The following is a 56,933-nucleotide window of genomic DNA, read 5'->3' as shown; positions in this document are numbered from 1 at the left end:
AAAGCGCGGGTCAAGGCCGACTGGCTGGTCCCCCTGCCCGAAGGCTTGAGCACGCGCCAGGCCATGGCCGTGGGCACCGCCGGGTTCACCGCCATTCTGGCCGTGATGGCGTTGGAGGATCACGGGCTGAAACCCGGCAACGGCCCCGTGCTGGTCACGGGGGCTGCGGGGGGCGTGGGGTCGGTTGCCGTGGCGCTGCTGGCCGCGCTGGGCCATGAGGTGGCAGCCGTGACCGGCCGCCCCGAGACTGAATCCTACCTGCGCGGCCTTGGCGCCAGCCAGATCGTCCCGCGCGCGGATATCGCCGAGACCGTGAAGCGCCCGCTGGAATCTGAAACCTGGGCGGGCTGCGTCGATGCCGTGGGCGGCGCCATGCTGGCCCGCGTGCTGGGGCAGATGCAATACGGGGCCTCGGTCGCTGCTGTCGGCCTGGCCGGGGGCGCGGGGCTGCCCGCCACGGTGGTGCCCTTCCTGTTGCGGGGCGTGAACCTGCTGGGGATCGATTCGGTCATGCAGCCCTATGACAACCGCATCCGCGCCTGGGACCGGATCGCCCGCGACCTGCCGCTGGACAAGCTGGACGCCATGATCCGCCCCGCCACCCTGGCCGATCTGCCGCGACTGGGCGCCGATATCCTGCAAGGCCAGGTGCAGGGCCGCGTGGTTGTGGATGTAAACGCCTGAAGGCAATGACAGCGGCACCCCGGTGGTGCCGCTGCGGGCACCCCACCCTTTCGTGATGAGCAACATCGCGCACAGGCGGGTGACCGCGCCGCTTGCGCCCCTTTACCCCGGCCACAGCTCGCGCCTATAAGGGCACGTCGTCAACCGCCCCGAACCGGGGCGGGTTTTTCACTTTGCTGATTGCGGGAATCCCGGGATGTCCTTTCTGTCTGGCCTGTTCTCCTCGGACATGGCAATCGACCTTGGCACCGCCAACACGCTTGTCTACGTCAAGGGGCGGGGGATCATCCTGAATGAGCCCTCGGTGGTGGCCTATCACATCAAGGACGGGCGCAAGCAGGTTCTGGCGGTGGGCGAGGATGCCAAGCTGATGCTGGGCCGCACGCCGGGCAGCATCGAAGCCATCCGCCCCATGCGCGACGGGGTGATCGCCGATTTTGATGTGGCGGAGGAAATGATCAAGCATTTCATCCGCAAGGTGCATCGTAACACCATGTTTTCCAAGCCAAAGGTCATCGTCTGCGTGCCCTATGGCGCCACACCCGTGGAAAAGCGCGCGATCCGGCAATCGGTGCTGTCGGCAGGCGCGCGCCGGGCGGGGCTGATTTCCGAACCCATCGCCGCGGCCATCGGTGCGGGCATGCCGATCACCGACCCCACCGGGTCCATGGTGGTCGATATCGGCGGTGGCACCACCGAGGTTGCGGTGCTCAGCTTGGGTGACATCGTCTATGCGCGCTCGGTCCGCGTGGGTGGCGACCGCATGGACGAATCGATCATCAGCTATCTGCGGCGCCAGCAGAACCTGCTGATCGGCGAGGCCACGGCCGAAAAGATCAAATGCACCATCGGCACCGCCCGCATGCCCGATGACGGGCGCGGTGCGGCGATGCAGATCCGGGGCCGCGATCTGCTCAACGGCGTGCCGAAGGAAACCGAGATCACCCAGGCGCAGGTCGCCGAAGCCCTGGCCGAGACCGTGACGACCATGGTCGAATCGGTCATGATGGCGCTGGAGACGACGCCGCCCGATCTGGCCGCCGATATCGTGGACCGGGGCGTGATGCTCACGGGCGGCGGCGCGCTGCTGGGAGAGCTGGACCTGTCCTTGCGCGAACAGACGGGGCTGTCGATCTCGGTCGCGGATGAGGCGCTGAACTGCGTTGCCATGGGCACCGGCAAGGCGCTGGAATACGAAAAGCAACTGCGTCACGCGATCGATTACGAGAGCTGACGCTTCTGCCTGCATGAGGCTGGCTTGGCGCAGGATCGCAACACCGAACCCGACTATATCCGCCCGGTGCGCCGCATCCTTGTCGGGGTGCTGGTGGCCGCGCTGGGGGTGTCCTTTGTGCTGTGGCGGGTGGACAGCCCGCGGATGGAGCAGTTCCGCGCCGCCCTGATCGACGCGGTTGTGCCCAGCTTCGACTGGGCACTGCTGCCGGTGGCCAAGGCCGTGAACATGGCGGAAAACTTCCGCTCCTATGCCCGCATCTATGAACAGAACCAGGAATTGCGCCGCGAATTGCAGCAGATGCGCGCCTGGCGCGAGGCGGCGCTGCAACTGGAGCAGCGCAATGCGCAACTGCTGGACCTCAACCAGGTGCGGCTGGACCCGCAGCTGACCCATGTGACCGGGGTCGTGCTGGCCGATTCCGGCTCACCCTTCCGCAAATCGGTGTTGCTGAATGTGGGCGCGCGCGACGGGGTGCAGGACGGCTGGGCGGTCATGGACGGGCTGGGGCTGGCGGGCCGGATTTCCGGGGTGGGGCATCGTTCGGCGCGGGTGGTGCTGCTGACGGATACCAACAGCCGGGTGCCGGTGGTGGTGCAGCCCTCGGGGCAGCGGGCGCTGCTGACGGGGGACAATTCGGCGCTGCCGATTCTGGATTTCATCGAAACCCCGGACGAGGTCCGCCCCGGCGACCGTGTGATATCGTCGGATGACGGGGGGGTATTCCCGGCGGGCCTGCTGGTGGGCGAGGTGGTGATGGGCGCCGACCGCCGCCTGCGGCTGCGGCTGGCCGCCGATTATGAGCGGCTGGATTTCCTGCGCGTGCTGCGTTCACGCCCGATGGAACGGATCACCGATGCCGGCGGGCTGATTGCCCCGGAATTCCCGCCGCTGGAACTGCCCTCCGAAGACGCCGCGCCGCAGGACGGCGATGGCTGAACAGCAGCCGGTCAAACCGTTCAGCTACCTGGCGCTGTTCCTGGCGCTGGCCTTTGTGTCGCTGTTCATCCGCCTGCTGCCGCTGGGCGAACGCGGCTGGCTGTTCCCGGCGCCCGATGTGGTGTTGTGCCTGGCCCTGGCCTGGGTGGTGCGGCGCCCCGATTACCTGCCCGCGCTGGCCATTGCCGCGGTGTTTTTCCTGGAGGACCTGCTGCTGATGCGTCCTCCGGGGCTGTGGGCGATGCTGGTGCTTCTGGGCAGCGAATTCCTGCGCCGCCGCGCCGCCACGCTGCGGGGGCTGAACTTCTGGTTCGAATACCTTCTGGTGGCAGGCGTCCTGCTGACCATGTTTCTGGCGAACCGGCTGATCCTCGCGATTGTGATGATCCCGCAACCGTCCTTCGGGTTGAGCTTCGCGCAGTTTCTGGCCACAGTTTTCGCCTACCCGGCGGTTGTCGCGCTGTCACATTTCGTGTTCAAGGTGCGCAAGCCCGCGACCGGCGAAGTCGATGCATTGGGACAGAAGCTATGAAGCGCCCCCCAAAGGAAGAGGCCGAAAGCGCCCGCCTGATCACCCGCCGCAGCATGGTGCTGGGCGGGCTTCAGGTGGCGGCGGTGGGCGCGCTGGTGCTGCGGATGCAGGACATGCAGTTGAACCAGTCGGATCAATACCGCCTGCTGGCCGAGGAAAACCGCATCAACATCCGCCTCATTCCGCCCACGCGCGGGCTGATCCATGACCGCAATGGCGTGCTGATCGCCGGGAATGAGCAGAATTACCGCATCGTCATGGTGCGTGAGGATGCGGGCGATGTGGATATGGTGCTGGACCGCCTGCGCAAGCTGATCGTGCTGAGCGAGGATGAGATCGCCCGCGCGCGGCGCGACATCATGCGCAACCGCCCCTTCGTCCCCGTCACCATCGCCGAGCGGCTGAGCTGGGAGGAAGTCGCCCGCGTGGCCTCGAACGCCCCTGCCCTGCCCGGCATCACGCCCGAGGTCGGCCTGTCGCGCCATTACCCGCTGGTCGAGGATTTCGCCCATTCGGTGGGCTATGTCGGCCCTGTTTCCGAACGCGATCTGGAGGCGCTGGAGGCCCCCGACCCGGTGCTGCAGATCCCGCGCTTCCAGATCGGCAAGATCGGGGTCGAACGCGCGCAGGAGGATCGGCTGCGCGGCACCGCCGGATCACGCCGGATCGAGGTCAATGCCGTGGGCCGCGTGATGCGCGAGCTGGACCGCGTCGAAGGCCAGGCGGGCGCGAATGTGCAGCTGACGCTGGATGCGCGGCTGCAGAATTTCGTGCAGGCCCGGTTGGGGGGCGAAAGTGCCGCCGCGGTGGTGATGGATGTGCATAGCGGCGATCTGCTGGCGATCTCCTCGGCCCCTGGCTATGATCCCAACCTGTTCGTGCGCGGCATTTCCGTCCCTGATTACCGCACGCTTCTGGATGACCCCTATCGCCCGCTGGCCGACAAGACCGTGCAGGGCATGTATCCGCCGGGATCGACCTTCAAGATGGTCACCGCGCTGGCCGCACTGGACGCGGGCGAAACCAACGCCAACGAGCGTGTCTTCTGCCCCGGGCATATGGATATCTCGGGGCATCGTTTCCATTGCTGGCGGCGCGGCGGGCATGGGCGGATGAACATGGTCTCGGCCCTGTCGGAATCCTGCGATGTCTATTTCTACGAAATGGCCCAGCGCATCGGCATCGACCGGATCAACGCCATGTCCGAACGGCTGGGGTTGGGGGTGCGCTATGACCTGCCGATGTCGGCGGTGGCGGCGGGGCTGAACCCCTCACGCGAGTGGAAACAGGCGCGGCGCGGCGCGCCCTGGGTGGTGGGCGACACCATCAACGCCTCGATCGGGCAGGGGTTCGTTCTGACCACGCCGCTGCAACTGGCGGTGATGACCGCGCGGCTGGCCACCAACCGCGCCGTGCTGCCGCGTATGATCCGTGCCGTGGGGGGGCAGGAGGCCGCCATGGCCGAGGCCAGATCCCTGGACCTGCGCCCCGAATGGCTGGATCTGATCCGCCGCGGCATGTCCGAATGCACCAATCACGCGCGCGGGACGGCCTATTCCTCGCGCATTGTGCAGGCCGATTACCGCCACGCGGGCAAGACCGGCACCAGCCAGGTGTTTTCTATCACCCGGGCCGAGCGCGAGGCCGGGATCCGCCGGCAGGAGGACCTGCCCTGGAACCGGCGCAACCACGCGCTCTTCGTCAGCTACGCCCCCGAGGATGCCCCCCGCATCGCCGTGGCGGTGGTGGTCGAACATGGCGGCGGCGGCTCCAGCGCGGCGGCGCCCATAGGGCGCGATATCGTGCTGGCCGCGCTAAGTGAGGGGATGCCCCCGCTTGCGGCCTATCCCACGCCCCAGCGCAACCGGATCGAAACCCAGATGCGCGAGCTGCAATCGCGCCTGCGCCCCTTGGGCGATGGGGGAAGCGATCAGGCATGAGTTACCTGGAATACAACGTCAAACGCATGCCCAGCGGCATCGCCAAGGTGATGCATCTGAACTGGCCGCTGGTGGTGCTGGTCACCGCGGTGTCCTGCATCGGCTTTCTGATGCTGCATTCGGTGGCCGGGGGGTCCATGCTGCCCTGGGCCGAACCGCAGATGAAGCGCTTTGCCCTGGGCCTGGCGCTGATGTTTGCCATCGCCTTTGTGCCGCTGTGGTTCTGGCGCTCCATCGCCGGGCTGGCCTATGCGGTGTCGGTGCTGCTGCTGCTGGGCGTCGAATTTTTCGGCACCATCGGCATGGGCGCAAGACGCTGGCTGGAACTGGGCCCGATCCGGCTGCAACCCTCGGAACTGGCCAAGATCACCGTGGTCATGGCGCTGGCGGCCTATTATGACTGGCTGGACCTGAAGCGGACCTCGCACCCGCTGTGGGTGTTCCTGGCCCTGCTGATCGTGGCGATCCCCACGCTGCTGGTGCTGCGCCAGCCGGATCTGGGCACGGCCTTGCTGCTGGGGCTGGGCGGCGTGCTGGTGATCTTTCTGGCCGGAGTGTCCTGGATCTATTTCGCCGTCGCCATCCTGGGCGGCGGCGGGCTGGTTTTTGCGGTCATGGCCTCGCGCGGGACGGATTGGCAGTTGCTGAAGGACTACCAGTATCGCCGCATCGATGCCTTTCTGGACCCCAGCATCGACCCGCTGGGCGCGGGCTATCACATCAGCCAGGCCAAGATCGCCATGGGCTCGGGCGGTTGGGCCGGGCGGGGGTATATGGAGGGGACGCAATCGCGGCTGAACTTCCTGCCCGAAAAGCACACCGATTTCATCTTCACCACCCTGGCCGAGGAACTGGGCTTCGTGGGCGCCAGCTCGCTGCTGGTGCTTTATGTGCTGATCATCGGCTTTTGCATCTTCACCGTGCTGCGCGCCGCCACCCGCTTTGGCGCGTTGCTTTCGGCCGGGGTGGCGGTGACCTTCTTTCTGTATTTCTTCGTCAACATGTCCATGGTGATGGGGCTCTTGCCGGTCGTCGGCGTGCCCCTGCCGCTGGTCTCCTACGGGGGCTCGGCCATGCTGGTGCTGATGATCGCCTTCGGATTGCTGCAATCCGCCCATGTCCACCGTCCAAGGACCCCTTCATGACCGTAACCATCCTGTTTGCCACCGGCAAAAGCGAAAGCTTTGACGCCTATGCCGGACCACTGGGCGCCCTGCTGACTGACGCCGGGATCAACCACCGGCTGGTGACCGAAAGCGCCCCCGAAGACGTGGATTACATCATCTATGCCCCCGACGGCCCGCTGAGCGATTTCGCCCCCTTCACCAACTGCAAGGCGGTGCTGAGCCTCTGGGCCGGGGTGGAACGGATCGTGGGGAACCCCACCCTGACCCAGCCGCTGTGCCGCATGGTGGATACCGCGCTGGAACAGGGGATGGTGGAATATGTCACCGGCCATGTGCTGCGCCACCATCTGGGGATGGACCGCTTCATCAACACCCCCTGCACCGGCTGGGGCGCCGATATCCCCCCCTTGGCCTCGGAGCGTCCGGTGGCCATGCTGGGGCTGGGCGCGCTGGGGCAGGCCTGCGCCCAAGCGCTGGGGCAGCTGGGCTTTCCCGTTCTGGGCTGGAGCCGCAGCCCCCGCAGCCTGCCCGGCATCGACTGCCACCACGGGGCGCAGGGCCTGACGGACTGCCTGCGCCGGGCGCAGATCGTCGTCACCCTGCTGCCGCTGACCCCGCAGACCGAAAACCTGATCGACGCCAGCGCCCTTGCCGCCCTGCCCCGCGGCGCGGTGCTCATCAACCCCGGGCGCGGCGGGCTGATCGATGACACGGCGCTTCTGGAGGCGCTGGAGCATGGCCAACTGGCCCATGCCACGCTCGATGTCTTCCGCACCGAGCCCCTGCCCGCCGATCACCCTTACCGAACCCACCCCCGCGTCACTGTCACCCCCCATATCGCCGCCGCCACCCGCCCCGAAACCGCAGCCCAGGTCATCTCTGACAACATCCGCCGCGGTGAGTCCGGCCAACCCTTCGCACATCTTGTGGAACGCACCCGGGGCTACTGACCGCCCCCCCCTTCATCTTGCCGCGAAATACTCCGGGGCGGGGCAGCGCCCCCCTGCCCCGCCCGTCACACGCCCCCCGCGCGGTTTTGATCCCCCAGCCAGCCCCTGTCCGGCTTGACTCCCCGCGCGCACCCGCCCATGAAGCGCGCAATCCGCCGGACGGGGCGGCGCAGGCAGGACAGGGCGACATGGCAAGCATCGACACCAAGAAGGACGGGATCTGGGAATCGATCAAGACGATCATCTATGCGCTTCTGATCGCCGGCATCTTTCGCACCCTGTTCTTCCAGCCCTTCTGGATTCCGTCAGGATCCATGAAGGAAACCCTGCTGATCGGCGATTTCCTGTTCGTCAACAAGATGGCCTATGGCTATTCGCGCTGGTCCTGCCCCTTCGGGGTCTGCCCCATCACCGGGCGTATCTTCGGCTCCGAACCCGAGGCCGGCGACATCGTCGTCTTCCGCCACCCCGGCACCGGCGCCGATTACATCAAGCGCGTGATCGGCCTGCCCGGCGACCGGGTGCAGATGCGCGACGGCGTGCTGTTCCTCAACGATGAAGAAGTCCCGCAGGTGCCCGATGGCGTGTTCGAGGAAACCTATGAACGCCAGGGCAGCATGCGCCAGTTCCCGCGCTGCGAAAACGCCCCCGTGGGCCAGGGCGGCACCTGCGAGAAATCGCGTTTCATCGAGACCCTGCCCAATGGCGTCTCCTACCCGGTGCTCAACATCACCGACAACAGCCCCGGCGACAACACCCCCGCCTTTACCGTCCCCGAAGGGCATTTCTTCTTCATGGGCGACAACCGTGACAATTCGCTGGACAGCCGCGCGCCGCGCAATGTGGGCGGGGTGGGCATGGTGCCCTTCGACCATCTGATCGGGCGGGCGCGGCATGTGGTCTTCTCCTCGGCGGGTACGTCGATGCTGTTCTTCTGGACCTGGCGCTCGGACCGCTTCTTCGAGAGGTTGCGGTGAGGCTTTCGACCGAGCTTGAGGCGTTCTGCGCGCGGATCGGCCACCGCTTCGCCCGGCCGGACCTGCTGCGCCAGGCGCTGACCCATGCCTCCATCGCCACGCCCGCGCGGCTTGACAACCAGCGGCTCGAATTCCTGGGCGACCGGGTGCTGGGCCTGGTGATGGCCGAGGCGCTGCACGCCGCCGACCCCGCCGCACGCGAAGGCACCCTGGCGCGGCGCTACAACGCCCTGGTGCGCAAGGAAACCTGCGCCGAGGTCGCCCGCGATTGCGGCCTGGGCAACGCCCTGCGCCTTGGCCGGTCCGAGATGCTCTCGGGCGGGCGGCGCAAGGAGGCGATCCTGGCCGACGCGCTGGAAGCCGTGATCGCCGCCGTCTATCTGGACGCGGGTTTTGACACCGCCCGCGCGCTGGTCCTGCGGCTGTGGGGGACGCGGCTGAAGCGCTCCGACACCGACCTGCGCGATGCCAAGACCGCGCTGCAGGAATGGGCCCAGGCCCGCGGCCAGACCCCGCCGGTCTATACCGAAACCGGACGCGATGGGCCTGACCACGCGCCGGTCTTTACAATCGAGGTGCGCCTGGCCAGCGGCCAGGCCGCCAGCGCCAGCGCCAGCGCCAAGCGTCAGGCGGAACAAGCCGCCGCCACCACCCTGTTGCGCCGGCTGGAGGATGCCAATGACTGACCCCGACCCGACCACCCGCGCCGGTTTTGTCGCCCTGATCGGCGAGCCCAATGCCGGGAAATCCACCCTGCTCAACCGCATGGTCGGCGCCAAGGTGTCCATTGTCACCCACAAGGTCCAGACCACCCGCGCGCGCATCCGCGGCGTGGCCATCGAAGGGCCCGCACAGATCGTCTTCGTGGACACGCCCGGCCTGTTCCGTCCCCGCCGCCGGCTGGACCGCGCCATGGTCGCCGCCGCCTGGGGCGGGGCCGCCGATGCCGATGTCGTGGTGCTGCTGGTCGAGGCGCATCGCGGCCTGACCGATGGCGTGCGCGCCATCCTCGATGCCCTGCATGACCGCGTTTCCAGGGGTCAGACCGTGGCGCTGGCCATCAACAAGATTGACCGCGTCAAGGCCGACGCGCTGCTGGCCCTGACCAAAACCCTGAATGACGCCTACCCGTTCGCCCAGACCTTCATGATCTCGGCCGAGAAGGGCCACGGGGTCGCCGATCTGCGCGCCTGGCTGGCCGAAACCCTGCCCGAAGGCCCCTGGCTTTACCCCGAAGACCAGATCGCCGACCTGCCCATGCGCATGATCGCCGCCGAAATGACGCGCGAAAAGCTGACCCTGCGCCTGCATGAGGAACTGCCCTACCAACTGACCGTGGAAACCGAAAGCTGGGAGGACCGCAAGGATGGCTCCGTGCGGATTGACCAGATCATCTACGTGGCCCGTGACGGGCACAAGGGGATCGTGCTGGGCCACAAGGGCGAGACCATCAAGGCCATCAGCCAGGCCGCCCGCGCCGAGATCGCCGAATTCCTGGGCCGCACCGTGCATCTGTTCCTGCAGGTGAAGGTGCGTGAAAACTGGCAGGATGAAGCCGAGCGCTACTCCGAAATGGGTCTGGATTTCCGCGACGGCAACGCATGAGCGGGGCGCGGCTGGCCTCGGGGATCTGGGTCGGCGCCTATCTGCGGCGGCTGCAGATGGAGGGGATTGCCGCCTATGTCGCCGCCCGCGGGGATGACACGGCGGGCGCGGTGCTGGTGAAGCTGGCGCTGATGGACGGGACCGCGCAGCTCTGGGCGCGCAGCTTCGATCTGGAAACCGGCGCGCGGGTCTGGCACCGCCAGACCACCGCGCCCGAGGCCGAGATCGACGCCAGCATCACCCGCCAGCGCAACACCGACCCGGATCTGTGGGTGATCGAGGTCGAAGACCCCCGCGGCCGCCATCTGCTGGACGACCCCGCTTTGGCCTGAAGCAGCGAGCAGGCATTCCGGATCGGGTATCGGCGGTGGGATATTTGGAGGCGAGTACCGGAATCGAACCGGTGTACACGGATTTGCAATCCGCTGCGTCACCACTCCGCCAACTCGCCTGCCGTCTGTGGTGTTCCGGGGTTTAATCCAACGCGGCGCCCCGCGCAAGGGGCGCCGTGCGGGGGTTGGTCATGAGGTCTGGCAGACCGGCAGGCTGCGGGTAAAGCCGGCGATATCGCTGCGTTTGTCCCCGTTGCGCATGGGCGGCCAGTCGCGGGCCACGCCGCCCCAGGCGCCGGGCCCTCCGGTCACAACGCCGTCTCGGGCGACCGAATTGGCGGCGATCCGGGCCGCGCAGCGCAGGTTGGTGGCGCCGTCATAAAGCCCGCGCGGGGCTGACAGATCGCAGCGGTGGTGCCGTGCGGTGGCAGGCGATATCTGCAGCAAGCCCTGGTAGCGCCCGCCAGCGCCGGCGGCCTCGGGGCGCCAGCCGCTTTCATAGCGCGCCAGCCCCGAAAACAGCGCCGTCCAGAAGGCCTTGCGCGCGGCGGTATCGGCCTCGACATAGCCCGGGCAGAAAGCGTCAATGTCGCGCGGGACGGTGCGGACCAGGGCATTGGCCTCACGGCCCAGAGCGTCGAACTTGGCAGCGGTCCAGAGATCGGCCTCGGGGCGGTGGTCCCAGCGGGTGCTGAACTCGGGTGCTTCAGGTTCGGGGGGCGGCGCGCTCAGGGTGCAGGCGGGCAATGCAATGACCAGGCCAAGGCACAGGCCGCGAAGGACAGGCAGAACGGGCATGTGTTTGCTTCATGTGGCACCACCCTGATGCAGGTGGCCCGGTTGCTTTGCCGCTCATCGCCCCCCCGCGCAAGCGCCCTTGCCGCACTGCAGCGCATCATCGGCGGCGGATCGCCGATCTGCCCTTGCAGAAAACGGTTTTCATGGGGGGACCGGATGCTCTAATAGGCGGGAACCTTGCAGGAAGGACATGCGCCATGCTGGATCTGAGTTTCGAATCTCCCAAGCCGAAGGTGATCGCCGGGGCCACCGGCGATTGGGAACTGGTGATCGGGATGGAGATCCATGCGCAGGTCGCCTCACGCGCGAAGCTGTTTTCAGGCGCTTCGACCCAGTTCGGCGCCGAGCCGAATTCCAACGTCAGCTTTGTTGACGCCGCCATGCCGGGGATGCTGCCGGTGGTCAATGAATTCTGCATCGAACAGGCGGTGCGCACCGGGCTGGGGCTGAAGGCGCAGATCAACCTGGTCAGTGCCTTTGACCGCAAGAACTACTTTTACCCCGACCTGCCGCAGGGCTATCAGATTTCCCAGCTGTATCATCCGCTTGTGGGCGAGGGTGAGGTGATCGTGGACATGGGCGCGGGCGTGGGCCGCCGCGTGCGGATCGAACGTATCCATGTCGAACAGGACGCGGGCAAATCCATCCATGACATGGATCCGACCATGTCTTTCGTGGACCTCAACCGCACGGGCGTCGCGCTGATGGAGATCGTCTCGCGCCCCGATATCCGCGGACCGGAGGAAGCGGCCGCCTATGTCACCAAGCTGCGCCAGATCCTGCGCTATCTGGGCACCTGTGATGGCAACATGCAGAACGGCAACCTGCGGGCGGATGTGAATGTCAGCGTCTGCCGCCCCGGCGATTACGAACGCTATCAGGAGACCCAGGATTTCGGCCATCTGGGCACGCGCTGCGAGATCAAGAACATGAACTCCATGCGTTTTATCCAGGCGGCGATCGAGTATGAGGCCCGCCGCCAGATCGCCATTCTGGAAGACGGCGGCGCGGTGGTGCAGGAAACGCGGCTCTTTGACCCCGACAAGGGCGAGACGCGCTCCATGCGCTCCAAGGAAGAGGCGCATGACTACCGCTACTTCCCCTGCCCCGACCTGCTGCCGCTGGAAATCGAACAGGACTGGGTGGACGGGATCGCCGCCTCGCTGCCCGAGTTGCCCGACGCCAAGAAGGCGCGCTTCATGGGGGACTTCGGCCTGACCGATTATGACGCCTCCGTGCTGACCGCCGATGTGGCCAACGCCGCCTATTTCGAGGCCGTCGCGGCCGAGGCCGGGGACGGCAAGCTGGCCGCGAACTGGGTCATCAACGAGCTTTTCGGGCGGCTGAAGAAGGAAGGCCACGACATCACCGACAGCCCCGTTTCGGCGGGCCAGTTGGCGGGCATCATCAAGCTGATCCGCGCGGGCGACATCTCGGGCAAGATCGCCAAGGACCTGTTCGAGATCGTCTATACCGAAGGCGGCGACCCGGCGGCGATTGTCGAGGACCGCGGCATGAAACAGGTCACCGACACCGGCGCCATCGAACAGGCCGTGGACGAGATCATCGCCGCCAACCCCGCGCAGGTGGAAAAGGCCAAGGCCAACCCCAAGCTGGCCGGCTGGTTCGTGGGCCAGGTGATGAAGGCCACCGGCGGCAAGGCCAACCCCAAGGCGGTGAACGAGATCGTCACGGCCCGGCTGGGCCTCTGAGCCACGATTGACCCCCTGCCCCGGCGCGGCTACGCTTTTAACCCGTGAAGTGGGGTCACAATGTCCGCGCCATCAGGCACGAATAATCTTCGCACGCTCGCCAGTGTCGTTTCGCTCGATGGCTGGATTGGCGAGTTTGAGGATAACAACCACGCAACTGTGCACGTCGACGTCGTGTTTCAGGAAGCGTCATTCGGGGCTGATCCTGCGGACAAGGTGAGTTTCCGCATCCGCCTGAAACGTGCTCAGATTCTCTTGAATGTGCCTGAAAACGAGCCCCTGACGATCCGGCGGGAGTCCATCGCTCGCACAGTTGTTTCTGATTGCACTGAGATAGAGACAACTCGTGAAACCGAGGCTTCTGCGAAAGCAGCAGCGTCGGTCGCAGCCAAGGTGAACCAAGGTCTCTCTTTGGGCGCAGATGCGAACGCAGAAACCCGTGCCGCACTCCGCACCCAAAGCAGCACACGCCGGAGTGTAGGACGGTTCTTGGTCCAGCATTTCAAAGAACAAGAGCGCTATGGATGGACCATTTCCAGCAGCGACGGACAACCGATGGACGGAGCACCTTGGGACGCCGGTGCGGAACCGCGGCTGACAGTAAAGCGGGCGCAAGAACGGAACAGTGAAGGCAACAAGCCATCAATGAAGATCGTAATCAGATGTCGCCGTGAGGACATTGAAATCCTTGATCTTGAACCCAAACATCCCGCGATCACTGAAAAACTGCGCATGAGCGCCCATCGCGCCCGCCATATCGCCGCTGCAGAACAGGTCATAAAGCGTGCAATTGAACGCAAGGGTTTCCTGACAGCCCCGGACCTTTCAAACAAAGACTCGGTGGTCATGGTAGCGGATATGGTCGTCATGGAGCAAGATTAATGGGTGAGTGGCAGGACAAGTTGATCACGGTCCTTACCGCAGATACCGACGATCTTTCCGAGCTGGCAGCGATCGCTGGCGAAGAACCAGTCACATTCTACCGAGGCGCCAACTTCCGCGACGCAGATTTGCGTGGGCAACCCATCGCTGCTTGGGACCTAAAGGGAGCCGTCTTTTCGCAAGCAACCCTAGACCACCAAACCCAAGCGATATTCAACTTAAGGCACGAAGCGGCAGAAGCGCGCGAAAAGGGTGACCTTGACAGATACTTTCGCGTACTGTCCCGCCTCGGTGAGACCTTGCGCTCAACATCCGAACGTAAGGAGGGCCCGGAGGGCGCGGCGCTGCTGGGACAGGCGGTCGAGACCTATCGCGCAGCGCTGGAGGTCCGCACCCGCGCCGATCACCCGGTGCACTGGGCCATGACGCAGAACAACCTCGGCGCGGCGCTCCAGGCGCAGGGCAGTCGCACCGGCGGGCCAGAGGGCGCGGCGCTGCTGGGACAGGCGGTTGACGCCTACCGCGCGGCGCTGGAGGTCTACACCCGCGCCGATCACCCGGCAAACTGGGCCACAACGCAGAACAATCTGGGCAATGCGCTTCGGAAGCATGGCACCCGCAGCAGTGGGCCAGTGGCCGCAGCACTACTGGGGCAGGCGGTCGACGCCTGTCGCGCGGCACTGGAGGTCCACACCCGCGCCGATCATCCGGTGCAATGGGCCATGACGCAGGAGAATCTGGCGATTATCGAGGCCGCGCGCGCCCAGCAAGAAACCTGCCCCGTCCCCGCCCCGCATCTGCGCGCGGCGCTGGCGCATGTCGAGGCGGCGCTGGAGGTCTATGACCCCGCGCATATGCAATACAACCACCAAAAGGCCACCGCCCTGCGCGACCGTATCCGCGCGGCGCTGGACGGGGCGTGAGGGCGCCGGGGCGCGGCGATTGCGTTACGGTGCGGCCGGGGTGTCTTGCGGGTTTGCGCCGGTGGCGGCGTTTGAGGCGCGTGCCGGGGCAGGACGATGGGTGCTGTCCGGTCGCGGCCACCCGTGAAGGCGTGCCATGCCGCGCCTGCGTCCTGCCCTGCGCCCCCCTGCACTAACCGTCCTGCTGCCCCCCGTGCTGACCGTCCTGCTGACCGCCCCGCCCGGCCTGATGGTGTCGATCCCGGGCTGAAAACCGCCCATATCCTTGCAACCCATCGGTTCGGCTGATCTGCGGGCGCGGGTGCGTTTACCTTTCTGCGCGTGCGGGGTATCACCCGTGAAAGCAACCCGCGCAGAGGTCAGGATGCAGCAATATGAATACCGGGCCGTTCCCGCCCCGACGAAATCCGCCAAGATCAAGGGCGTCAAGGACCCGGCGGAACGCTATGCCCATGCGCTGAGCGCGCTGATGAACGAGATGGCGCTGGAGGGCTGGGAGTACTGGCGGGCGGATGTGCTGCCCTGCACCGAACGCAAGGGGCTGACCGGGTCGGTCACCGTCTATCACAACCTGCTGGTGTTCCGCCGCCTGACCGCCGATGCCCTGGCGGCGCAGGTGGCACATGCGCCGACCGCCCCGCCCGCGCCCGCCCCGCCCGCCGTCCAGCCCCCACAAGACCCGGGCGCCGGGGCGCCGGAGTTGCCCGCGCCCCCTGAACAGTCCCCGCCCGAGCCCCGCGCGGAGGCGCCTTCACGGCCATTGCTCTCGCGCATGCCCGAAGGGTCGGCCCCAAGGCTTGTGCTGCGCCGGGACGAGGACCGCCCCGCCAGCGCGCCAACCGATCGCAGGGACGCCGAATAGAGCGAAGGGCGGCCTAGGCGCTTATGTCCATCGACAGCGCGTGGATGCGGCCCACCAGATCCGGGCCCAGCGCGTCATGCACCGCGCGGTGGCGGGCAAGCCTGGACATGGGGCCGAATTCCGGCGCGCGGATGCGCAGATCGAAATGGGTCTGTCCGCCTTCGCGCCAGCCTGAATGGCCGCGATGATCCTCGCTGACGTCGGTGACCTCCAGTTCTGCGGGAGTGAAATGCGCCTTCAGCGCGGATTCGATCTGATCACGGATCAACATTTTTCTACGTGGCCCCTTCATTCATCTGAGAAAAAAACTAAACTGCTTTGTCCGAGTCGCAAGGGGCGTCTGCCTCAAACCCGTTCGCGTTGCAGAGTGTCATGACCAACAAATCGCCTTTCAACTTCGATATCCGGGCCTCGGCCGACAAGAAGAAGCGGTCGCGCGGGCGGCGCGGGATGTCGGGCGCGTGGGAAACCTCGCAGCGGCAATGCGACCATCCGGGCTGCACGCTGCGCGGCCAGTACCGGGCCCCCAAATCGCCGGATTCGCTGGATGAATATCTGTGGTTCTGCAAGGACCATGTGCGCGAATACAATCTGAAATGGAACTTCTTTGCCGGGCAGACCGATGACGAGATGCTGGAGTCCATGGAGCGGGAACGGGTCTGGGGCCGCGCCACCCGGCCCATGGGCGAAAACGACGAGCGCCGCGCCTGGGAGCGGCTGGGCATAGAGGACCCGCATCAGATCCTGGGCGAGAAAGCCACGCGCAACCCTGGCAACCGTCCGGGCGCAAATGGCGGCAGCAGCCGTCGCCTGCCGCCCACCGAACGCCGCGCGCTGGAGATCTTGGACGCCCGCGACACCTGGAGCCGGAGCGAGATTCGCAAGCAATACAAGAGCCTGGTCAAGGATCTTCATCCAGACATGAACAAGGGCAACCGGTCGGATGAAGAGCGCCTTCAAGAGGTCGTCTGGGCCTGGGACCAGATCCGTGACAGCCGGAACTTTCGGGACTGATCCGGCCATGCGCCGTTGACCCCCGCCCGGTTTCTGCGCCAGAAGCACCGGCAACAGACAGACGGAGCAGCCCAGATGACATTCAGGACCCTGGACGACATGAATTTCGCCGGCAAGGTGGCGCTGGTGCGGGTGGATATCAACGTGCCGGTGGAGAACGGGCATGTGACCGATGCAACGCGGATCGAACGGGTGATCCCCACCATCCGCCACATTACCGATGCGGGAGGCAAGGTGGTGCTGCTGGCCCATTTCGGCCGTCCAAAGGGCAAGGTGGTGGCGGAGATGTCGCTGGCGCAGCTGTGCCCCGCGCTCGAATCGGCTCTGGGCCAGCCGGTGGCGCATGCTGCCGATTGCATCGGCGCCATGGCCAAGACCGCGGTCATCGACATGGACCCGGGCGATGTGCTGCTGCTGGAGAACACCCGCTTTCACCCGGGCGAGGAAAAGAACGACCCGGAGCTGGCGGCCTCGATGGCGGCGCTGGGCGATATCTATGTGAATGACGCTTTCTCGGCCGCTCATCGGGCCCATGCCTCTACCGAAGGGATCGCGCGGCAGTTGCCGTCCTGTGCCGGGCGGCTGATGGAGGCCGAGCTGAAGGCGCTGCAGGCTGCACTGGGCACGCCCGCGCGCCCCGTGGCCGCGGTTGTCGGCGGGGCCAAGGTTTCGACCAAGCTGGACCTGCTGTCGAACCTGATCACCAAGGTCGATCACCTGATCATCGGCGGCGGCATGGCAAACACGTTTCTGGCGGCGCAGGGGGCGTCTGTGGGCAGGTCGCTGGCCGAACATGACATGGCCGATACTGCGCGCGCCATCCTGCAACAGGCCCGGGGCAGCGGCTGCACCATCCACCTGCCGGGCGACATTGTGGTGGCCCGTGAATTTGCCGCCAATGCCGCGCATGAGACGCTGCCCGCCGATCAATGCCCGCAGGATGCGATGATCCTGGACGCCGGGCCGGACAGCGTGGCCGCCATCAGCGCGCTGCTGGCCGAATGCCGCACCCTGATCTGGAACGGCCCGCTGGGGGCTTTTGAGATCACGCCCTTTGATGCGGCCACCAATGCCTGCGCGCGCGAAGCCGCGCGGCTGACCGCTGCGGGATCGCTGGTGTCGGTGGCAGGTGGCGGTGACACGGTGGCGGCGCTGAACCGGGCGGGCGCGGCAGAGGGGTTCACCTATATCTCGACCGCAGGCGGCGCGTTTCTGGAATGGATGGAGGGCAAGACCCTTCCCGGCGTGGCGGCGCTGGAGGGGTGATCTGCATGGCATATGAGCGCGCCCTGCCCCGGTCCCGGCCTGCGGCGAAAAACCCGGCATCGCCCCTTTCAATCGGGGGCAATATGCCTATGCTGAAACCTGTCAAAGCATAGGCAAGAAAACCCATGGCGCAGACAATTGACTACGGCAATCTGATGCATGACGCCATGCGCGGCCTGATCCGTGAGGTCATGTCACGCGTGGCCCGCGATGGCCTGCCGGGAAACCATCATTTCTTCATCACCGTGGACACCACCCACCCGGAGATGGAGATGGCCAACTGGCTGCGCGACCGCTATCCGAGCGAGATCACACTGGTCATCCAGAACTGGTTCGACAATCTGAAGGTGGATCAGTCCGGTTTTGCCATCACGCTGAATTTCGGCAACGCGCCCGAGCCGCTTTACATCCCGCTCGATGCGATCAGCACCTTCGTGGACCCGTCGGTGGAATTTGGCCTGCGATTCGAGTTGCATGCCGAAGGTGATGAGGATGACGAGGATGACGAGGAAGCCCCGATGATGGAGGCCGAGCCCGAGGATGAGGCCCCGAAATCGGGCGAGGTTGTCAGCCTGGACAAGTTCCGCAAATAGGGCGCCATCGGTATGCAAAGGCATACCGATTGATTTTCCCGCATCCGCAGGCTAGAGCAGGCGCAAACCAGCCGCACGGAGCCTGCCATGACTGATTTTCGCGTTGAAACCGACAGTTTCGGCCCCCTGAATGTCCCTGCCGACCGCTACTGGGGCGCGCAGACCCAGCGTTCGATCCAGAACTTCCCCATCGGGTGGGAGCGTCAGCCGGTCAAGATCGTCCGCGCGCTGGGGGCCATCAAGCAAGCCGCTGCGGTGGTCAACATGGCCCAGGGCAAGCTGGACAAACGGCTGGGCGAGGCCATCGTCGCCGCCGCCGCCGAGGTCTATGACGGCCGGTTTGATGACCATTTCCCGCTGGTGGTCTGGCAGACGGGCTCGGGCACGCAATCGAACATGAACGCGAATGAGGTGATCTCGAACCGCGCGATCGAGATGCTGGGCGGCGAGATGGGCTCCAAGGACCCGGTGCACCCGAACGATCACTGCAATATGTCGCAATCCTCGAACGATACCTTCCCCACCGCCATGCATGTGGCCACCGCGTTGCAGGCGCATGACGTGCTGCTGCCGGGGCTGGAAAAACTGCATGCCGCGCTGCTGGCCAAGGCCGAGGCATTCAGGGACATCATCAAGATCGGCCGCACCCACACCCAGGACGCGACCCCCCTGACCCTGGGGCAGGAGTTCGGCGGCTATGCGCATCAGGTCGCCATGGGCATCCGGCGGGTGAAGGCCGCCCTGCCCGCGATCTATGAACTGGCCCAGGGCGGCACCGCCGTGGGCACGGGGCTGGCCACGAAAACCGGCTGGGCCGAGGATGTCGCCGCCGAGATCGGGCGCATCACCGGCCTGCCCTTCGTCACCGCGCCCAACAAGTTCGAAGCGCTGGCCGCCCATGACGCCATGGTGGAGATGTCGGGCGCGCTGCGCGGCGTGGCCGCCAGCCTCTACAAGATCGCCAACGACCTGCGCTTCCTGGGCTCCGGCCCGCGTTCCGGGCTGGGCGAGCTGATCCTGCCGGAGAACGAGCCCGGCTCCTCGATCATGCCGGGCAAGGTGAACCCCACCCAGGCCGAGGCGCTGACCCAGGTGTGCGCCCATGTCATGGGCAATGACGCCGCCGTGGGTTTCGCCGGCAGCCAGGGGCATTTCGAACTGAATGTCTACAAGCCGATGATGGCCTATAACGTGCTGCAATCCATGCAGCTTCTGGGCGATTCGGCTGGCGCCTTCACCGACAACATGGTTGCGGGGATCGAAGCCAACACCGACCGGATTGCCAAGCTCATGTCCGAATCGCTGATGCTGGTCACGGCGCTGGCCCCCACCATCGGCTATGACAACGCCACCAAGGTGGCCAAGACCGCCCACAAGAACGGCACCACCCTGCGCGAGGAAGCCATCGCCCTGGGCTTTGTCGATGGCGAGACCTTTGACCGGATCGTCCGCCCCGAGGACATGATCGGCCCCAAGGACTAAGCCCCCGGACGGCGGCAGAATCGGCCGCGCACGCCTTGACAGCGCGGCCGCTTTCCCTGATAGAGCGGCTTCCTGTCCAGGCCCCGGCCCGCGCAGGCCATATCTCATGCCCGCAATGGGCACGCTGCCCGAAGGCACCCAACGCCCGGCATGACCGGGGGCCACAGGGCGCGGAAGTCGAAAAGGAAGACACAGATGTTTGCGGTTCTCAAAACCGGCGGCAAACAGTATCGCGTTCAGACCGGCGACGTGCTGCGCGTCGAACGCATTGCTGCCCAGGCCGGTGAAACGGTCCAGTTCAACGACGTCCTGATGGTGGGCGGCGATGCCCCTGTCGTGGGCGCCCCCCTTGTCGAAGGCGCGGCCGTGCAGGCCGAGGTGATCGACCAGATCAAGGCCGACAAGGTCATCCATTTCGTCAAGCGCCGCCGCAAGCACAGCTCGCAGCGCACCAAGGGCCACCGCCAGAAGCTGACGCTGGTGCGCGTGACCGACATCCTGCCCTCGGGCGCGGATGCGACGGGTGTGAAGGCCGCGATCGGCACCGGATCGGTGTCCGGGTTTGCCATCGAAGCCGCCGCTCCCAAGGCTGCAAAACCCGCCAAGGCCGAAGCCACCAGCGGCGCCGCCCCGGCCAATCTGCTGAGCGAAGCCCGCGACGGCGCGGGCGATGATCTGAAAAAGCTGACCGGCGTCGGCCCCAAGATGGTCGAAAAGCTGAACGAAGCCGGCGTGTTCCATTTTGACCAGATCGCCGCTTGGACCGCCGAGGATGTTGCCTATATGGAAGAGCAACTGGGCGCACGTGGCAAGGTTGACGGCTGGGTCGCCGAAGCCGCCGACATGGCGCAAGACAAGGAGTAACGCAGAATGGCACACAAGAAAGCAGGCGGTTCCTCCCGCAATGGACGCGATTCCGCAGGCCGCCGCCTGGGCGTGAAGCTCTATGGCGGGCAGGCTGCGATCCCCGGCAACATCATCGTGCGCCAGCGCGGCACCAAGCACTGGCCGGGCGATGGCGTGGGCATGGGCCGTGATCACACGATCTTTGCCACCGCCGAAGGGCGCGTGACCTTTCACAAGGGCCTGAAGGGGCGCAGCTTTGTATCCGTACTTCCGGCCACGGACGCTGCCGAGTAACCCAACAGTCATATCAGACATGTATGCGGGGGTCGGCAACCAGGTCGGCCCCCGCATCCTGTTTGGCGCCATGGCGCTGCGGGGACGGAGGCCCCAAACGCGCCAATGCCGCCCCCGACATGCGCAAGGAGGAGAGCGCAGGTGACAGTTCAGACCACAACCGCAACCAACGGGCAGATCCATGCCGAACGTCTGGTGCTGCGGCCCATTCGCCAATCCGATACAGGGATGCTGCGGCTTTACGCCAGCGACCGCCGCGTGGCCGAAGGCACGCGCTCCATCCCCCACCCCCTGCCCCCCGGCGCGACCGAGGCGTTTGTCGAACGCGCCTGCGCCAACCCGCAGGACGAATCGGTCTGGATCATGGACGGCACCGCCCATGGCTCGGCCGAGGTGATCGGCATCATCTCGGTCAAACCACTTGACCGGGGGCAGAACCAGATCGGGTATTGGGTGGCCCCGGCGTTCTGGAACACAGGCTATGCCTCGGAAGCGCTGCGCGCCATCATCGCCGCCAACCCGCTGCAGGCGCGCACCCTGTTTGCCGAGGTGTTTCAGGACAACCCAGTGTCCGCGCGGGTGCTGACCAATTGCGGCTTTGAATATCTGGGCGATGCCGAGGCGTTCTCCGTCGCCCGCGGCGCGGCGGTGCCCACATGGACCTATATCCGCAAGATGGAACCGGCCCAGAGCTGACCGACTCAGGGGATGACCATGAAACTGATCGTCTTTTCCGACCTGCATCTGACCGCCCCGGGCACGCGGGTCATCGGCATCGACCCGTGGGAGAGGTTCGAGGCCGCCCTTGCACATGCGCAGGCCCTTCACCCGGATGCCGCGCGTTATGTGCTTCTGGGTGATCTGGTCAATGACGGCCCGGCAGAGGTCTATGACCGGCTGGCCGAGCGGCTGGCCGCGCTGCCGCTGCCGGTCTCGGTGGTGCCGGGCAACCATGATGACCGCGCCGCGCTGGACGCGGCCCTGCCGGACCTGCCACGCGCTCCGGGCGGCTATCTGCAATCGGTGGTGGATACGCCGGATCACCGGCTGATCTTTCTGGATTCGCTGTCCCCGGATGTGATGCCCTTTCACGGCGGCGCGCTTTGTGCGCAACGGCTGGAATGGTTCGCCTCGGCACTGGACGGGGCCGGGGAACGGCGGGTGGTGGTGTTCATGCATCATCCGCCCTTTGATGTGGGCTTTGTGGGCATGGACCGGATTTCGCTCAAGAATGCCGATGCCTTCTGGTCCCTGGCGCGCGGGCGGGTGGCGCATCTGGTGATCGGGCATGTGCATCGGACGATCTCGGGCAGTTGCAACGGCGCGGGCTTCACGGTGCTCAAGAGCCTGGCGCATCAGACCCCGATGGACATGCAGACCGAAGATACGTCCCTGTCGGTGCCGGAACCCGGCGCCTATGGCATTGTTCTGCTGGGTCAGGCCGGGGTGGTGGTGCATAGCGATGACTTCACCCTTCCGGCGGTCACGGCGACCGGCACCCGGCAGCCAGCACCATAGGGAGCGGGCGAAAAATTCTTTGGTGCGGGCGAATTTCGCTCTTGCAGCCCCCGGGCGGAGTTTGTAAATCGCAACCATCGAAGCGGGCGGGCGTAGCTCAGGGGTAGAGCACAACCTTGCCAAGGTTGGGGTCGTGAGTTCGAATCTCATCGCCCGCTCCAAATCGAACGACCGAAAAACAGGCGGCCTTCGGGCCGCCTGTTTTCGTTTGCGGCCACCCTGTTGCGCGCCCCCATTCGCAGCGCACGGTGCCTTTGGCGGCGTTTCAGCTTTCCCCCGTAGGGTCCGCGGATCACTGGCTCTTGTTTGCAGACAGATGGACCGGGACCTTGCCACGCCACCGCGCGGGGCCTTTCACGAGGATGAAGCATGACACGACCCGTTTTTACCCCGCCGACCGACGGAACCGAACCGGACCAGGCCGCCTTCGTGGCCGAGCTTCAGCGGGTGATCGATGCGCTCTATGATCATACCGAAGACCGGGTCGATGCCCACACCCATGCGAAAGCCCAGATCGACGGGTTGAAACCCGCCCTGCGCCGGGCTGCTGCCAGTGCGCGCACGCGCCCCGGCGTTGCCCCCTGGGCCTGGACGACCGAGGCCGCCGGCGCCCCTGACGATGTCCCCGGCCTGGACGCGGATGACGCCATCAGCCTGCAGAACGTCCCCGGTCTGGGCGAATGCGCCGTCGTCACCAATGCCGATCGCCTTGTCGCCCCGCGCGATGCCGTGGCAGTGCATCCCGGTCGGGTTTATGTGGCATTCTTTGCCACGCGTCGGCTTGTGAACCCGGTCGATATCGCGGGCGCGGGAATGCGCTTTGCGCTGGAGCGGCTGGGGGCGGATTATGCCGCGCAGGGCAGCACCGTGCTGGAGGATCGCACGCTGTGGGTGGATGACGGCATCTGGCGGGGGGCCTTCACCTTTTCCGTGGGCGCGCCATCGCTGGGCACTGTGGATGCGCAGTTGGCCAGCGGCACGGTGCATGTGCGCCCTTTCGTGCGCTGCTACGGGCTGGACAGTATCGAAGCCGTGGCGCAGGTGCAGGTGCTGGACGTGACCGAAGCAGCCTTGATCGACGGCGCCATGGATGCCCGCGCCCTGGAGCAGGCGCTGGCTGATGCCAAGGCTGCGGTGAACACGGCCAATGACGCGCGTGACCTGTCTCTGGCCAATTCCACGGCGTTGGACACGACCTCGGCCCAGATGCAAACAGCTCTGACAGCGGCCACCGCGCATCTGTATCTTGCGGAGTTCGGCGCGGTCGGGGACGGCACTACGGATGACCGGTCGGCCATTCAGGCCGCTATCGACGCGGCCAATGGACTTGGCGGCGGGCGCATCATCGGATCGCCGGGGAAGCACTACGCCTTCGCCGGGCGCCTCCAGATCAAGCAGGGCGCGATCCTTGACCTGCGCAACGGGGCGGAGTTTCACGGCATCGGTGACGATGATGGTATCGACCTGATGCCGGGCGGTGAGGTCTACGGGTATTTCGAGGCACACGGGAATAACGCCAACGATCCCTTTTTCGATGTCTGGCGCCCAAAGGCCCCCACCCGTTTTTCGCGCCCGCCGCGCAAGACACGCATCGACGTCGAACTGCGCAAGCGCGCGTCACATGCGAGTTCCCCCGGCGGTGTCGGCTTGCGCATCGGGGATGACGGTTCTGCGGGCGCGGGGGCCGGAAACCGTGGTGTATCCTGGTGCGAGTTCAAGGCATATGTGGCTGGCTTTGACACCGGCGTAAAGCTGGAGGTGGACGGCACCGGGTACATCACAAGCAACGAGATGGATTTCACGGTCTATGATACGGTCTACGGTTTCGATGTGGACAACCGCGCCTCGGAAGAGGACACATCCCGTGTCGTTTCTGCAAACAACATCAAGTTGACCACACAAACCGCTGGCGGGAATCGGGCCCGGCGGGCGGTGCGCACGTCAGGCGCTTTCTCCCGCAACTGGCTGGATGTGATGGTCTGGGATTGGGGCGCCAACCAGACCGACCCCGAGGACAACGTTCAGATTGAGTTCGGTTCCGGTGCGCGTGGAAACCTGATCACCGGATTTATAGACGGGCACCACGATGACGATATCGGACTCTACGAGGGCACGTCTGCGACCCAACCGAATTTCTATTGGATGCAGACCAACCACATGCGCGTGTCTGCTGCTTCTGTGCTGCCGCTGCATCGTCAGATCACCGGGAAGGCGGACAACCATCTGCAGTTCGCCACACAATTCCATGATGTTACGGCGACGGGCGACAGCATCAACCTGAATAACCTCTTTACCCCCGGTCTGACCGGATCTGTCACCGACGGCACTCAGACGGCGGTTACGATCGACCTTGGCGCCAACCGCACCTGGATGTCGCTTGGCGTGAACTTCGACAATCAGGACCGGCCCGACAAGTGCAAGATCGAGGTCAGCACCGACAACAGCACGTGGGAGCTTGTTGTGAAAGCCGGGTACAATGGCGCACCCTGTCCGCGTCTTGTGCAGCAAACCGGCGGCTTCGGGTTTGCGACCGGGCGATACCTGCGGTTCACCTTTGAGAACGACAGTCCGAAGTCATTTGGCGTGGCGGACATATTCGGCACCTCCACCAGCACTGACATGCTGCGCGCGGGCGGGGCTTACGCATGGCGCAGCGAAGCGGAAATCGGGCGCAGCGTGACGGTGGTGCCGTGGGGAAGCGGGGCAAGCAACGATGACGGCTTCTACGTCGGGGGTGGCGGCCCCGCGCTGCGCCGAAGCGGCCTGCATGTCAACGGCGAGCAGGTGGTGTCCGGGCGTCAGGCGGCCCCTCTCCCGCCCGGGCTTGATATGGCGTCCATGCAGGAAACCCTGAAGGCTATTCTCGACCGGCTTGGCCCGGCGGGTCACGGGCTTCTGGCAGCGCCGAACCTCGGGCCGAATGTCGTTGGCACCAGAACGCTGGGGCAGCCCGGTGGCGGCGCAGTGGAGTACGACCCGGGGACGGGCATCTACCGTATTCTCAGAGAGAACGCTGACGGGCCTTACGTCGCCTTCGAAGTGGAGGCCGGCGAAGAATACCGGGTCATCGCCGACCAGATCGGCGGGCAGAGCGCCCGGATTTATCGCAGTCCTGTCCTGTCGAACGCAAACCAGATCGGCGCGACGATCAACGGAGCGGTAGATCAGACCATCATACCGCCAAACCCCATCATCTACGTTTCCGCGTGGAACAACGGGGCTGAGACGTTCTTCAAGCTGCCGCTGATCGCCAAGGTGCTTTCATAAGTGGCCCGATTATCGATTCTGTTCACGGGGCCCTGCCATCCTTGACCCTGTGCAAAGCCGGACATGACAAAGGCCCCCTCGGGGGCCTTTGCGCTTTGCCGGGGGCAGCCATACGCGACCGCCTGATCACTCGATCAGCGGCAGCAGGCTGTCCACCGAGGCTTTCGCATCGCCGTAGAACATGCGTGTGTTCTCCTTGAAGAACAGCGGGTTCTCGATGCCGGAATATCCCGTGCCGGCGCCGCGCTTGGAAACGAACACCTGCTTGGCCTTCCACACCTCCAGCACCGGCATCCCGGCGATGGGGCTGTTGGGATCATCCTGCGCCGCCGGGTTGACGATATCGTTCGACCCGATGACGATCACCACATCGGTGTCAGGGAAGTCATCGTTGATCTCGTCCATCTCCAGAACGATGTCATAGGGCACCTTGGCCTCGGCCAGCAGCACGTTCATGTGCCCCGGCAGACGCCCGGCAACCGGGTGAATGGCGAAGCGCACGTTCTTGCCCTTGGCGCGCAGCTTGCGGGTCAGTTCGCTGACCGATTGCTGCGCCTGCGCAACCGCCATGCCGTAGCCCGGCACGATCACGACCGAGTCGGCCTCGTTCAGCGCGGTTGCCACGCCGTCGGCATTGATCGCGATCTGCTCGCCCTCGATCTCTGCCGCGGGGCCGGTGGTGCCGCCAAAGCCGCCCAGGATCACGCTGACGAAGCTGCGGTTCATGGCCTTGCACATGATGTAGCTCAGGATCGCGCCCGAGGAGCCCACCAGCGCACCGACCACGATCAGAAGCTCGTTGCCCAGGCTGAAGCCGATGGCTGCCGCCGCCCAGCCCGAATAGCTGTTGAGCATGGAGACCACCACGGGCATGTCGGCGCCGCCAATGCCCATGATCAGGTGATAGCCGATGAACAGCGCCAGCGCGGTCAGCACCAGCAGCATCAGGATCGCCGCCACACTGTTTTCGGCATAGGCCAGATACAGCCCGGCAAAGACCACCGACAGGACAGCCGCCGCGGCATTCAGCATGTGCCCGCCAGGCAGTTGCAACGGCGCACTGTTGATGCGGCCCGCCAGCTTGCCATAGGCGATGATCGATCCGGTGAAGGTCACCGCCCCGATCCAGATGCCCAGCATCAGCTCGATCCGCAAGATCGTGACCTCGACCGCGGTCTTCTTGCCGATGATCATGGCGAAATCGGTCATGCCCAGCCACAGGTCATACGCCTGCGTGGACATGGGGCCTGCAGGCTGCGGAAAGGGCAGTGCGGCACTGGCAAAGGCTTCGGCGACACGGCCGATCTCCAGATGCGCGTTGATCCCCACCAGCACCGCGGCCAGGCCGACCAGGCTGTGCATGATGGCCACCAGTTCGGGCATCTCGGTCATCTGCACCCGCGTTGCCAGTTGCCAGCCGACAATGCCGCCCAGCGCGATCAGCACCAGCGAGAGTATCCAGAGGCCGCTGCCGGGGCCAACCATGGTTGCGCCCACGGCCACCGTCATGCCGATGATGCCGTACCAGACCGCGCGCTTGGCCTTTTCCTGGTTCGAAAGCCCGCCCAGCGACAGGACAAACAGGACCGTTGCGACCGCATATGCGGCCATTGTGAATCCGTAATCCATTACCTTGTCTCCCGCCTGCTCAGGACTTCTGGAACATGGCGAGCATCCGCCGCGTCACCATGAACCCGCCAAAGATGTTCACCGCTGCCATCAGGATGCCCGCTGCGGCCAGCACTGTGATCAACCCCGAGGTTGATCCGATCTGCATCAGCGCGCCCAGGATGATGATCGAGGAAATGGCGTTGGTGACGGCCATCAGCGGGGTGTGCAGCGAATGACTGACATTCCAGATCACCTGGAAGCCCACGAACACGGCCAGCACGAAGATGATGAAGTTGCGCATGAAGCTTTCGGGGGCGACCAGCCCCACGGCCATCACCGCACCGCCCGCAATGGCCAGCAGCGCCACCTGGCGCTTGGTCTCTGCGGCGAAGGCGTTGACCTCGGCCGCGCGCTTCTCCTCGGCGGTGGGCTCCTTCTTCTTCTCCTTCGGCTTGGCGGCGATCGCCTGCACCTTCGGCGGCGGGGGCGGGTATGTCACCTCGCCCGCATGGGTGACGGTGGCCCCACGGATCACGTCATCTTCCATGTTGTGGTTGATGACGCCGTCCTTTTCGGGCGTCAGGTCGGTCAGCATGTGGCGGATATTCGTCGCATAGAGCATGGACGATTGCGTCGCCATGCGTGACGGGAAATCCGTGTAGCCGACAACCACCACGCCATTGTCACTGACGATGCGCTCATTGGGCACGGTCAGATCGCAGTTGCCGCCCTTTTCGGCGGCCAGGTCCACGATCACCGAGCCGGGCTTCATCATCCGGACCATGTCCTCGGTCCAGAGCTTGGGCGCGGGGCGGCCGGGGATCAGCGCAGTGGTGATGACGATATCGATATCCGGGGCCAGCTCGCGGAATTTCTCCAGCTGCTTTTCGCGGAATTCGGGGCTGGAGGGCGCGGCATAGCCCCCGGTCGAAGCGCCGTCCTGTGCCTCTTCCTCGAAATCCAGATAGACGAATTCGGCGCCCATCGATTCGATCTGCTCGGCCACTTCGGGGCGGACGTCAAAGGCCAGGGTGATCGCCCCCAGCGCGGTCGAGGTCCCGATGGCGGCCAGCCCCGCCACCCCGGCGCCCACCACCAGCACGCGCGCGGGCGGCACCTTGCCCGCAGCCGTCACCTGGCCGGTAAAGAAGCGGCCGAAATTGTTGCCCGCCTCGATCACCGCGCGGTAGCCGGCGATATTCGCCATCGAGGACAGCGCATCCATCTTCTGCGCGCGGCTGATCCGCGGCACCATGTCCATGGCGATGACGGTGGCCTTGCGCGCGGCGGCGGCGTTCAGCAATTCCTCATTCTGGGCAGGCCAGAAGAAGGAAATCAGCGTCTGGCCTTCGCGCAGGCGCTGGACCTCGTCCATCTGCGGCTCACGCACCTTGATGACGATATCCGCGCCGTCGAACAGGGCGGCGGCATCTGCCACCACCTCGATCCCGGCTTCGCGATAGGCGTCATCGGTGATCCCGGCCCTCTCGCCTGCGCCGGCCTGAATCAGGCATTCATGCCCAAGCTTGCGCAACTGCTGGGCGCTGTCGGGTGTCAGTGCGACACGCGCCTCGCCTTCATAAACCTCTTTGGGTGCGCCGATCTTCACGCGTGTTTCCCCCCTTCGTCATGGAGTGGTAGTCTGCATCATCCAAACCGCCGTAACAACGGTGCGGCGCCTCATTACATTGCGCAACAATATTTCACAAGCGGGCAAGATCATTTCACCATGTCGCAGCGTGCGGCAACTTGATCCTGATCACAGACCCGCGACCTGCATTAGTGTAGAATGGCTGCATCTTTTGGCAAACGGGATAGTGATGATGAAGGACCAGACCGCGACCACAATCAAGGATGATGACCGCAGCGCGCAAGCCCAGGAGGTTTCGGTCGGCAGTTCTGTCGCACGGGGGGAACAGGCTGACCTTGATGAGGTGCGCAAGGCCTTTGAAAGCGGGCGCTACCCCTATCGTTACAAGATGGCGCGCAAACCCTATGAAACGGAAAAGGCCGTGTTGCAGGCCGAATTGCTGAAGGTCCAGAAATGGGCGCAGGACACCGGACAGCGATTCGTGCTGCTGTTCGAAGGCCGCGATGCCGCGGGCAAGGGCGGCACCATCAAGCGCTTCACCGAACACCTGAACCCCCGGTTCGCGCGTGTGGTGGCCCTCAACAAACCCTCGGAGCGTGAGCGCGGGCAGTGGTATTTCCAGCGCTATGTCGAACATCTGCCCACTTCGGGGGAAATGGTGTTCTATGACCGGTCCTGGTACAATCGCGCGGGCGTCGAACGGGTGATGGAGTTCTGCACCGGGGCGGAATATCTGGAATTCATGCGCCAGGCCCCGGATTTTGAACGCATGCTGGTGCGCTCTGGCATAAGGCTTTACAAATACTGGTTTTCCGTCACCCCTGAAGAGCAGCGCCGCCGCTTCAGATCGCGCGAAACCGACCCGTTGAAGCGCTGGAAACTGTCGCCCATCGACATGGCGTCCCTGGACAAATGGGACGAATATACCGAGGCCAAGGAGGCCATGTTCTTCTACACCGACACCGGCGATGCCCCCTGGACCATCGTCAAGTCCAAGGACAAGAAGCGCGCCCGGCTGAACTGCATGCGCCATTTCCTGTCCACGCTGGACTACCCGGACAAGGACCCGTCGGTGGCCCAGCCCCCGGACCCGCTGATCGTCGGCCATGCGCAGCATGTGCTCAGCCGGAGCGAGTCCTTCTCGAACAGCTGATGCGACCCGGACGCCACGCCTCCCGCCCCGTTTGCGCGGGGCGGTTCCGTTTCGCCCGGCGTTCACCTACTGTGACGCAGTGGTCCGCTGCGGACCGATCCCTGTTGCCGGAGGTCCCATGCCGACGCTGACCAAGCTTTGTGCCTTCCTGCTGTTCGGCCTGTTCGCAGTCATCGGCGGCGAACGCTACATTCTGCTGTTCGAGGACCCACCCACGGCGGGCTCGCCGGCGCTCTGGCTGGCGCTGATCGGCGGGGCGGTGGGCTGGCGATTTGTCGGCGCGCGCGCGAATACCGGGTTTGCGCAGGCCGCCTGGGTGGGCGTGCAGGGCACGGTGCTGGTCATCTTCTGGGCGCTGGTCGCCTTTGGCGTGGCCGGGGTCTTCGCCCGCGGCTACGCGCGGCAGTATGACGGCGTGATGGACGCGCTGACCGGCTGGTTCGCTATCGCCCTCGAACATCTGGAACGCATGCGCGCCGCGCCGGATTTCCTGGTGTTCCTGCTGCTGGGCGGGATCATCTGCGGGATCGTCTGCGCCCTGTTCTTCCGCTTTGCCGAACGGCGCCGGCTGGGATGACCCTCCCGTTGCGCTACTTCCTCTTCGGAACCCTGCGCCACCTGCCGCTGCTGGAGGCCGTTCTGGGCGGCCCCGCCGTGACCGAACCGGCAACGCTTGCAGATCACGCCGTGATGCGCGCCCAGGGACACAGCTTCCCCATCCTGATCCGCCAGCCCGGCGCCCGGGCCGAAGGGCTGCTGGTGCATACCGATGCCGACGGCGCCGCCCGGCTGGACCTCTATGAAGAGGGCTTCGACTACAAGGTCACCGAAGTCACTGTCGAAACCGCCTCGGGGCCCCGGACCGCCCGACTCTTCGCCTCGGATGGCGCGCCTTTGCGCCCCGATGGCCCCTGGGATCTGGACGACTGGGCCCGCCGCTACGCCGCCGCCACCGTCGAAGCCGTCCCCGAGGTCCTGGACCTGGCCCGCACCCAGCCCTTTGCCGTGCAGCAGGCGCGTTACGCCATGGTCCTGGCCCGCGCCGACAGTACCCTGCGCGCGCGCGCCCATCCGGCCCCCGCAACCCTGCGCCGCAGCCCCCGCCCCGATGATCTGCAGGTCGAGCACCTGGAGCGACCCTACGCCTGGTTCTTCGGGGTGGAGGAAGCCCATATGCGCTTTCGCCGCTTCGATGGCAGCCTCAGCGCGCCGGTGCGCCGCGCCGCCTTCGTCATGGCCGATGCGGTGACGGTCCTGCCCTACGACCCCGCCACCGACAACGTCCTGCTGATCGAACAGCACCGCTTCGGCCCCCAGGTCCGGGGCGACACCAACCCCTGGACGCTCGAACCCATCGCCGGTCGGATCGACCCGGGCGAACCCCCGGAAACCACCGCCGAACGCGAAGCGATGGAAGAAGCCGCGCTGCCCCTGCGCGCTCTTCACCCCATCGCGCAATGCTACCCCACGCCCGGCGCCGTGACGGAATACCTCTATCTTTTCCTGGGCCTGGCCGATCTGTCACAAACCCACCAACGCATTGGCGGACTGGAGACCGAGGCCGAAGACATCCGCAGCCATGTCATCCCCTTCCCCCGGCTGATGGAGCTTGTCCAGAACGGCGAGGTCCAGAACGGCCCGCTGCTGACCAGCACCTTCTGGCTGGCCCTCAACCGCGCACGCCTGCGCTGCGGCTGACCGCACCTTCATCTTGCCTCAGAATACTCCGGGGGGTGAGGCGCGGCACGCGCCGAGGGAAGCAGCGCCCCTCCCCCTCGCCTGCCACAGGCACTCAGCCCTGAAGCGCGCGCACCACGATGGCATCCTCACGCCGGGCGCGGATCGCCAGCGTGGCCGCATGGGCCCCCGCAGCCGTGGTGAAATAGGGGATCTTGTCATAAAGCGCGACCGAGCGGATCTCGCGGCTGTCCTCGATCGCCTGCTGGCCCTCGGTGGTGTTCATCACCATGGCCACCTCGCCCGATTTCAGCAGATCGACAATATTGGGGCGCCCCTCATAGACCTTGTTCACTCGCTCACAGGGCACGCCATGTTCGGCCAGCCAGCCGGCCGTGCCGCTGGTGGCAACGATGGAAAAGCCCATCTCCACCAGCATCTGCGCCGCCTCAACCATCGCCGCGCCCTTGTCGGCATCGCGGATGGACACAAAGACCTGGCCGGTTTCGGGCAGGTTTACCCCCGCCCCCAGTTGCGCCTTCAGAAACGCGCGGGCGAAGTTGCGCGCCCAGCCCATGACCTCACCGGTGGAGCGCATCTCCGGGCCCAGCAGCGTGTCCACGCCGGGGAAGCGGGCAAAGGGCAGCACCGCCTCCTTGACCGAAAACCACGGCGTGATCGGATCGGCCAGGGTCAGCGGATCGGCCAGCGGCATCACATCGGTTGGCCCTACCGAGGTGTCATAGGGCGGGCGCAGGGCGAAATCGGCCAGCTTCTCGCCCGCCATCAGCCGCGCGGCAATCGAGGCAATCGCGCTGTCGGTGGCCTTGGCCACAAAGGGCACGGTGCGGCTGGCGCGGGGGTTGACCTCCAGCACGTAGATCACGCCATCCTTGATGGCGAATTGCACATTCATCAGCCCGACCACATTCAGGCCCTTGGCCAGCGCCTCGGTCTGGCGCTTCAGTTCGGCCACCACATCGGCGCCAAGGGTGTGCGGCGGCAGGCAACAGGCGCTGTCGCCGGAATGGACGCCCGCTTCCTCGATATGCTGCATGATCCCGGCCACATGCACCGCTTCGCCATCGCAGAGCGCGTCCACATCGACCTCGACCGCGCCCGAAAGATAGCTGTCCAGCAGCACCGGGTTCTTGCCGGACACGACCACCGCCTCGCGGATGTAGCGCTCCAGATGGGCGTCATCGCGCACGATCTCCATGGCGCGGCCACCCAGCACATAAGAGGGGCGGATCACCAGCGGATAGCCCACGGATTTCGCAATCGCGAACGCCTGTTCGGGGCTGGAGGCAATGCCGTTCACCGGCTGCTTCAGGCCCAGCGTGTTCAGCAGCGCCTGAAACCGCTCGCGGTCCTCGGCCAGGTCGATGGCATCGGGCGAGGTGCCCAGGATGGGGATGCCCGCCGCTTCCAGATCGTTGGCCAGTTTCAGGGGCGTCTGGCCGCCGAACTGCACGATCACTCCGTGCAGCGTGCCGCGCTCCTGCTCGACCGTCAGGATTTCCAGCACATGCTCCAGCGTCAGCGGTTCGAAATACAGCCGGTCCGAGGTGTCATAATCGGTGCTCACCGTCTCCGGGTTGCAGTTGATCATGATCGTCTCATAGCCCGCGTCGGTGAGGGCGAAACAGGCGTGGCAGCAGCAATAGTCGAACTCGATCCCCTGCCCGATCCGGTTGGGGCCACCACCCAGAATCACCACCTTCTTGCGGTCACTGGGGCGGGCCTCACACTCCACATCGCCCATGACGGGGGTTTCATAGGTGGAATACATATAGGGGGTCTGGGCCTCGAACTCGGCGGCGCAGGTGTCGATGCGCTTGAACACCGCGGTCACGCCCAGATTGTGACGCGCGCGGCGAACCTGCGCCTCATCGCGGCCCGTCAGCGCGGCCAGGCGCGCATCCGTGAAGCCCAGCATCTTGAGCGCGCGCAGCCCTTCGGCGGTCACGGGCAGACCATCGCGGCGGATGGCGGCTTCGGTGGTGATGATCTCGCGGATGCGGGCCAGGAACCAGGGGTCGAAGGCGGTGGCGCGCTGGATCTCGTCATCGGACAGCCCCTCGCGCATGGCCTGGGCGATCAGGCGCAGCCGGTCCGGGGTCTGGGCGCTGATCGCCTTGATGATGGCGGCGCGGTCGGGCGCGCCGGGGATGGCGATCTCATCGAACCCGGTCAGGCCGGTTTCCATGGAGGCCAGCGCCTTTTGCACCGATTCGTGGAAGGTCCGGCCAATGGCCATGGCCTCGCCCACGGATTTCATGGCGGTGGTCAGCTCGGGCTTCGATCCCGGGAACTTTTCAAAAGCGAACCTCGGGATCTTGGTGACCACATAATCTATGGTGGGTTCAAAGCTGGCGGGTGTCACTTTTGTGATGTCGTTGTCCAGCTCATCCAGGGTGTAGCCCACCGCCAGCTTGGCGGCGATCTTGGCGATGGGAAAGCCCGTGGCCTTGGACGCCAGCGCCGAGGAACGCGACACGCGCGGGTTCATCTCGATCACCACCATCCGCCCGTCGGCGGGGTTGATCGCCCATTGCACGTTGGAGCCGCCGGTTTCCACGCCGATCTCGCGCAGCACGGCAATCGAGCCGTTGCGCATGATCTGGTATTCCTTGTCGGTGAGCGTCAGCGCTGGGGCGACGGTGATGGAATCGCCCGTATGCACGCCCATCGGGTCCACGTTTTCGATGGAACAGACGATGATGGCGTTGTCGGCGCGGTCGCGCACGACCTCCATCTCGTATTCCTTCCAGCCCAGCAGGCTTTCATCCACCAGGATCTGCGCCACGGGCGAGGCATCCAGCCCCGACCGGCAGATGCGTTCATAATCATCGCGGTTATAGGCCACCCCGCCCCCGGTGCCGCCCAGGGTATAGGCCGGGCGGATGATGGCGGGCAGGCCGATATCCTCCAGCGCCTCCATGGCCTTGGCGACACCGGCGTTGATGTCATACTTGCCGCTCTCCAGCTTCGGGGCGGCAACGATGGTGGCACGGGGGTTTTCCAGCCCGATCCGGTCCATCGCCTCGCGGAACAGCTTGCGGTCCTCGGCCATTTCGATCGCCTCGCGGCGCGCGCCGATCATCTCGACCCCGTATTTCGCCAGCACGCCCATCTCTTCCAGCGCCAGCGAGGTGTTCAGCCCCGTTTGCCCGCCCATGGTGGGCAGCAGCGCGTCGGGGCGTTCCTTCTCGATGATCTTGGCGACGATTTCGGGCGTGATGGGTTCGATATAGGTGGCATCCGCCAGGCCGGGGTCGGTCATGATGGTGGCGGGGTTCGAATTGACCAGGATCACCCGGTACCCTTCCTCGCGCAGGGCCTTGCAGGCCTGGGCGCCGGAATAGTCGAATTCGCAGGCCTGGCCGATGATGATCGGCCCTGCCCCGATGATCATGATGGAGTTGATATCGGTTCTTTTCGGCATGTCGGCCCCCGGGCTGCGGTCCTGCGGGCGCGCGGGGCCACCGCCCGGCGCGCAAATTGCTGCGGGTTATATCCATGGGCGGGGTCGGTGCAAGCCCTGTTCGGCGCGGGCGCGATCAGATAACGGCGAAGCGATCCACATCCACCATGCCGTGGTCGGTGATCTTCAGATGCGGGATCACCGGCAGCGCCAGGAAGGCGAGTTGCAGGAAAGGTTCTTCCAGCGTGACCCCCAGCGACCGGGCAGTGCTGCGCAGCGCGATCAGGCGCTGGTGCACAACCTCGAACGGATCGAGCGACATGAGCCCGGCCACCGGCAGCGGCAGTTCCGCCAGCACCGCGCCGTCGGCCACCACCACGAAGCCGCCTTCGATCTGGCCCAGCCGGTTCGCGGCCAGCGCCATGTCGGCATAATCCTGCCCGACCACGGCGATGTTGTGGTGGTCATGGCAGACGGTCGAGGCGATGGCGCCGCGGGTCATGCCGAACCCCTGTACGAAGCCGGTGGCGATGTTGCCGTTCACCCCATGGCGTTCGATGACCGCGATCCGGGCCAGATCGCGCGCGGGGTCCGGGCGCTGGTCGCCATCAATGGTGGGGATCTCGGCGCGCCGGTGTTCGGTGATGATCTTGCCCGGCAGGATGCCGATCACATGCGCCTGCGCGGGGCCGTTATGGCGGAAATCGGCGGCCGAGACCTGCGGCGCGCGCACCGACGCGCGGGCAACCGGCGCGGTGGTGGCGCGCGCGGCGAAAGCCGCGTCATCGGCCAGAACGCCGCCGCAGAAGACCATGGCCGCGCGGCACTCGGCCAGATCCTCCAGCACCACGATATCGGCGCGTTTTCCCGGCGCGATCTGGCCGCGATCCTTCAGCCCGAACGCCTCGGCCGCGCTGAGCGAGGCGGCGCGATAGACCGAGAGCGTATCGCAGCCCTTCGCGATCAGGCTGCGGATCATGTGGTCCAGATGGCCGTGTTCGGCGATGTCCAGCGGGTTGCGGTCATCGGTGCACAGGCACATGTAGGGCGCGGTGATCGGGGTCAGGAGTTCGGCCAGCGCGTCCAGATCCTTGCTGACAGAGCCTTCGCGGATCAGCACGCGCAGGCCCTTCTGCAGCTTCTCGCGCGCCTCGGCCGCGCTGGTGCATTCATGTTCGGTGCGGATGCCGGCGGCCACATAAGCGTTGAGGTCACGGCCCGAAAGCAGGGGCGCGTGCCCGTCGATATGGCGCCCGGCAAAGGCAGCGAGCTTGTCCATGCAGCCCGGATCGCGATGGATCACGCCGGGGAAGTTCATGAACTCGGCCAGGCCGATCACGGAAGGGTGCTCGGCCAGCGGCGCGAGATCGGCCGCCGACAGGGCTGCACCCCCAGTTTCCATATGCGAGGACGGCACGCAGGAGGACAGGTTCACCCGGATATCCATCACCGTCTGCGCGCTGGCGGCCAGGAAGTAGTCGATCCCCGCCAGCCCGGCGACATTGGCGATTTCATGCGGGTCGCAGATGGCGGTGGTGACGCCGCGGGGGGCCACGCAGCGGTCGAACTCATGCGGGGTGATGCAGGAGCTTTCGATATGCAGATGCGTGTCGATGAAGCCGGGCACCAGCCATTTGCCGGTGACGTCGATGACGCGGGCGCCGTCATAGCCCGCACTGACGCCGACGATGGTGTCGCCGCAGATGGCCACGTCGCCGGCGATTTCCTGCCCCGTCACCAGGCAGAGCACCCGCCCGCCGCGCAGCACCAGATCCGCCCGTTCGTCCCCACGTCCCTGGGCGATCCGCCGTTCCAGTTGCTCGCGCATCATGCCGCCTCCTGCCTTGCCGCGTCGGCGCCAGTTCACCCCACGCGACCCAGCGGTGCAAGCACTTCCGCAACCTGACCCCGCATCCAGCGGTGGCCCGGGTCATCATCGAAGCGCCGATGCCAGATCATGCACAGATGCACCGGGCTGATGGGTACGGGCGGAGCGTAGATGTCATATGTGCCTTCGGTCGCCCGCATCCGGGCAATCGGCACCGGCACCAGCGCCAGCAAATCCGTCTGCGCGACGATACGCAGCACACCTTCGAAAACCGGCACGCTGGCAACAACCCGGCGGCGGTGCCCGGCGGCGGCCAGCGCGGCATCGCCCAGCCCGTGCAACCGCCCTTCGGGCGAGCAGAGCACATGATCCAGCGCGCAATAGAGCGGCAGCGGCACCGGGGCGGCGGCGGGCACGGATGCAAGGCGCGGATGCCCGCGCCGCGCCACCACCACAAAGCCACAGGTCAGCAACCTTGCGTGGGCGACCCAGGCGGGGAAATCGCGTTCGGGGATCAGGCCAAGATCGACCTCGTAGCGGTCCAGCATCTCGACATAGGCATCGGGGACCAGATCAACCAGTTGGACCCGCACGCCTGGCGCCCTTGCCGCCAGACGCTGCACCAGCGCGGGCATGAGCATCGAGGAAAAGAAATCGGTGCCCGAGATGCGGAAATCGAACGTTGCCTGCGCGGGGTCGAACCCGCCAGGACCCCGCAGCAGGGTTTCCAGATCCTGCAGCACGCGGCGCAGCTCAGGCTCCAGCGCCAGGGCCAGGCTGCTGGGGGTCATGCCCTGCCCCTGCCGCACGAACAGCGGATCGCCCAGCGCATGGCGCAACCGTCCCAGTGCCGCCGAAACCGCAGGCTGCGACAGCCCCAGGCGTTCGCCCGCGCGCACGGTGGAGCGTTCGCGCAACAGCGCGTCCAGAACCCGCAAGAGATTCAGATCGAACCCTGCCAGATTTGCCATGCAAATAGTAAATATCCGATCAATCAATTTATCAAATGAATTCATCCGCGCCATCATGGCCGCGGCGGCCCTGCCGTCATTCTAGGAGGAGGGAAAGACATGACATCTGCAATTCGTCTGGGCGCCGTGCTGGCGCTGGTTCCGTTCGCCAGTTCCGGTGCCGGGCTGGACCATCTGCCCATGGTCGCCGATATCGCCCCCGAGGCCGTGGCCATCAGCCCGCATGTGCCGCATATGGGCGTGCATTACGCCCACCCTGCGGACCTGCCCACCGGGCCGATCTGGTGCGTGATCAACGGGCGTGTTGTCTGTGTGGAATACATGTTCATGGCCGATGCGCTGGCCGACGGGCAGGACTGGACCGGGCTGATGACAGGCATGGAAACGCCGCCGATCAGCCATATCGATCTGGAATACAAACCCGACGGCGCCGGACCGATCAGCGATCCGCTCTATCAGCTTCATGTATATTTCGTGAGTGCCGATATTCTGGCCGATCACTGACGCTGCATGGCGAAGGGCGCCCCCAGGCCCGATCCATCCGCAAGAAATGGCTTGCGCGTCACCATCGGCGCAGGCATCGGATACGCAGGGCCAAGGGGCGCCCGGGCGGGGTCATCCGGCGCGGATCAGGTCTCCGGCCAGGGCGCGGTCGATCAGCGCCACGGTTTCGGTCACACCGTAAAGCGCGATGAACCCGCCGAAGCGGGGGCCCTGGCTTTGGCCCAGCAGGACCTCGTAGAGCGCCTTGAACCAATCGCGCAGGGGGTCGAAGCCGTGCTCCTTGCCGACCGCAAAGACCAGGGTCTGCAAGGCCTCGGCGTCCTGGCCGGCATCCCAGGCGCGCAGGCGGTCGGCCAGATCGGCCATTGCGGCGGCTTCGCGCGGGTCAGGGGCGCGGAAATTCAGCGTCACGAAATCGCGGAAATAGGCCAGCGCGAAACCCGCGGCGGCATCCAGATCCGGGTGGGTTTCGGGGGTAGCCTCGGGGGCGTAGCGGCGGATGAAGCCCCAGAGCCCTTCCTTGCCGGTGGCACCCGCGACCGAGGCCAGGTTCAGCAGCATCGAGAACGGCACCACCATGCGGCTTTCGGGCGGCTGGCCGCCGTGAATGTGCCAAACGGGGTTGGCCAGTTGCTGTTCAGGCGTCTGGCCGGAAAAGGCGCGCAGCTGCTGGTGGTATTCATCCACCGCCTTTGGGATCACGTCCCACCACAGCCGCTTGGCGGTCTTTGGCTTCTGGAACATGAAATAGGACAGCGATTCGGTGCTGGCATAGGTCAGCCATTCGTCGATGCTGAGGCCATTGCCCTTGGATTTGCTGATCTTCTCGCCGTTCTGATCCAGGAACAGCTCATAGGTGAAGTGTTCTGGCGCCTGCCCGCCCAGAATTTCGCAGATGCGGTCATAGATGGGCGTGTTGGTGGAATGATCCTTGCCATACATTTCGAAATCCACGTCCAGCGCGGCCCAGCGGGCGCCGAAATCGGGCTTCCATTGCAGCTTGACGTTGCCGCCGGTGACCGGAAGGGTCCATTCGCGGCCGTCCTCATCGTCAAACGTGATCTCACCCTTCGCGCCGTCCACATGCTTCATCGGCACATAGAGCACGCGGCCGGTTTCCGGGTGCAGCGGCAGGAAGATGGAATAGGTCTGCTGGCGCTCCTCGCGCAGGGATTTCAGCATCACCTTCATCAGGTCATCATAGCGTTCGGCGGCGCGCAGCAGCACCGTGTCGAACTGGCCGGAGCGGTAGAACTCGGTCGCGCTGATGAACTCATAGTCGAAGCCGAACGTGTCCAGGAACCGGCGCAGCATGGCGTTGTTGTGGTGGCCGAAGCTGTCATGCGTGCCGAACGGGTCCGGCACATCGGTCAGCGGCTTTTGCAGATGCGCGCGCAGGGCGGCCGGGTCCGGCACGTTCTCAGGCACCTTGCGCATCCCGTCCATGTCGTCCGAAAAACAAACCAGCCGGGTGGGGATGTCGCTGATCAGCTCGAACGCGCGGCGGACCATGGTGGTGCGCGCCACCTCGCCGAAGGTGCCGATATGCGGCAGGCCGGACGGCCCGTAGCCGGTTTCGAACAGCACATGGTCCTTGGGCGTCTTGCGCGCCTCGATCCGTTTGAGCACGCGGCGGGCTTCCTCGAAGGGCCAGGCCTTGGATTGCATCGCGGCGTCTTTCAGGTTCGACATTTCGGATCACATGCTGTTTAGGGCGCGCGCCCCATGCGCACGCGAAGGGTTGCTACCTATTGCCGGGGCGCGCGCAGGTCAATATTCTGGCTGATATGCAACCTCAGGCCGCCACCATGACCCCGCCCGCATCACTCACCCCGCAGGACAGCCTTGTGGCGATCATGATCGCCGTTTCCGTGGCCGATTCCGATATCCGCACCGCCGAGCTGGTCAGCATACAGGGGATCGTGAATTATCTGCCGATCTTTGCCGATTATGATGTGGACCGGATCAAGATCGTGGCGCGCACGGTGTTTGATCTGTTCGAGGATGATGACGGCCTGGATGCGCTCTTTGGCCTGATCCGCGCCAGCCTGCCGGAGCGGCTGGTGGAAACCGCCTATGCGCTGGCCTGCGATGTCGCTGCAGCCGATGGCAAACTGGAACAGGCCGAGCTGCGCCTGCTGGAGGAAATCCGCCATGAGCTGGAGATCGACCGCCTGCATGCAGCGGCAATCGAGCGGGGCGCGCGGGCGCGGCATATGCGGGCCTGAGCGCGGGGGGTTGAGAAACGGCGCCAGTCCAGCTATCTGGTTAGCGCTAACACAGCCATGATCACGGGACCCCTGCCATGAACCCGCAGCAGCAAAGCGAATTGACGTTGCAGATTTGCGCCCAAGGGCCGGTGGTGCCGGTGCTGGTGATCGACCGTCTGGAGCATGCCCGCCCCCTGGCCCAGGCACTGGTGGACGGGGGCCTGACCACGCTGGAGGTGACGCTGCGCACCCCCTGCGCGCTGGAAGCCATTGCCGAAATGGCGCAGGTTCCCGGTGCAACGGTGGGCGCAGGAACGCTGCTGACGCCCGACGATGTCGCGGCGGCGAAACAGGTCGGCGCGGTGTTCGGTGTCTCCCCCGGTGGGACAGCGCCGGTGATTGACGCCTGCGTGGCCAATGCGTTGCCGCTGCTGCCGGGCGCCGCTACGGCGACCGAAGCGATGGCGCTGATGGACCGCGGCTACAGCGTGCAGAAATTCTTCCCGGCCGAGGCTATCGGCGGCGCCCGCGCCCTGGCTGCCCTGGCCGCGCCCCTGCCGCAGATCAAGTTCTGCCCCACCGGCGGGATCACCGAGGCCCTGGCCCCGGACTATCTGGCGCTGCCGAATGTGATCTGCGTGGGCGGCAGCTGGATTGCCCCGCGCAGCGCCCTGGATGCCGGTGACTGGGGGGCCATCACCCGTCTGGCCCATACCGCCGCAGGGCTGGCCCAAGGCTGAACCGCCCCTCCCCCCGCCGGACGCGCCGCCAGCACCTATGGCGCAGGCGGCCCGCCTTCGCCCACGTCCCAGAAGATCCCGGTCATGATCTGAAGCGAGTCGCGCAGTAGCGGCAGCAGGGCATGTTCATTGGGCGCGTGCTGGCTGCACCCGCCGTAGGAATGGGGCACCCAGACCGTGGGCAGCGCCAGGGTCTCGGCAAAGCATTCATTGGGCAGCGACCCGCCCAGATTGGGCATCAGCGCCGGAGACTGGCCGGTGGTCGCAGCGATCGAGGCCGCCGCAAGGCGCACCCAGGGGCTGTCCAGCGGCGCGCGGGTGGCGTGGAACAGGGTCTCGCGCGTGGCATCCACCTGCACCTGCGGGAAGCCCGCGCGGTCCAGATGCCGGCGCAGGGCGGGCAGGATGTCATCGGCATCGGTGCCGACCACATAGCGCAACTGGCAATGGGCCACGGCGCTGCCAGGGATGGCGTTCACCGGGCGCTCGGGCGTGCCAGCGTGCAGGGCCAGCACCTCGAAGCTGTTCCAGCCAAAGACGCGCTCCTCGGGTGTCAGCTCCGGCTCACCCCAGTCGCGGTTGATCTGCGGCAGGTCGGGGTGCGTGGGCAGGGTGATGTCGGCCAATGCGGCGCGCACATCCGGTGTCAGGCTGTCAGGGCGCCATTCAGGGATCCGGATCGCCCCGCGCGCATCGGTGATCGAGGCCAGCGCCTGTGCCAGCATCACCGCCGGATTGGCCAGCAGCCCGCCCCAGTTGCCCGAATGATGCGCCCCCGCGCGCAGGTCCACCTTCAGCGCGAAATTCAGCGCCCCACGCGTGCCCAGAAACACCGTTGGCCGCCCCGGATCAATCCGCGGCCCGTCCGAGGCGATCAGCACATCCGCCGCCAGCGCCTTCGCCTGCGCCTTGCAGAATTCGGCCAATCCGGGCGAGCCTGCTTCCTCGGCGGTTTCGATCAGGATCTTGGAGTTGAAGCCCAACGCCCCACCCCGCGCCGCCATCACATGGCCCAGCGCGCGGATGTTGGTGAAATGCTGGCCCTTGTTGTCGGCGGCGCCGCGGCCATAGACGCGGTCGCCCACCTGCTCCATCCGCCAGGGATCGCGGTTTTCCGCCCATTGCCCTTCCTGGCCCAGGATCACATCGCCATGGCCATAGGTCAGCACCGTGGGCAGGCTGTCAGCTTCGTGGCGCTCGGCCAGCAGCAGCGGAAAGGGCAGGCCCAGCGGGTTGTCATGCAAGGTGACGCTATAGCCCATCCCTTCCAGCATGGGGCGCAGGGTTACCTCAAGATAGTGCCGTAACGCATCACCCCGGTTGGGATTTTGACTTTCGGTGGGCACGGCGATGAGGGTCGCCAGATCCTGCAGGAACGGCCCTGTGTCGATATCCTGCGCTGCGTGGTCCAATGCGTCCTGCCTGCTCATCCCTGCCCCCTGTTGCGTTGCCGTGTCAGCAGATGGCCCCATTTCCCGGCCAGCCGCAACCCCGCCCCCTGCGCCCCTGCGCGCAATTGCCCCGGGGCTGCAGGGTTGTTCTGGCCGCCTGTGCCCTTATGTTCAAGCGCAACACTGGAGGTGCCGCATGCCCGAACTCGTGAAACTCTATATCCGGCAGGTTCTGATCGGCTTTGGCCTGGCCGCGATCTTCGTCGCCCTGCTGATATGGACCAATGTCGCCAATCTGCAGCACCTGATCTTCAACGCCCCGGGCGGCTATCTGGCGCTGTTCCTGCTGGTGTTCTTCAACGGGATCGTCTTTGCCGGGGTGCAATTTGCCATTGCCGTGATGCGCATGGCCGATGACGATGATGAGCCAAAGGGCGGCCAGCGTGACGCGCTGCCGATCCTGCCCCGGCGCCTGATCCCCATGCCGGTGAAGATCAACGCCGATGAGGCGCGGCGCTGAGGCGACCGGCGACAGCAGGCGGGCAGGATACGCCCGCCTGAAATCCCAGTGCATCAACGGGCATGGCGGTGGTATGGCGCGCAGCGGCCACAGGGCCATGCCCTTTTCCTGGGGGGTGTCCACGGGGCGGGATAATGCGGCGGGCCCGCAGCGACCGTGGCGGTGTGATTTTCCCGAGAGCCTGTATTTACAGGTGGGCGCCAGATAACGAGGCCAAGACCCCGCCAGAGCCAGCTCCCTCGGAAATGCTTATCGGCCACTGGAAAAGGACCGCACACGCGAAGAGCAGAACCCGCCTGCCCATCAGATAGGGCGCGCGCGGGCCGCGTGCAAGACTTGCATTTGTTTCTGTTTTGTTCATAATGCGCGGCATGATCGCCCCCCTGCCCCAACGTGCCCCCGGCCAGCGCCTTGCGCGCGGCGTGACCCGGCATCTGTTGGAGCGCGGCTTTGCCAGCCTGTGCGAATACGTACCCGCGCGCGGGTTGCGGGTGGATGTGATCGCTCTGGGACCGAAGGGAGAGGTCTGGGTGGTCGAATGCAAATCCAGCCGCGCCGATTTCACCGCAGACCGCAAATGGCAGGGCTATCTGGAGTGGTGCGACCGGTACTTCTGGGCGGTCGCGGCCGATTTCCCCCAGGACCTGCTGCCCGAGGACACCGGGCTGATCCTGGCGGATGACTATGGCGCCGAGGTGATCCGCATGGCCCCCGAAACCCCGCTTGCCCCGTCACGGCGCAAGGCGCTGACCCGGGATTTTGCCCGTCAGGCGGCGCTGCGGCTGCAACATGCACAGGATGGAAGCTGCCAGGTCGGCGCCTGACCCGGACCTATTCCGCGGCGAAGTTGAACACCGGCTCCATCCTGCGCAGGATGTCCTCGGCCAGATGGCATTTCAACTGGTGCCCTTCGGCGACCGTGACCATGGGCGGCACTTCGGTTTCGCACAGGTTTCCAGGCACGCTGGATTTCCAGCCGCAACGGGTCTGGAAGGGACAGCCCGAAGGCGGATTCATGGCGCTGGGAATATCCCCTTCCAGCACGATCCGCCGTTTTTCCACTGTGGTGTCGGCAATGGGCACGGCCGACAGCAGCGCCTCGGTATAGGGGTGGTAGGGGGGCGCAAAGACCTGATCGGTGGTGCCAAGTTCCACCACATGGCCCAGATACATCACCATCACCCGGTCCGACAGGTAACGCACGATGGACAGGTCATGGCTGATGAACAGCAGTGTGGTGTGATTCTTGCGCTGGATTTCCATCAGCAGTTCGGTCACCGCCGCCTGCACCGACACATCCAGCGCCGAGACGGGTTCATCCGCCACCACGACCTTGGCATCCCCCGCGAATGCGCGCGCAATGCCCACGCGCTGCTTCTGCCCGCCCGAGAGCTGGCGCGGCATCCGCTCGGCGAATTCGCGCGGCAGTTTCACCAGGTCCAGCAGTTCCAGCATCCGCTGCCGACGCTCGGCAGTGTTCTTGCCCACCTTGAATATCTCCAGCGCGCGAATGATCTGCGCGCCCACGGTCATCGACGGGTTCAGCGTGTCAAACGGGTTCTGAAACACCATCTGCAGCGATGACACCGTATCGGTGTTGCGCATCTGGATCGGCGTGGACTGGACGTTTTCATCAAACAGCATGATCTTGCCGGCGGTGGCGGTCTCCAGCCCCATCAGCACCTTGGCGAAGGTGGATTTGCCGCACCCCGATTCGCCCACAATCGCAAGCGTCTCGCCCGCGCGTGCATCGAAGCTGAGGGTTTCGTTGGCCTTGACCACCTTGGTATCCCCGCCCGAAAACAGGGCCGAGGCCGCAACCTCGTAATATTTGCGCACGTCATCCATGCGCAACACAACCTCGCCCACCTGCGAGGCCTCGACCTCTTTTTCAGGCTTCCATTTGGCGGCCCAGTCGATTTCATCGAACCGCAGGCAGCGGCTTTCATGGCGGTCATCACCTTCGACCGGGGCCATGGGGATGTCGCGCGCATCGCACAGCCCTTGCTGGAAATAATCGCAGCGGGGGCCGAAATTGCAGCCCGGCGGGCGTTCATGGGGCAGCGGGAAATTGCCCGGAATGGCGCGCAAGGGGCGGGCGTTCTTGTCGGCGCCCGGCAACGGGATCGCCCGGAACAGCGCCTGGGTATAGGGGTGGCGCATCTTGTTGAACACATCGGTGATGTTGCCGGACTCAACCGCCTCGCCGGAATACATCACGCAGAGACGGTTGCAGGTCTCCATGATCAGACCAAGGTTATGGCTGATGAACAGCATCGAGGTGCCGTATTTGCGGCCCAGGTCCTTGACCAGATCGACGATCCCGGCCTCGACCGTCACATCCAGCGCGGTGGTGGGTTCATCCAGGATCAGAAGCGCGGGGTTCGCCATCAGCGCCATGGCAATGACGATCCGCTGCTGCTGGCCGCCCGAAAGCTGGTGCGGATAGGCATCGAGGATGCGGTCCGGGTCCGGCAGGCGCACATCCTCTACCAGCGCGCGCGCCTGCGCCCGGGCCTCGGCGGCCGAGGCGCCGCGATGGATCATCGGCACTTCGATCAACTGCCGCCCCACCTTCATCGCCGGATTGAGCGAGGCCATGGGCTCCTGATAGATCATGGCGATTTCCGAGCCCCGCAGCTTGCGCAGCCCGTCAAGGCTCATGGTGGTCAGGTCCTGCCCCTTGAAGCGGATGGAGCCGCCGACGATGCGCCCGTTGACGCCCAGATCGCGCATCACCCCCAGCGCGACCGTGGATTTGCCGCAGCCGGATTCGCCCACCAGCCCCATCGCCTCGCCCGGCATGACGGTGCAGGAGAAATCCATCACCGCCGGAATCTCGCGCAGCCGGGTGAAGAAGGAGATGGAGAGGTTCTCGATCTCGAGGATCGGTTTCGATGGGTCCCATTCGGTCATTTTATCGCCTCGCCAACCCAATACTCCCAGTTCGCTTGCCAAGATCCCCTTTTCGGCTTGTTTACCTTGCGGGAGGTTGGGTGAGGAAAAAGAAATCTAGGCTCCACTTCAACACGTCTACTGGCTTCTGCCGCATCTTTACCCATCGCAACAACCACTATGCCATCGCCAGCCAGTATCTTACGGAGACGCGCCTTATTTCCTTCGTCATTGATCTCCCCGAGAGTGGGAGTCCCGGTTCGCCTAATTTTTTGATGAGCATTTGCCAAAGTGTAGTCGTCTAAACGACCTGAAGTGAAAAGATCACTTTTCATCTTGCTGAGAACACTGACAAGTACCCGTAGAGATAATCCCGCTCGACCGTATTGAGAAAACGGTCTTTGTTCCTTGCCCTCATTTATTCCCGGACAAGCTCCCATGAACACAATCTTTTTTAACTCTTTATTATCTGCTTCTCGATAAGCGCAATTATTCATGTTTCAGTCCTTCAAACTCTCTTCGCGCAGGCCATCGGCCAGCAGGTTGAGGCCCAGCACCAGGCTCATGAGCGAGAACGCCGGGACCAGCGCGGGATGGGGATAAACGGTCAGCAGGCGGCGGCCATCATTGATGGTGGAGCCCCAATCCGGGCTTTCGGGGCTGACGCCCAGGCCAAAGAACCCCAGCGTGCCCAGCAGGATGGTGGTGTAGCCGATGCGCAGGCAGAAATCGACGATCAGCGGGCCGCGGGCATTGGGCAGGATCTCCCACATCATGATATACCACGGCCCCTCGCCCCGGGTCTGGGCGGCGGCGACATAATCGCGGGTCTTGATGTCCAGCGTGATGCCGCGCACGATCCGGAACACGGTGGGGGCGTTGACGAAAACCACCGCCACAAAGACGTTCAGGATATTGGGCGAAATCCCCCAGAAGCCCAGCGGATCGGCATTGAAGGCCAGCCCCGAATAGGCCCAGAGCCCGAACACCAGCACCCCGCCCACATAGAGGTTGCGCTTGCCCGGCTGGGTGAAGAAGCGCGCGTTCAGCAGTACCATCAGGAACAGGATGGGCACCAGGAACAGGACCCCGGCCATGACCGTGGGGATCAGCGTGAACTGGATTTCCGGCGCCACCAGCAGGAAGAACAGCAGGATGACCGGGAAGGCCAGCACCAGATTGGCCACGAAGGTCAGGCCCGTGTCCAGTCGCCCCCCGAAATAGCCCGCCGGCAGGCCCAGCGCGATGCCGATCATGAAGGAAATCATGGCCGCGAAGGGGGCGATGCGCAGCACCTCGCGCGCGCCCATCACCATGCGCGAGAACACATCTCGCGCGATGCTGTCGCCCCCCAGCAGGTAGTATTCATACCGGCCGTCCGGGTTGGGCAGCGGCGTGCCCGGCACCACGTTGCGCATCTGGGAAACCTGCGCCAGCGGGTCATGGGTGATGATCAGATCGGCAAAGACCGCCGTGAACAGCCAGAAGATGACAATTCCGAAGCCGATCATGCCGATCGTGGAGTCGAACAGCTTTCCATACAGCCCCAGGCGGCGCCGCCAGGTGATGGACAGGCCAAAGACCAGCGCCATCGCCACCCAGACCGGCAGGAACTGCACCGCCATCCGCCCGAAGATTGCAAGCCAACCGAGTTCTTCCATCGCGCGGCCCCTTCAGGAAATCCGGATCCGCGGATTGAGCCAGACATAGCCCACATCCGAGATCAGCTGCGTCAAAAGCACCACCACAACCGCCACCACCGACGCCGCCAGCAGCAGTTCGATGTCATTGTTCACCGCCGCTTCGAACAGGGTCCAGCCAAAGCCGGGATAGGAGAACAGCACCTCGACCACCACGACACCGTTGAGCAGCCAGGGGATCTGCAGCATGATCACCGTGAAGGGCGCGATCAGGGCGTTTCGCAGCGCGTGGCGCAGAACGATATTGGTGAAACTGACGCCCTTGAGCCGCGCGGTGCGGATGTATTGCTGGGTCATCACCTCGGTCATCGAGGCGCGGGTGATCCGCGCGATATACCCCATGCCGTAAAGCGCGATGGTCATGACCGGCAGCGCGAAATTCCAGAAAGTGATCTGCTCCATGGCGGAGCGTGCGTTGCCCTGAAACAGCACCGGCCCGTCAATCCAGCCCCAACTGGACAGGAGCGGCGACAGCCCCACCGTCGATGACGCCAAGAGCGCGATCAGGAACACCCCCGAGACATATTCCGGCGTGGCGGTCGAGGCGATGGCGAATGTCGAGAGCGATCGGTCGGTGCGTGACCCCTCACGCATGCCCGCCATGACCCCGACGACCAGCGCCATCGGCACCATGACGATCAGCACCCAGGCCATCAGCATCCCCGTGGCGCCCAGGCGCGCGGTGATCACATCCGACACCGGCGCGCGAAAGCGGGTGGAGTTGCCCCAATAGCCCTGCAGCAGCCCGCAGCGTTCGGGGACATAGGCCTCGCCCTCAACCGCGGCCAGCCGGTAACAGCGCCCGGTAACAGTGCCTTCGGCATCGGCGCGTGTCCAGCCCGGCACCACGCCCAGCCATTCGCCATAGCGCACCACCATGGGCCGGGCGTAGCCGTTGCGCTCCAGCCAACTGGCCACCTCGGCATCGGAGATGCGTGACCCGGCCTGGGTCTTGGCCAGGGTTTCCAGCTTGGCGGGCAGGTTGGTCAGGTAGAAGACAACGAAGGTCAGGCACAGCGCGGTCAGCAACATGACGCCGATACGGCGCAGCAGGAACAACAGCATGGCGACTCCGGTGGCTGGGCGGGAAAGCGGCCGAAATGGCGCCGCTTCCGTACCGGGGCTGAAAAGGCATCAGGCCGGGCGCCCTGCAGCGCCCGGCCCGTGCGACATCACGATTTCCAGTAGTGGTGGTAACGCACCTCGAATGTCGGATGCATTTCAGCGCCATGCACATTGGGACGCAGGTTGCGGTAAAGTGAGCGCCAATAGGGCTGAATCAGCACGCCCTCGTCCTGCATGATCTGTTGCAGCTGCGCCATGACCTCGCGCCGTTCGTCCGCATCGGCGATCCCGTTGGCCTGATCGAGCAGGCGGTCGAACTCCTCGTTCGCGAACCCGGCCTCGTTCCAGGCCTCGCCAGAGCGGTAGGCCAGGTTCAGAACCTGCACGCCCAGCGGGCGCATGTTCCATTCCGTCGATGAAAACGGATAGTTCAGCCAGTCATTCCAGAAGGTTGCGCCCGGCAGGATGGTCCGGCGGATGTTGATGCCGGCCGCTCGTATCTGCGCCGCGACAGTATCGCATGTGGCCGCCTGCCAGTTGTCATCGATCGAGATCAGCTCGAACTCGTGATCGCCCAGACCCTCGGCCTCGATCATCTCACGCGCGGCGGCCGGATCGACCGTCAGCGGTGGAAGCTCGGCATATTCGGGGTGCAGCGGGCAGACATGGTGGTTTTCGGCCTCGGTCCCGCGCCCGTCATAGCCCAGTTCCAGGACGACCGCGTTGTCCACCGCCATCTGCAGCGCGCGGCGCACATTGCGGTTGGTGTATGGCTCCTGTTCCTGATTGAAGCGCACGGCCAGGGTCGCGGCGGTGATCGCCTCGGACTCGGGCATACCAATGGCGGCGAAGATGTCGACGAAATCGCCCGTGGTCTGGTAGGTCAGCTCGATCTCGCCACCTTCGGCGGCGGCCACCCAGGCCGAGGGATCGGTTCCCAGATCGACAAATTCGATCCGGTCCAGCCAGGCGCCATTGCCCTCATTCCACCAGGTATGGTCAGGGTTGCGCTCGATCACAGCGCCGATGCCGGTGTCATGGCTGACGGGCCGATACGGGCCGGTGCCGATGGGATTTGCGACCGGATCATCGCCGGTAAAGGACGGATGCACCACGGCGGCCGGATAGTCCGACATGTTGGCAATGATGGCGATATCGGGGTTGGCCAGGTGCAGCCGCAGGGTCAGATCGTCCACGATCTCGATCGCACCTTCGCGCAGCGCGCCATCCTCGGAGATCGAACTCATCCGCCCGGCCATGGAGTTGCCTTCGACCGAGGCATCGCACCAGCGTTCGATATTATGCGCCACATCCGCCGAGGTGAACGGATCGCCGTTGTTCCAGGTCACGCCGGGGCGCACGTTGAGGGTAAAGACGGTGGCGTCCTCATTCGCCTCCCAGCTTTCCAGCAGCACGGGCTGGATCGATCCGTCGCGTTCATAGCTGACCAGGTATTCCAGCCACCCGCGGCAGACATTGGCCAGTTCCGACCAGTCCCAGGTGCGCGGATCACGCTGGGCCTTGATGTCCATCTGCATGCGCAGACTGCCGCCCATCTGCGGCGTATCGGCGCGCGCTGCGGGCGCGGCCAGGCCCAGCAGGCCATAGGCGGCGGGCGCCGTCACCCCCAGCGCCGTGGCGCGGGTCAGGAACTCACGCCGGCTCAGCTTGCCTTCATGGCATTCGCGGGCATAAAGCTGTGCTGCGGGGTGCAATTCGGTTGCCTTGCGCTTCTTGTGCGTCATGGTCATTTCTCCCTGTCTTTTCGACCGTTCCGGCCCTGACTTGTTCATCATGGTCTTGCATTTCACGCCGTTTCACGGGCGTGCTGCGACATGCTTTTCATCAAAAACGACATGATGTCGTTTTACAACCCCGTTCTGCGGGGCGGGTGTCAATCTCGGGGGGCACCTCCTTCAAAACTGTTCTGCCTGGTGTAATCGCAGGGCGCCTCCTGCATCTGCAGATGCAGCCCTTCGTCCGTGCAAGGGTGCGCCCGCGCCAGGGTTTCGTCAAAGGAAATCCCCAGGCCGGGCGCGTCTGGCGGGGTCACAAAACCGTCTTCGACCTGCAGGGTGTTGCCGATCAGGGGGCGGTGGAATTCGCCCCCCGTCTGGATGCATTCGATCATCAGCAGGTTGGGGATGGATGCGGCCAGGTGCACATTCGCCGCCCATTCCACCGGGCCGGCGTAAAGATGCGGGGCCAGTTGCGCGCCAAAGACCTCGGCCATGGCGGCGATCTTCTTGACCTCCCAAATGCCGCCTGCGCGGCCCAGGGCCGGTTGCAGGATGCTGGCGGCACCGGCGCGCAGGACGGCGCCGAATTCGGCCTTGGTGGTCAGACGTTCGCCGGTGGCTATGGGGATGCGCAGCGCGCGGGCGACCTGGGCCATGCCGGGCAGGTCATCGGGGGGGATGGGTTCTTCGAACCACAGCGGCTGGTAGGGTTCCAGCGCCGCCCCCAACCGCACCGCCCCGGCGGGGGTGAACTGGCCATGGGTGCCAAAGAGGATATCGGCGCGCGGGCCGATGGCCTCGCGGATCGCGGCCAGGATGCGCGCGCTCTGGTCGATATCGCGCATCGAAGGCTGGTGCCCGCCGCGGATGGTATAGGGCCCCGCCGGGTCCAGCTTGATGGCGGTGAAGCCCTGATCGACCGCGGCCAGCGCGCTTTCGGCGGCCATGTCGGGGCTGGTCCAGAACGCGGCCTTGTCATGATGCGCCAGCGGATACAGGTAAGTATAGGCGCGCAGCCGCTCATTCATCCGCCCGCCCAGAAGCGCCCAGACGGGGCGGTCGCGGGCCTTGCCCAGGATGTCCCAACAGGCGATCTCCAACCCCGAAAACGCCCCCATCACGGTCAGGTCCGGGCGCTGGGTGAAGCCGCTGGAATAGGCGCGGCGGAACATCAGCTCAATATTCTCGGGGCTTTCGCCCTGCATGTGGCGGCTGAACACATCCCCGATCACCGCCTCCATGGCCGCAGGCCCGACCGAGGCCGCATAGACCTCGCCATACCCAATGATCCCGCAAGCGGTGGTCAGCCTGACAATGATCCAGTAGCGCCCGCCCCAGCCCGGCGGCGGGGTGCCGATGGTGAGAATCTCCAGATCCGTCAGCTTCATGGCGCGCGCCCTCCGAAATGGAGCACATTGCGCCGCGCGCGCCCGGCGATGGTATCGGCGATGGCCTCGTTGATCTGCGCGAGTTCCCACCGCTCCGAGATCAGCTCATCCAGCTTCAGCCGCCCCTGTTGATAAAGGTCCACCAGCATGGGAATATCCCGCCGCAGCACCGCCGCGCCCATGAGCGAGCCCTTCAGCGTCTGCGCATAGTAAGCCACGTTCACCGGCTCCAGCGTCATTTGCGCGCCGGATTCGGGCATACCGACCATGATCACGCTGCCCTGCCGCGCGGCAAAGGACAGGGCCGATTGATAGGCCCCGATGGCGCCGACGGTGACAAAGACGTAATCCGCCCCGCGTCCGCCGGTCAGCGCCTGCACCTTGGCGCGGGCCTCGGGGTCGGTGGCCAGAACGCCGTCGGTGGCGCCGAACTCCGCCGCCGCGGCCAGCTTGTCGTCATTCATGTCCATGGCGATGACCCGCCGTGCGCCGGCGATCCGCGCCCCCTGCACCGTGTTCAGCCCCACGCCGCCCGCGCCGATCACCAGCGCCGTGGCGCCCGCGGGCATGGCGGCGGTGTTGAACACCGCGCCCGCGCCGGTGATCACCCCGCAAGCCAGCAACGATGCAGCCTCCATCCCCATGTCATCGGGGATCGTGCAAAGCTGGCTTTCATGAACGACCAAGGCCTCGGCAAAGGCGCCGGTGGCCATGCCCTGCCCCAGCGAGGTGCCACCCAGCGCCCGCAGCGGCGTGTCGCGCGGGTCGCGCGGGGTTTCGCACGCGGTGGGGGCGCCACCGGCGCAGCAGGCGCAATGTCCGCAGGCGCGGATCAGTGTCACCACCACCGCATCGCCCGGCGCCAGGCCCTGGACGCCGGGGCCCACGCGGGTCACGCGGCCTGCGGCCTCATGGCCATAGACGGCGGGCAGATAGCCGCCCCAGGCGCCCTCGGCAGCGTGGATGTCCGAATGGCAGATGGCGCAGGCTTCCAGATCGACCTCGACCTCTCCGGCGCGCGGGGCGCGCAGGCGCACCTCCTCCACACTCAGCGGGGCGCCGAAGGCGTGGCACACTGCGGCCCTGATTGTCCTGTCTTCCATACCTGCTCCTGCCTGTGTGCCTGTGTTCACCGGCGCTAACTGCGCATCCGCGCGCCCTGCGGGTCAAAGGGTGGCGCCAGGGCGATCCGCGCCGGGCAGCGCTGGCCCAGGATTTCCACGGCAAACACACCATCTGCGGCGATTTCCGCCATGCCCGCAGGTACATAGCCCTGCGCCATGGACGCCCCCACCCCATGCGCATACCCGCCCGAGGTCACCCAGCCCACCACGCGCCAGTCGCCATCGCGCGCGGGATCGGGGGCGGGCAGCGCCGCGCCGCTGGCGTCAAAGCGCGGCGCGCCAAACCCGTGCGGCGCGGCGATACTGCCCGGATCATCGACCCAGCGCGCCCAGATCGGCTCATCCGCCATCACATCGGCGGTGCCTGCGTCAATCATCAGCGACACGCGGCGCAGGCGGGGGCCGGCCTCGGCCTCGGCTCGCGCAGCGTCGCGGCCGATGAAATCGCCCTTGTCCAGCTTCACAAACCGCTCCATCGCGGCCTCATAGGGGCCATAGATGGGGCGAAGCTCGGCAAACCAGGTGGGGAAGTTCTTTTCCAGCCGCATGGACAGCAGCGCGCGCATCCCGAAATCGCGGAGGCCATGGGCGGCGCCCGCATCCTTGATCCCGGCATAGACCCGGCGCTGAAAGGCGGGCGGCATCCAGATCTCATAGCCCAGATCGCCGGTGTAGCTGATGCGGTTGACCATGCAGGGCGCGCCCGCCACGTCCATTTCCCGAAAGCCCATGAAGGGGAACGCGGCGTTCGAGACATCGTCATCCACCAGCGCGGCCAGCACATCGCGCGCGCGCGGCCCGGCGATGGAGAGGCCCATCAGATCCGTGTGGAAACAGCGCAGCCGAACGCTGCCATCCGCCGGAAGATGCGCCTGGAACCAGCGCATGTGGTATTTCGTCGCCGCCAGCGAGCCCCAGACCAGAAACCGCCCATCGAGCGCCCGCGCAATGGTGAAATCCCCGATCAGCTTGCCGCGTTCGTTCAGCATGGGCGTCAGCACCAGCCGCCCCGGGGCGGGCAGGCGGTTGGTCATCAACCGATCCAGGAACGCCTGCGCACCCGGCCCCGAAACCTCGTATTTCGCGAAATTGGCGATCTCGGTCACGCCGACGGCGTCGCGCACGGCGCGGACCTCGGCGCTCACATGGGCGAAATCGTTGGAGCGGTGGAAGGACAGCACATCATGCGCCTCGGCCGCCGAGGGGGCGAACCAAAGCGGCGTCTCCAGCCCCCAACTGTCGCCCATCACCGCGTGATTGTCGCGCAGCATCAGGTCATAAAGCGGCGTCGTCTCGGCGGGCCGCGCGGCGGGCAGTTCCTCGTTCGGAAAGCGGATGGAGAAGCGGCGCGAATAATTCTCGCGCACCTTGGCATTGGTGTAGCGCAGGGTCGCCCAATCGCCGAAGCGGGCCACATCCATGCCGAAGATGTCATGGCCGGGATCGCCCTCGGTCATCCAGTTGGCCAGCGCCAGCCCCACGCCGCCGCCCTGGCTGAAGCCCGCCATGACTGCGCAGGCGCACCAGTAATTCGTCAGCCCCGGCACCGGCCCCACCAGCGGGTTGCCATCGGGGGCAAAGGTGAAGGGGCCGTTGATCACCTGCTTGATGCCCGCGCGCTCCAACGCCGGGAAATGGCGGAAGCCGACCTCCAGTGACGGGGCGATCCGGTCCAGATCGGGGGCCAGCAGCTCATGGCCAAAATCCCAGGGCGTGTTCAACGGCGACCAGGGACGGCAGGCACGCTCATAGGTGCCCAGCAGGATGCCGCCGCGTTCCTGCCGCGTGTAGATCTCGCCCTTGAAATCGATCACGCCGATGAGTTCACGCCCGGTGGCGGCGTTGAATTCGGCAACCTCGGGCATGTCCCCGGTCAGCAGATACATGTGTTCCATGGCCAGCACGGGCAGTTCCAGCCCCACCATCCGCCCGACCTCACGCGCCCAGAGGCCGCCTGCATTGACCACATGCTCGGCCCGGATGGTGCCGGTTTCGGTGATGACATTCCAGGTGCCATCCGGGGCCTGGGTGATCTCCATCACGCGGTTGCGCAATTCGATCTGCGCGCCCAGCGCGCGGGCGGCCTTGGCATAGGCATGGGTGGTGCCCGAAGGGTCCAGATGCCCCTCCACCGGGTCCCAGAGCGCGCCGACGAAATGCTGCGGGTCCAGCAGGGGGAACATGGCCTGCGCCTCAAGCGGCGTGATCAGCTCCGTCTGCATGCCCAGCGCGCGGCCACGGGCATGGGTCAGGCGCAGGAAATCCATCCGCTCGGGGCTGTCGGCCAGCATCACGCCGCCGGTCAGGTGCAACCCGCAGGACTGGCCCGAGAGCTTCTCCAGCTCCTGGTAGAGCGATACGGTATAGGCCTGCAGCCGCGCCACATTGGGGTCGCCGTTGAGCGTATGAAAGCCGCCCGCCGCATGCCAGCTGGAGCCCGAGGTCAACTCGGACCGTTCGATCAGCAGCACATCCTGCCACCCCGCGCGCGCCAGATGATAGAGCACCGAACACCCCACCACCCCGCCGCCGATCACCACCGCACGCACGGTCCGTTCCATCGCTCGCTCCCCTCTCGCGCCCATGGCCGGGCGCAGTGTCGTTCAGGCCGCGCGGGCGGGGGCATGGGCCCCCAGCGCGACCAAAGCATCCGTCAGCCGCGCGCGCAAGGGCGCCGGCGTGTGACGGCTGGTTATGAAGGGCAGGCCAGGGCGTTCCGCCGTCCAGCCGATGACGCGCAGCGCGCGGGCCGCCGGTTCATGCGCCAGCGCCAGCGCCCAGCTTCGGCAATCGATGGCGGCAATGTCGGCCTGCCCCTCCGCCACCGCCCGGACCGAAGCCCGGTGACCGCCCGTCACCCGCGCGCCCTGCAGCGACACCCCGGCATCTGCCACCAGCGCCAGCGCCCCCGAAAGCGAGTCCGCCCCGTTGATCGCCAGCCGCATCTGCGCCAGTCCGTCCGGCAGCACGGCATCCGGGCCGGGCGGGACCGGGCAGATATCGCCGTCGCGCGCCACCAGCGCCGAGCGGTAGAACACCCCCCGCCCGCCGGGCACATCGCCGTAATCCGGCTGCGCCAGCACCGCCACATGCGCGGCCAACCCCTGCCCCATCGGCCCCCAGCAAGTCTGCGCCAGCACCAGCGCCGGATCCCGCCAGAGCGCATGAAGCGCCGTGGCATCGGCGGGCCGCGTCAGTTCCGGGGGCAGTTCGGGCACCCGCACCCGCAGCGCCGCATACAGGCGGTCGGTCTGCGCGCGCGCCTCGGGCCAGTCATACATGGGCAGGGCAGCCAGCGCGCTCATACGGATTGCGCACCCAGGGTCGGGCGCACCGGCGGAGGCAAGCTTGGCCCGGGCGGCGGCGCAGGGGTCTGGTGCAGAACGGGATGCACCACAGGCTCCTTGGTGCGCAGCGCATGGGCGCGAAACAGCTGCCAGTAATTGCGATAGACATAGCCGCCGTTGAGCGCCTGCCAGTGGTCCCGCCGTTCGGCATAAAGCCGCGGCAGGTCAAACCAGGGCACGGCGGGGATCTGATGATGCACGAAATGCAGGTTGTTGTTCAGAAACAGCCAGGCCAGCGGCGAGCGTTCGACAATGATCGTGCGCCCTTCGGGGGT

General features: G+C 65.7%; 51 protein-coding genes, 2 tRNA genes and 1 other RNA gene (2 of these 54 cut by a window edge). 33 read left to right on the top strand and 21 right to left on the bottom strand.

The annotated features are described in order from the left end of the window. From acuI to HUK65_RS05080, 11 genes are all read left to right on the top strand, one after another. On the top strand, window positions 1-684 hold the 3' portion of the coding sequence (gene acuI, locus HUK65_RS05130; protein ID WP_179905070.1) for an acryloyl-CoA reductase. Its footprint begins 309 nt before the window's first position; 684 of the gene's 993 nt are visible here — the last part of the coding sequence; its start codon lies beyond the left edge, outside the window; it ends in the stop codon at window positions 682-684. 196 nt (window positions 685-880) lie between these two features. After that, a complete protein-coding gene (locus HUK65_RS05125; protein ID WP_179905069.1) occupies window positions 881-1,918 on the top strand; it encodes a rod shape-determining protein in 1,038 nt (345 codons plus the stop codon). A gap of 24 nt (window positions 1,919-1,942) precedes the next feature. Then, complete coding sequence (gene mreC / locus HUK65_RS05120; protein ID WP_179905068.1) at window positions 1,943-2,857, top strand: rod shape-determining protein MreC; 915 nt, start codon at window positions 1,943-1,945, stop codon at window positions 2,855-2,857. Further along, window positions 2,850-3,389: a rod shape-determining protein MreD gene (locus HUK65_RS05115; protein ID WP_179905067.1), complete on the top strand. Its 540-nt coding sequence runs from the start codon at window positions 2,850-2,852 to the stop codon at window positions 3,387-3,389. The genes mreC and HUK65_RS05115 overlap by 8 nt, the downstream gene beginning before the upstream one ends. Next, window positions 3,386-5,329: a penicillin-binding protein 2 gene (mrdA, locus tag HUK65_RS05110; RefSeq protein WP_179905066.1), complete on the top strand. Its 1,944-nt coding sequence runs from the start codon at window positions 3,386-3,388 to the stop codon at window positions 5,327-5,329. The genes HUK65_RS05115 and mrdA overlap by 4 nt, the downstream gene beginning before the upstream one ends. Further along, a complete protein-coding gene (rodA, locus tag HUK65_RS05105) occupies window positions 5,326-6,474 on the top strand; it encodes a rod shape-determining protein RodA (RefSeq protein WP_179905065.1) in 1,149 nt (382 codons plus the stop codon). The genes mrdA and rodA overlap by 4 nt, the downstream gene beginning before the upstream one ends. Then, a complete protein-coding gene (locus HUK65_RS05100; RefSeq protein ID WP_179905064.1) occupies window positions 6,471-7,406 on the top strand; it encodes a 2-hydroxyacid dehydrogenase in 936 nt (311 codons plus the stop codon). The genes rodA and HUK65_RS05100 overlap by 4 nt, the downstream gene beginning before the upstream one ends. Before the next feature lie 188 nt (window positions 7,407-7,594). Further along, on the top strand, window positions 7,595-8,383 hold the full coding sequence (lepB, locus tag HUK65_RS05095; protein WP_179905063.1) for a signal peptidase I: 789 nt from the start codon (window positions 7,595-7,597) through the stop codon (window positions 8,381-8,383). Beyond that, the gene (rnc, locus tag HUK65_RS05090; protein WP_179905062.1) at window positions 8,380-9,069 is read left to right on the top strand and encodes a ribonuclease III; all 690 of its coding nucleotides are present in this window, start codon (window positions 8,380-8,382) and stop codon (window positions 9,067-9,069) included. Before lepB ends, rnc begins: the two co-directional genes overlap by 4 nt. Then, window positions 9,062-9,988, top strand: a complete 927-nt coding sequence (gene era / locus HUK65_RS05085; RefSeq protein ID WP_179905061.1) for a GTPase Era — start codon at window positions 9,062-9,064, stop codon at window positions 9,986-9,988. Before rnc ends, era begins: the two co-directional genes overlap by 8 nt. After that, window positions 9,985-10,320 (top strand): DUF1491 family protein, encoded by a 336-nt coding sequence (locus tag HUK65_RS05080; protein WP_179905060.1) that lies wholly within the window; start codon window positions 9,985-9,987, stop codon window positions 10,318-10,320. Before era ends, HUK65_RS05080 begins: the two co-directional genes overlap by 4 nt. A gap of 45 nt (window positions 10,321-10,365) precedes the next feature. On the opposite strand, the gene HUK65_RS05075 is transcribed toward HUK65_RS05080, so the two are convergent. Together HUK65_RS05075 and HUK65_RS05070 are read right to left on the bottom strand one after the other, a co-directional pair. Beyond that, window positions 10,366-10,439, bottom strand: a tRNA-Cys gene (locus HUK65_RS05075). Between the two features lie 70 nt (window positions 10,440-10,509). Next, complete coding sequence (locus tag HUK65_RS05070) at window positions 10,510-11,118, bottom strand: transglycosylase SLT domain-containing protein (protein ID WP_179905059.1); 609 nt, start codon at window positions 11,116-11,118, stop codon at window positions 10,510-10,512. Between the two features lie 197 nt (window positions 11,119-11,315). On the opposite strand from HUK65_RS05070, the gene gatB reads away from it, so the two are divergent. From gatB to HUK65_RS05050, 4 genes are all read left to right on the top strand, one after another. After that, window positions 11,316-12,830: an Asp-tRNA(Asn)/Glu-tRNA(Gln) amidotransferase subunit GatB gene (gene gatB, locus HUK65_RS05065; RefSeq protein ID WP_179905058.1), complete on the top strand. Its 1,515-nt coding sequence runs from the start codon at window positions 11,316-11,318 to the stop codon at window positions 12,828-12,830. Window positions 12,831-12,890: 60 nt separating this feature from the next. Further along, window positions 12,891-13,712: a hypothetical protein gene (locus tag HUK65_RS05060; protein WP_179905057.1), complete on the top strand. Its 822-nt coding sequence runs from the start codon at window positions 12,891-12,893 to the stop codon at window positions 13,710-13,712. 299 nt (window positions 13,713-14,011) lie between these two features. Then, window positions 14,012-14,635 carry a tetratricopeptide repeat protein gene (locus HUK65_RS05055; protein ID WP_179905056.1) on the top strand — a complete coding sequence of 208 codons (624 nt, stop codon included), beginning with the start codon at window positions 14,012-14,014 and terminating at the stop codon, window positions 14,633-14,635. Window positions 14,636-14,999: 364 nt separating this feature from the next. Continuing rightward, window positions 15,000-15,497, top strand: coding sequence for a DUF4177 domain-containing protein (locus HUK65_RS05050; protein WP_179905055.1), 498 nt, complete (start codon window positions 15,000-15,002; stop codon window positions 15,495-15,497). Window positions 15,498-15,510: 13 nt separating this feature from the next. On the opposite strand, the gene HUK65_RS05045 is transcribed toward HUK65_RS05050, so the two are convergent. Beyond that, on the bottom strand, window positions 15,511-15,768 hold the full coding sequence (locus tag HUK65_RS05045) for a BolA family protein (protein WP_179905054.1): 258 nt from the start codon (window positions 15,766-15,768) through the stop codon (window positions 15,511-15,513). A 101-nt stretch (window positions 15,769-15,869) separates the two neighbouring features. On the opposite strand from HUK65_RS05045, the gene HUK65_RS05040 reads away from it, so the two are divergent. From HUK65_RS05040 to HUK65_RS19080, 10 genes are all read left to right on the top strand, one after another. After that, a complete protein-coding gene (locus HUK65_RS05040) occupies window positions 15,870-16,511 on the top strand; it encodes a J domain-containing protein (RefSeq protein WP_179905053.1) in 642 nt (213 codons plus the stop codon). 75 nt (window positions 16,512-16,586) lie between these two features. After that, on the top strand, window positions 16,587-17,777 hold the full coding sequence (locus HUK65_RS05035) for a phosphoglycerate kinase (RefSeq protein ID WP_179905052.1): 1,191 nt from the start codon (window positions 16,587-16,589) through the stop codon (window positions 17,775-17,777). Window positions 17,778-17,902: 125 nt separating this feature from the next. Continuing rightward, on the top strand, window positions 17,903-18,370 hold the full coding sequence (locus HUK65_RS05030) for an SspB family protein (protein ID WP_179905051.1): 468 nt from the start codon (window positions 17,903-17,905) through the stop codon (window positions 18,368-18,370). 87 nt (window positions 18,371-18,457) lie between these two features. Further along, a complete protein-coding gene (gene fumC / locus HUK65_RS05025) occupies window positions 18,458-19,852 on the top strand; it encodes a class II fumarate hydratase (RefSeq protein ID WP_179905050.1) in 1,395 nt (464 codons plus the stop codon). 195 nt (window positions 19,853-20,047) lie between these two features. Further along, window positions 20,048-20,716, top strand: coding sequence for a 50S ribosomal protein L21 (locus HUK65_RS05020; RefSeq protein ID WP_179905049.1), 669 nt, complete (start codon window positions 20,048-20,050; stop codon window positions 20,714-20,716). Window positions 20,717-20,722: 6 nt separating this feature from the next. Further along, on the top strand, window positions 20,723-20,992 hold the full coding sequence (gene rpmA, locus HUK65_RS05015; protein WP_179905048.1) for a 50S ribosomal protein L27: 270 nt from the start codon (window positions 20,723-20,725) through the stop codon (window positions 20,990-20,992). Window positions 20,993-21,097: 105 nt separating this feature from the next. Then, the gene (locus HUK65_RS05010; RefSeq protein ID WP_179905047.1) at window positions 21,098-21,688 is read left to right on the top strand and encodes a GNAT family N-acetyltransferase; all 591 of its coding nucleotides are present in this window, start codon (window positions 21,098-21,100) and stop codon (window positions 21,686-21,688) included. 18 nt (window positions 21,689-21,706) lie between these two features. Further along, the gene (locus HUK65_RS05005; protein ID WP_179905046.1) at window positions 21,707-22,510 is read left to right on the top strand and encodes a phosphodiesterase; all 804 of its coding nucleotides are present in this window, start codon (window positions 21,707-21,709) and stop codon (window positions 22,508-22,510) included. A gap of 86 nt (window positions 22,511-22,596) precedes the next feature. Beyond that, window positions 22,597-22,671, top strand: a tRNA-Gly gene (locus tag HUK65_RS05000). Between the two features lie 208 nt (window positions 22,672-22,879). Then, complete coding sequence (locus HUK65_RS19080; RefSeq protein ID WP_179905045.1) at window positions 22,880-25,777, top strand: glycoside hydrolase family protein; 2,898 nt, start codon at window positions 22,880-22,882, stop codon at window positions 25,775-25,777. Between the two features lie 126 nt (window positions 25,778-25,903). Here the strand turns inward: HUK65_RS19080 and HUK65_RS04990 are convergent, their stop codons facing one another. Together HUK65_RS04990 and HUK65_RS04985 are read right to left on the bottom strand one after the other, a co-directional pair. Beyond that, complete coding sequence (locus tag HUK65_RS04990) at window positions 25,904-27,406, bottom strand: NAD(P)(+) transhydrogenase (Re/Si-specific) subunit beta (protein ID WP_179905044.1); 1,503 nt, start codon at window positions 27,404-27,406, stop codon at window positions 25,904-25,906. A gap of 19 nt (window positions 27,407-27,425) precedes the next feature. Continuing rightward, window positions 27,426-28,997: a Re/Si-specific NAD(P)(+) transhydrogenase subunit alpha gene (locus HUK65_RS04985; RefSeq protein ID WP_179905043.1), complete on the bottom strand. Its 1,572-nt coding sequence runs from the start codon at window positions 28,995-28,997 to the stop codon at window positions 27,426-27,428. A 214-nt stretch (window positions 28,998-29,211) separates the two neighbouring features. Between HUK65_RS04985 and ppk2 the strand changes: the two genes are divergently transcribed. From ppk2 to HUK65_RS04970, 3 genes are all read left to right on the top strand, one after another. Beyond that, a complete protein-coding gene (gene ppk2, locus HUK65_RS04980; protein WP_179905042.1) occupies window positions 29,212-30,132 on the top strand; it encodes a polyphosphate kinase 2 in 921 nt (306 codons plus the stop codon). 118 nt (window positions 30,133-30,250) lie between these two features. Then, a complete protein-coding gene (locus HUK65_RS04975) occupies window positions 30,251-30,709 on the top strand; it encodes a TrgA family protein (protein ID WP_179905041.1) in 459 nt (152 codons plus the stop codon). Further along, complete coding sequence (locus HUK65_RS04970) at window positions 30,706-31,830, top strand: NUDIX domain-containing protein (protein ID WP_179905040.1); 1,125 nt, start codon at window positions 30,706-30,708, stop codon at window positions 31,828-31,830. Before HUK65_RS04975 ends, HUK65_RS04970 begins: the two co-directional genes overlap by 4 nt. Before the next feature lie 94 nt (window positions 31,831-31,924). Here the strand turns inward: HUK65_RS04970 and carB are convergent, their stop codons facing one another. From carB to HUK65_RS04955, 3 genes are all read right to left on the bottom strand, one after another. Beyond that, window positions 31,925-35,257, bottom strand: coding sequence for a carbamoyl-phosphate synthase large subunit (gene carB, locus HUK65_RS04965; protein ID WP_179905039.1), 3,333 nt, complete (start codon window positions 35,255-35,257; stop codon window positions 31,925-31,927). A gap of 115 nt (window positions 35,258-35,372) precedes the next feature. Beyond that, window positions 35,373-37,064: an adenine deaminase gene (ade, locus tag HUK65_RS04960; RefSeq protein ID WP_179905038.1), complete on the bottom strand. Its 1,692-nt coding sequence runs from the start codon at window positions 37,062-37,064 to the stop codon at window positions 35,373-35,375. A 35-nt stretch (window positions 37,065-37,099) separates the two neighbouring features. Beyond that, entirely contained in the window at window positions 37,100-38,035 is a 936-nt protein-coding gene (locus HUK65_RS04955; RefSeq protein ID WP_179905037.1) for a LysR family transcriptional regulator, read from the bottom strand. Window positions 38,036-38,134: 99 nt separating this feature from the next. Between HUK65_RS04955 and HUK65_RS04950 the strand changes: the two genes are divergently transcribed. After that, complete coding sequence (locus HUK65_RS04950) at window positions 38,135-38,539, top strand: hypothetical protein (protein WP_179905036.1); 405 nt, start codon at window positions 38,135-38,137, stop codon at window positions 38,537-38,539. Window positions 38,540-38,650: 111 nt separating this feature from the next. Here the strand turns inward: HUK65_RS04950 and HUK65_RS04945 are convergent, their stop codons facing one another. Then, window positions 38,651-40,231 (bottom strand): lysine--tRNA ligase, encoded by a 1,581-nt coding sequence (locus HUK65_RS04945; RefSeq protein ID WP_179905035.1) that lies wholly within the window; start codon window positions 40,229-40,231, stop codon window positions 38,651-38,653. Between the two features lie 116 nt (window positions 40,232-40,347). Between HUK65_RS04945 and HUK65_RS04940 the strand changes: the two genes are divergently transcribed. Both HUK65_RS04940 and eda read left to right on the top strand, forming a co-directional pair. Further along, window positions 40,348-40,767 carry a tellurite resistance TerB family protein gene (locus HUK65_RS04940; RefSeq protein WP_179905034.1) on the top strand — a complete coding sequence of 140 codons (420 nt, stop codon included), beginning with the start codon at window positions 40,348-40,350 and terminating at the stop codon, window positions 40,765-40,767. 77 nt (window positions 40,768-40,844) lie between these two features. Continuing rightward, window positions 40,845-41,489, top strand: coding sequence for a bifunctional 4-hydroxy-2-oxoglutarate aldolase/2-dehydro-3-deoxy-phosphogluconate aldolase (gene eda / locus HUK65_RS04935; protein WP_179905033.1), 645 nt, complete (start codon window positions 40,845-40,847; stop codon window positions 41,487-41,489). 35 nt (window positions 41,490-41,524) lie between these two features. Here eda and HUK65_RS04930 read toward each other — a convergent pair whose 3' ends face one another. Continuing rightward, entirely contained in the window at window positions 41,525-42,919 is a 1,395-nt protein-coding gene (locus HUK65_RS04930) for a M20 family metallopeptidase (RefSeq protein ID WP_179905032.1), read from the bottom strand. Window positions 42,920-43,076: 157 nt separating this feature from the next. On the opposite strand from HUK65_RS04930, the gene HUK65_RS04925 reads away from it, so the two are divergent. Continuing rightward, window positions 43,077-43,400 carry a hypothetical protein gene (locus HUK65_RS04925; RefSeq protein ID WP_179905031.1) on the top strand — a complete coding sequence of 108 codons (324 nt, stop codon included), beginning with the start codon at window positions 43,077-43,079 and terminating at the stop codon, window positions 43,398-43,400. A 138-nt stretch (window positions 43,401-43,538) separates the two neighbouring features. Here the strand turns inward: HUK65_RS04925 and ssrS are convergent. Next, window positions 43,539-43,695: non-coding RNA, 6S RNA (gene ssrS, locus HUK65_RS19265), on the bottom strand. Between the two features lie 76 nt (window positions 43,696-43,771). On the opposite strand from ssrS, the gene HUK65_RS04920 reads away from it, so the two are divergent. Then, window positions 43,772-44,224, top strand: coding sequence for an MmcB family DNA repair protein (locus HUK65_RS04920; RefSeq protein ID WP_179905030.1), 453 nt, complete (start codon window positions 43,772-43,774; stop codon window positions 44,222-44,224). A gap of 7 nt (window positions 44,225-44,231) precedes the next feature. Here the strand turns inward: HUK65_RS04920 and HUK65_RS04915 are convergent, their stop codons facing one another. The 10 genes from HUK65_RS04915 to HUK65_RS04870 all read right to left on the bottom strand — a co-directional run. Then, window positions 44,232-46,316, bottom strand: coding sequence for a dipeptide ABC transporter ATP-binding protein (locus tag HUK65_RS04915; RefSeq protein WP_179905029.1), 2,085 nt, complete (start codon window positions 46,314-46,316; stop codon window positions 44,232-44,234). Next, window positions 46,313-46,792 (bottom strand): uracil-DNA glycosylase family protein, encoded by a 480-nt coding sequence (locus tag HUK65_RS04910; RefSeq protein WP_179905028.1) that lies wholly within the window; start codon window positions 46,790-46,792, stop codon window positions 46,313-46,315. Before HUK65_RS04910 ends, HUK65_RS04915 begins: the two co-directional genes overlap by 4 nt. Before the next feature lie 3 nt (window positions 46,793-46,795). Beyond that, on the bottom strand, window positions 46,796-47,956 hold the full coding sequence (locus HUK65_RS04905; protein WP_179905027.1) for an ABC transporter permease: 1,161 nt from the start codon (window positions 47,954-47,956) through the stop codon (window positions 46,796-46,798). 12 nt (window positions 47,957-47,968) lie between these two features. Continuing rightward, window positions 47,969-49,060, bottom strand: a complete 1,092-nt coding sequence (locus HUK65_RS04900; protein WP_179905026.1) for an ABC transporter permease — start codon at window positions 49,058-49,060, stop codon at window positions 47,969-47,971. Between the two features lie 107 nt (window positions 49,061-49,167). After that, window positions 49,168-50,805: an ABC transporter substrate-binding protein gene (locus HUK65_RS04895; protein WP_179905025.1), complete on the bottom strand. Its 1,638-nt coding sequence runs from the start codon at window positions 50,803-50,805 to the stop codon at window positions 49,168-49,170. A gap of 149 nt (window positions 50,806-50,954) precedes the next feature. Then, window positions 50,955-52,187 carry a mandelate racemase/muconate lactonizing enzyme family protein gene (locus HUK65_RS04890; RefSeq protein WP_179905024.1) on the bottom strand — a complete coding sequence of 411 codons (1,233 nt, stop codon included), beginning with the start codon at window positions 52,185-52,187 and terminating at the stop codon, window positions 50,955-50,957. After that, a complete protein-coding gene (locus HUK65_RS04885; RefSeq protein WP_179905023.1) occupies window positions 52,184-53,290 on the bottom strand; it encodes a Zn-dependent alcohol dehydrogenase in 1,107 nt (368 codons plus the stop codon). Before HUK65_RS04885 ends, HUK65_RS04890 begins: the two co-directional genes overlap by 4 nt. 35 nt (window positions 53,291-53,325) lie before the next feature. Continuing rightward, window positions 53,326-55,872, bottom strand: a complete 2,547-nt coding sequence (locus tag HUK65_RS04880) for a GcvT family protein (RefSeq protein WP_179905022.1) — start codon at window positions 55,870-55,872, stop codon at window positions 53,326-53,328. 42 nt (window positions 55,873-55,914) lie between these two features. Next, window positions 55,915-56,616, bottom strand: coding sequence for a phosphate/phosphite/phosphonate ABC transporter substrate-binding protein (locus HUK65_RS04875; RefSeq protein ID WP_179905021.1), 702 nt, complete (start codon window positions 56,614-56,616; stop codon window positions 55,915-55,917). Further along, window positions 56,613-56,933, bottom strand: partial view of a fatty acid desaturase gene (locus tag HUK65_RS04870; protein WP_179905020.1) — the final stretch only. The gene runs 630 nt beyond the window's last position; the window shows 321 of its 951 coding nt (coding positions 631-951); its start codon lies beyond the right edge, outside the window — the gene reads right to left on this strand; it ends in the stop codon at window positions 56,613-56,615. The genes HUK65_RS04875 and HUK65_RS04870 overlap by 4 nt, the downstream gene beginning before the upstream one ends.

It is taken from the genome of Rhabdonatronobacter sediminivivens, from assembly GCF_013415485.1.
Classification (GTDB): domain Bacteria; phylum Pseudomonadota; class Alphaproteobacteria; order Rhodobacterales; family Rhodobacteraceae; genus Rhabdonatronobacter; species Rhabdonatronobacter sediminivivens.
Note: the sequence above shows the minus strand (reverse complement) of the source record. Positions and strands in the feature narration are given on the sequence as shown.

What these genes read in the sequence shown, in the direction of transcription:
- HUK65_RS05125 (WP_179905069.1), top strand. Translation starts at nt 881, where the DNA reads ATGTCCTTTCTGTCTGGCCTGTTCTCCTCGGACATGGCAATCGACCTT.
- HUK65_RS05115 (WP_179905067.1), top strand. Translation starts at nt 2,850, where the DNA reads ATGGCTGAACAGCAGCCGGTCAAACCGTTCAGCTACCTGGCGCTGTTC.
- mrdA (WP_179905066.1), top strand. Translation starts at nt 3,386, where the DNA reads ATGAAGCGCCCCCCAAAGGAAGAGGCCGAAAGCGCCCGCCTGATCACC.
- rodA (WP_179905065.1), top strand. Translation starts at nt 5,326, where the DNA reads ATGAGTTACCTGGAATACAACGTCAAACGCATGCCCAGCGGCATCGCC.
- HUK65_RS05100 (WP_179905064.1), top strand. Translation starts at nt 6,471, where the DNA reads ATGACCGTAACCATCCTGTTTGCCACCGGCAAAAGCGAAAGCTTTGAC.
- lepB (WP_179905063.1), top strand. Translation starts at nt 7,595, where the DNA reads ATGGCAAGCATCGACACCAAGAAGGACGGGATCTGGGAATCGATCAAG.
- era (WP_179905061.1), top strand. Translation starts at nt 9,062, where the DNA reads ATGACTGACCCCGACCCGACCACCCGCGCCGGTTTTGTCGCCCTGATC.
- HUK65_RS05080 (WP_179905060.1), top strand. Translation starts at nt 9,985, where the DNA reads ATGAGCGGGGCGCGGCTGGCCTCGGGGATCTGGGTCGGCGCCTATCTG.
- HUK65_RS05070 (WP_179905059.1), bottom strand. Translation starts at nt 11,118, where the DNA reads ATGCCCGTTCTGCCTGTCCTTCGCGGCCTGTGCCTTGGCCTGGTCATT.
- gatB (WP_179905058.1), top strand. Translation starts at nt 11,316, where the DNA reads ATGCTGGATCTGAGTTTCGAATCTCCCAAGCCGAAGGTGATCGCCGGG.
- HUK65_RS05060 (WP_179905057.1), top strand. Translation starts at nt 12,891, where the DNA reads ATGTCCGCGCCATCAGGCACGAATAATCTTCGCACGCTCGCCAGTGTC.
- HUK65_RS05050 (WP_179905055.1), top strand. Translation starts at nt 15,000, where the DNA reads ATGCAGCAATATGAATACCGGGCCGTTCCCGCCCCGACGAAATCCGCC.
- HUK65_RS05045 (WP_179905054.1), bottom strand. Translation starts at nt 15,768, where the DNA reads ATGTTGATCCGTGATCAGATCGAATCCGCGCTGAAGGCGCATTTCACT.
- HUK65_RS05040 (WP_179905053.1), top strand. Translation starts at nt 15,870, where the DNA reads ATGACCAACAAATCGCCTTTCAACTTCGATATCCGGGCCTCGGCCGAC.
- HUK65_RS05035 (WP_179905052.1), top strand. Translation starts at nt 16,587, where the DNA reads ATGACATTCAGGACCCTGGACGACATGAATTTCGCCGGCAAGGTGGCG.
- HUK65_RS05030 (WP_179905051.1), top strand. Translation starts at nt 17,903, where the DNA reads ATGGCGCAGACAATTGACTACGGCAATCTGATGCATGACGCCATGCGC.
- fumC (WP_179905050.1), top strand. Translation starts at nt 18,458, where the DNA reads ATGACTGATTTTCGCGTTGAAACCGACAGTTTCGGCCCCCTGAATGTC.
- HUK65_RS05020 (WP_179905049.1), top strand. Translation starts at nt 20,048, where the DNA reads ATGTTTGCGGTTCTCAAAACCGGCGGCAAACAGTATCGCGTTCAGACC.
- rpmA (WP_179905048.1), top strand. Translation starts at nt 20,723, where the DNA reads ATGGCACACAAGAAAGCAGGCGGTTCCTCCCGCAATGGACGCGATTCC.
- HUK65_RS05010 (WP_179905047.1), top strand. Translation starts at nt 21,098, where the DNA reads ATGCCGCCCCCGACATGCGCAAGGAGGAGAGCGCAGGTGACAGTTCAG.
- HUK65_RS05005 (WP_179905046.1), top strand. Translation starts at nt 21,707, where the DNA reads ATGAAACTGATCGTCTTTTCCGACCTGCATCTGACCGCCCCGGGCACG.
- HUK65_RS19080 (WP_179905045.1), top strand. Translation starts at nt 22,880, where the DNA reads ATGACACGACCCGTTTTTACCCCGCCGACCGACGGAACCGAACCGGAC.
- HUK65_RS04990 (WP_179905044.1), bottom strand. Translation starts at nt 27,406, where the DNA reads ATGGATTACGGATTCACAATGGCCGCATATGCGGTCGCAACGGTCCTG.
- ppk2 (WP_179905042.1), top strand. Translation starts at nt 29,212, where the DNA reads ATGAAGGACCAGACCGCGACCACAATCAAGGATGATGACCGCAGCGCG.
- HUK65_RS04975 (WP_179905041.1), top strand. Translation starts at nt 30,251, where the DNA reads ATGCCGACGCTGACCAAGCTTTGTGCCTTCCTGCTGTTCGGCCTGTTC.
- HUK65_RS04970 (WP_179905040.1), top strand. Translation starts at nt 30,706, where the DNA reads ATGACCCTCCCGTTGCGCTACTTCCTCTTCGGAACCCTGCGCCACCTG.
- carB (WP_179905039.1), bottom strand. Translation starts at nt 35,257, where the DNA reads ATGCCGAAAAGAACCGATATCAACTCCATCATGATCATCGGGGCAGGG.
- ade (WP_179905038.1), bottom strand. Translation starts at nt 37,064, where the DNA reads ATGCGCGAGCAACTGGAACGGCGGATCGCCCAGGGACGTGGGGACGAA.
- HUK65_RS04955 (WP_179905037.1), bottom strand. Translation starts at nt 38,035, where the DNA reads ATGGCAAATCTGGCAGGGTTCGATCTGAATCTCTTGCGGGTTCTGGAC.
- HUK65_RS04950 (WP_179905036.1), top strand. Translation starts at nt 38,135, where the DNA reads ATGACATCTGCAATTCGTCTGGGCGCCGTGCTGGCGCTGGTTCCGTTC.
- HUK65_RS04945 (WP_179905035.1), bottom strand. Translation starts at nt 40,231, where the DNA reads ATGTCGAACCTGAAAGACGCCGCGATGCAATCCAAGGCCTGGCCCTTC.
- HUK65_RS04940 (WP_179905034.1), top strand. Translation starts at nt 40,348, where the DNA reads ATGACCCCGCCCGCATCACTCACCCCGCAGGACAGCCTTGTGGCGATC.
- eda (WP_179905033.1), top strand. Translation starts at nt 40,845, where the DNA reads ATGAACCCGCAGCAGCAAAGCGAATTGACGTTGCAGATTTGCGCCCAA.
- HUK65_RS04930 (WP_179905032.1), bottom strand. Translation starts at nt 42,919, where the DNA reads ATGAGCAGGCAGGACGCATTGGACCACGCAGCGCAGGATATCGACACA.
- HUK65_RS04925 (WP_179905031.1), top strand. Translation starts at nt 43,077, where the DNA reads ATGCCCGAACTCGTGAAACTCTATATCCGGCAGGTTCTGATCGGCTTT.
- HUK65_RS04920 (WP_179905030.1), top strand. Translation starts at nt 43,772, where the DNA reads ATGATCGCCCCCCTGCCCCAACGTGCCCCCGGCCAGCGCCTTGCGCGC.
- HUK65_RS04915 (WP_179905029.1), bottom strand. Translation starts at nt 46,316, where the DNA reads ATGACCGAATGGGACCCATCGAAACCGATCCTCGAGATCGAGAACCTC.
- HUK65_RS04910 (WP_179905028.1), bottom strand. Translation starts at nt 46,792, where the DNA reads ATGAATAATTGCGCTTATCGAGAAGCAGATAATAAAGAGTTAAAAAAG.
- HUK65_RS04905 (WP_179905027.1), bottom strand. Translation starts at nt 47,956, where the DNA reads ATGGAAGAACTCGGTTGGCTTGCAATCTTCGGGCGGATGGCGGTGCAG.
- HUK65_RS04900 (WP_179905026.1), bottom strand. Translation starts at nt 49,060, where the DNA reads ATGCTGTTGTTCCTGCTGCGCCGTATCGGCGTCATGTTGCTGACCGCG.
- HUK65_RS04895 (WP_179905025.1), bottom strand. Translation starts at nt 50,805, where the DNA reads ATGACGCACAAGAAGCGCAAGGCAACCGAATTGCACCCCGCAGCACAG.
- HUK65_RS04890 (WP_179905024.1), bottom strand. Translation starts at nt 52,187, where the DNA reads ATGAAGCTGACGGATCTGGAGATTCTCACCATCGGCACCCCGCCGCCG.
- HUK65_RS04885 (WP_179905023.1), bottom strand. Translation starts at nt 53,290, where the DNA reads ATGGAAGACAGGACAATCAGGGCCGCAGTGTGCCACGCCTTCGGCGCC.
- HUK65_RS04880 (WP_179905022.1), bottom strand. Translation starts at nt 55,872, where the DNA reads ATGGAACGGACCGTGCGTGCGGTGGTGATCGGCGGCGGGGTGGTGGGG.
- HUK65_RS04875 (WP_179905021.1), bottom strand. Translation starts at nt 56,616, where the DNA reads ATGAGCGCGCTGGCTGCCCTGCCCATGTATGACTGGCCCGAGGCGCGC.